This window comes from Arthrobacter crusticola, from assembly GCF_004357995.1.
Lineage (GTDB): Bacteria > Actinomycetota > Actinomycetes > Actinomycetales > Micrococcaceae > Arthrobacter_D > Arthrobacter_D crusticola.
Map to the genome: position 1 here is coordinate 393453 of NZ_SMTK01000002.1, position 56576 is coordinate 450028.

At 69.2% G+C, this 56576-nt stretch carries 52 protein-coding genes (2 of these 52 cut by a window edge); 25 read left to right on the plus strand and 27 right to left on the minus strand.

The features are described 5' to 3' along the window. Both E2F48_RS05810 and E2F48_RS05815 read right to left on the minus strand, forming a co-directional pair. Positions 1-211, minus strand: partial view of a flotillin family protein gene (locus E2F48_RS05810; protein WP_133403055.1) — the beginning only. Its footprint begins 1307 nt before the window's first position; the window shows 211 of its 1518 coding nt (coding positions 1-211); it begins with the start codon at positions 209-211; its stop codon lies beyond the left edge, outside the window. Between the two features lie 123 nt (positions 212-334). Continuing rightward, positions 335-2755 (minus strand): putative bifunctional diguanylate cyclase/phosphodiesterase, encoded by a 2421-nt coding sequence (locus E2F48_RS05815; protein WP_133403056.1) that lies wholly within the window; start codon positions 2753-2755, stop codon positions 335-337. A 385-nt stretch (positions 2756-3140) separates the two neighbouring features. Here E2F48_RS05815 and E2F48_RS05820 point away from each other — a divergent pair, with 385 nt between their 5' ends. After that, positions 3141-4400, plus strand: a complete 1260-nt coding sequence (locus E2F48_RS05820; protein WP_133403057.1) for a glycosyltransferase 87 family protein — start codon at positions 3141-3143, stop codon at positions 4398-4400. 28 nt (positions 4401-4428) lie between these two features. Here the strand turns inward: E2F48_RS05820 and E2F48_RS05825 are convergent, their stop codons facing one another. The 4 genes from E2F48_RS05825 to glsA form a co-directional block, all read right to left on the minus strand. After that, entirely contained in the window at positions 4429-4776 is a 348-nt protein-coding gene (locus tag E2F48_RS05825) for an ArsR/SmtB family transcription factor (RefSeq protein ID WP_133403058.1), read from the minus strand. Continuing rightward, a complete protein-coding gene (locus E2F48_RS05830; protein WP_133403059.1) occupies positions 4766-6040 on the minus strand; it encodes an MFS transporter in 1275 nt (424 codons plus the stop codon). Before E2F48_RS05830 ends, E2F48_RS05825 begins: the two co-directional genes overlap by 11 nt. 80 nt (positions 6041-6120) lie before the next feature. Continuing rightward, the gene (locus tag E2F48_RS05835) at positions 6121-6966 is read right to left on the minus strand and encodes an NAD-dependent epimerase/dehydratase family protein (protein WP_133403060.1); all 846 of its coding nucleotides are present in this window, start codon (positions 6964-6966) and stop codon (positions 6121-6123) included. Positions 6967-6988: 22 nt separating this feature from the next. After that, complete coding sequence (glsA, locus tag E2F48_RS05840) at positions 6989-8803, minus strand: glutaminase A (protein ID WP_133403061.1); 1815 nt, start codon at positions 8801-8803, stop codon at positions 6989-6991. A 365-nt stretch (positions 8804-9168) separates the two neighbouring features. Here glsA and E2F48_RS05845 point away from each other — a divergent pair, with 365 nt between their 5' ends. Beyond that, complete coding sequence (locus E2F48_RS05845) at positions 9169-9825, plus strand: pentapeptide repeat-containing protein (RefSeq protein WP_133403062.1); 657 nt, start codon at positions 9169-9171, stop codon at positions 9823-9825. Positions 9826-9873: 48 nt separating this feature from the next. Here E2F48_RS05845 and E2F48_RS05850 read toward each other — a convergent pair whose 3' ends face one another. Both E2F48_RS05850 and E2F48_RS05855 read right to left on the minus strand, forming a co-directional pair. Continuing rightward, a complete protein-coding gene (locus E2F48_RS05850; protein WP_133403063.1) occupies positions 9874-11298 on the minus strand; it encodes a CPBP family intramembrane glutamic endopeptidase in 1425 nt (474 codons plus the stop codon). A gap of 58 nt (positions 11299-11356) precedes the next feature. Next, positions 11357-12064: a YoaK family protein gene (locus tag E2F48_RS05855; protein ID WP_133403064.1), complete on the minus strand. Its 708-nt coding sequence runs from the start codon at positions 12062-12064 to the stop codon at positions 11357-11359. Between the two features lie 273 nt (positions 12065-12337). Between E2F48_RS05855 and E2F48_RS05860 the strand changes: the two genes are divergently transcribed. Next, the gene (locus tag E2F48_RS05860; RefSeq protein WP_133403065.1) at positions 12338-14140 is read left to right on the plus strand and encodes a gamma-glutamyltransferase family protein; all 1803 of its coding nucleotides are present in this window, start codon (positions 12338-12340) and stop codon (positions 14138-14140) included. A gap of 64 nt (positions 14141-14204) precedes the next feature. Here E2F48_RS05860 and E2F48_RS05865 read toward each other — a convergent pair whose 3' ends face one another. Together E2F48_RS05865 and E2F48_RS05870 are read right to left on the minus strand one after the other, a co-directional pair. Beyond that, the gene (locus E2F48_RS05865) at positions 14205-15458 is read right to left on the minus strand and encodes a phospholipase D-like domain-containing protein (protein WP_133403066.1); all 1254 of its coding nucleotides are present in this window, start codon (positions 15456-15458) and stop codon (positions 14205-14207) included. A gap of 65 nt (positions 15459-15523) precedes the next feature. Beyond that, a complete protein-coding gene (locus tag E2F48_RS05870; protein WP_133403067.1) occupies positions 15524-16267 on the minus strand; it encodes an MBL fold metallo-hydrolase in 744 nt (247 codons plus the stop codon). 211 nt (positions 16268-16478) lie between these two features. Here E2F48_RS05870 and E2F48_RS05875 point away from each other — a divergent pair, with 211 nt between their 5' ends. Both E2F48_RS05875 and E2F48_RS05880 read left to right on the plus strand, forming a co-directional pair. Then, positions 16479-16739: a hypothetical protein gene (locus E2F48_RS05875; protein ID WP_133403068.1), complete on the plus strand. Its 261-nt coding sequence runs from the start codon at positions 16479-16481 to the stop codon at positions 16737-16739. A gap of 48 nt (positions 16740-16787) precedes the next feature. Further along, positions 16788-17030: a hypothetical protein gene (locus E2F48_RS05880; protein WP_133403069.1), complete on the plus strand. Its 243-nt coding sequence runs from the start codon at positions 16788-16790 to the stop codon at positions 17028-17030. 87 nt (positions 17031-17117) lie between these two features. Here the strand turns inward: E2F48_RS05880 and E2F48_RS05885 are convergent, their stop codons facing one another. The 4 genes from E2F48_RS05885 to E2F48_RS05900 all read right to left on the minus strand — a co-directional run bounded on the left by E2F48_RS05885 (position 17118) and on the right by E2F48_RS05900 (position 20994). Continuing rightward, positions 17118-18065, minus strand: coding sequence for a carbohydrate ABC transporter permease (locus tag E2F48_RS05885; RefSeq protein ID WP_133403070.1), 948 nt, complete (start codon positions 18063-18065; stop codon positions 17118-17120). Continuing rightward, the gene (locus tag E2F48_RS05890) at positions 18058-19029 is read right to left on the minus strand and encodes a carbohydrate ABC transporter permease (RefSeq protein WP_133403071.1); all 972 of its coding nucleotides are present in this window, start codon (positions 19027-19029) and stop codon (positions 18058-18060) included. Before E2F48_RS05890 ends, E2F48_RS05885 begins: the two co-directional genes overlap by 8 nt. Positions 19030-19032: 3 nt before the next feature. Continuing rightward, entirely contained in the window at positions 19033-20409 is a 1377-nt protein-coding gene (locus E2F48_RS05895; protein ID WP_133403072.1) for an ABC transporter substrate-binding protein, read from the minus strand. 168 nt (positions 20410-20577) lie between these two features. Further along, positions 20578-20994, minus strand: coding sequence for a hypothetical protein (locus E2F48_RS05900; RefSeq protein ID WP_133403073.1), 417 nt, complete (start codon positions 20992-20994; stop codon positions 20578-20580). 328 nt (positions 20995-21322) lie between these two features. On the opposite strand from E2F48_RS05900, the gene E2F48_RS05905 reads away from it, so the two are divergent. From E2F48_RS05905 to E2F48_RS05925, 5 genes are all read left to right on the plus strand, one after another. Continuing rightward, positions 21323-21964 carry an ABC transporter permease gene (locus E2F48_RS05905; RefSeq protein WP_133403074.1) on the plus strand — a complete coding sequence of 214 codons (642 nt, stop codon included), beginning with the start codon at positions 21323-21325 and terminating at the stop codon, positions 21962-21964. Further along, the gene (locus E2F48_RS05910) at positions 21957-23252 is read left to right on the plus strand and encodes an ATP-binding cassette domain-containing protein (RefSeq protein ID WP_246018537.1); all 1296 of its coding nucleotides are present in this window, start codon (positions 21957-21959) and stop codon (positions 23250-23252) included. The genes E2F48_RS05905 and E2F48_RS05910 overlap by 8 nt, the downstream gene beginning before the upstream one ends. A gap of 40 nt (positions 23253-23292) precedes the next feature. Beyond that, positions 23293-24033, plus strand: coding sequence for an ABC transporter permease (locus E2F48_RS05915; RefSeq protein WP_133403398.1), 741 nt, complete (start codon positions 23293-23295; stop codon positions 24031-24033). 1 nt (position 24034) lies between these two features. Next, positions 24035-25054: a glycine betaine ABC transporter substrate-binding protein gene (locus E2F48_RS05920; RefSeq protein ID WP_133403075.1), complete on the plus strand. Its 1020-nt coding sequence runs from the start codon at positions 24035-24037 to the stop codon at positions 25052-25054. Positions 25055-25184: 130 nt separating this feature from the next. Then, complete coding sequence (locus E2F48_RS05925; RefSeq protein WP_133403076.1) at positions 25185-26096, plus strand: phosphodiesterase; 912 nt, start codon at positions 25185-25187, stop codon at positions 26094-26096. 69 nt (positions 26097-26165) lie between these two features. On the opposite strand, the gene E2F48_RS05930 is transcribed toward E2F48_RS05925, so the two are convergent. From E2F48_RS05930 to E2F48_RS05940, 3 genes are all read right to left on the minus strand, one after another. Then, positions 26166-26972, minus strand: coding sequence for an MSMEG_6728 family protein (locus E2F48_RS05930; RefSeq protein WP_133403077.1), 807 nt, complete (start codon positions 26970-26972; stop codon positions 26166-26168). Between the two features lie 35 nt (positions 26973-27007). Next, the gene (locus E2F48_RS05935) at positions 27008-28537 is read right to left on the minus strand and encodes a stealth family protein (protein ID WP_425455755.1); all 1530 of its coding nucleotides are present in this window, start codon (positions 28535-28537) and stop codon (positions 27008-27010) included. A gap of 202 nt (positions 28538-28739) precedes the next feature. Continuing rightward, positions 28740-29375: a DUF1684 domain-containing protein gene (locus tag E2F48_RS05940; RefSeq protein WP_133403079.1), complete on the minus strand. Its 636-nt coding sequence runs from the start codon at positions 29373-29375 to the stop codon at positions 28740-28742. A 69-nt stretch (positions 29376-29444) separates the two neighbouring features. On the opposite strand from E2F48_RS05940, the gene E2F48_RS05945 reads away from it, so the two are divergent. After that, positions 29445-30197: a sulfite exporter TauE/SafE family protein gene (locus E2F48_RS05945; RefSeq protein WP_246018538.1), complete on the plus strand. Its 753-nt coding sequence runs from the start codon at positions 29445-29447 to the stop codon at positions 30195-30197. Between the two features lie 102 nt (positions 30198-30299). Then, positions 30300-31553 carry a cell division protein PerM gene (locus E2F48_RS05950; RefSeq protein WP_246018539.1) on the plus strand — a complete coding sequence of 418 codons (1254 nt, stop codon included), beginning with the start codon at positions 30300-30302 and terminating at the stop codon, positions 31551-31553. A gap of 25 nt (positions 31554-31578) precedes the next feature. Here E2F48_RS05950 and E2F48_RS05955 read toward each other — a convergent pair whose 3' ends face one another. Next, positions 31579-32046 carry a hypothetical protein gene (locus E2F48_RS05955; RefSeq protein ID WP_133403082.1) on the minus strand — a complete coding sequence of 156 codons (468 nt, stop codon included), beginning with the start codon at positions 32044-32046 and terminating at the stop codon, positions 31579-31581. A gap of 59 nt (positions 32047-32105) precedes the next feature. Between E2F48_RS05955 and purN the strand changes: the two genes are divergently transcribed. From purN to E2F48_RS05970, 3 genes are all read left to right on the plus strand, one after another. Continuing rightward, positions 32106-32672, plus strand: coding sequence for a phosphoribosylglycinamide formyltransferase (gene purN, locus E2F48_RS05960; protein WP_133403083.1), 567 nt, complete (start codon positions 32106-32108; stop codon positions 32670-32672). Next, a complete protein-coding gene (gene corA / locus E2F48_RS05965; RefSeq protein WP_246018540.1) occupies positions 32669-33688 on the plus strand; it encodes a magnesium/cobalt transporter CorA in 1020 nt (339 codons plus the stop codon). The genes purN and corA overlap by 4 nt, the downstream gene beginning before the upstream one ends. Before the next feature lie 145 nt (positions 33689-33833). Continuing rightward, positions 33834-34427: a DUF6318 family protein gene (locus E2F48_RS05970; protein ID WP_133403084.1), complete on the plus strand. Its 594-nt coding sequence runs from the start codon at positions 33834-33836 to the stop codon at positions 34425-34427. 31 nt (positions 34428-34458) lie between these two features. On the opposite strand, the gene E2F48_RS05975 is transcribed toward E2F48_RS05970, so the two are convergent. Further along, positions 34459-35811, minus strand: a complete 1353-nt coding sequence (locus E2F48_RS05975; protein WP_133403085.1) for an MFS transporter — start codon at positions 35809-35811, stop codon at positions 34459-34461. Positions 35812-36149: 338 nt separating this feature from the next. Here E2F48_RS05975 and purH point away from each other — a divergent pair, with 338 nt between their 5' ends. Further along, entirely contained in the window at positions 36150-37760 is a 1611-nt protein-coding gene (purH, locus tag E2F48_RS05980) for a bifunctional phosphoribosylaminoimidazolecarboxamide formyltransferase/IMP cyclohydrolase (RefSeq protein ID WP_133403086.1), read from the plus strand. Between the two features lie 92 nt (positions 37761-37852). After that, positions 37853-40075, plus strand: a complete 2223-nt coding sequence (locus tag E2F48_RS05985) for an NADP-dependent isocitrate dehydrogenase (protein ID WP_133403087.1) — start codon at positions 37853-37855, stop codon at positions 40073-40075. A gap of 109 nt (positions 40076-40184) precedes the next feature. Here E2F48_RS05985 and E2F48_RS05990 read toward each other — a convergent pair whose 3' ends face one another. The 8 genes from E2F48_RS05990 to E2F48_RS06025 form a co-directional block, all read right to left on the minus strand. Then, positions 40185-41267, minus strand: a complete 1083-nt coding sequence (locus E2F48_RS05990) for a Gfo/Idh/MocA family protein (RefSeq protein WP_133403088.1) — start codon at positions 41265-41267, stop codon at positions 40185-40187. 199 nt (positions 41268-41466) lie between these two features. Continuing rightward, positions 41467-42573, minus strand: coding sequence for a substrate-binding domain-containing protein (locus E2F48_RS05995; protein ID WP_133403089.1), 1107 nt, complete (start codon positions 42571-42573; stop codon positions 41467-41469). 74 nt (positions 42574-42647) lie between these two features. After that, on the minus strand, positions 42648-43940 hold the full coding sequence (mmsB, locus tag E2F48_RS06000) for a multiple monosaccharide ABC transporter permease (protein WP_133403090.1): 1293 nt from the start codon (positions 43938-43940) through the stop codon (positions 42648-42650). A 23-nt stretch (positions 43941-43963) separates the two neighbouring features. Beyond that, on the minus strand, positions 43964-45502 hold the full coding sequence (gene mmsA, locus E2F48_RS06005) for a multiple monosaccharide ABC transporter ATP-binding protein (RefSeq protein ID WP_133403091.1): 1539 nt from the start codon (positions 45500-45502) through the stop codon (positions 43964-43966). A gap of 128 nt (positions 45503-45630) precedes the next feature. Further along, positions 45631-46854, minus strand: coding sequence for an ROK family transcriptional regulator (locus E2F48_RS06010; protein ID WP_133403092.1), 1224 nt, complete (start codon positions 46852-46854; stop codon positions 45631-45633). Between the two features lie 32 nt (positions 46855-46886). Further along, positions 46887-47408: a gamma carbonic anhydrase family protein gene (locus tag E2F48_RS06015; RefSeq protein WP_133403093.1), complete on the minus strand. Its 522-nt coding sequence runs from the start codon at positions 47406-47408 to the stop codon at positions 46887-46889. A 50-nt stretch (positions 47409-47458) separates the two neighbouring features. After that, entirely contained in the window at positions 47459-48316 is an 858-nt protein-coding gene (gene purU / locus E2F48_RS06020; protein ID WP_133403094.1) for a formyltetrahydrofolate deformylase, read from the minus strand. A gap of 41 nt (positions 48317-48357) precedes the next feature. Continuing rightward, positions 48358-49449, minus strand: coding sequence for an NAD(P)-binding domain-containing protein (locus E2F48_RS06025; RefSeq protein WP_246018541.1), 1092 nt, complete (start codon positions 49447-49449; stop codon positions 48358-48360). A 125-nt stretch (positions 49450-49574) separates the two neighbouring features. On the opposite strand from E2F48_RS06025, the gene E2F48_RS17280 reads away from it, so the two are divergent. The 8 genes from E2F48_RS17280 to E2F48_RS06060 form a co-directional block, all read left to right on the plus strand. Next, positions 49575-49742: a hypothetical protein gene (locus tag E2F48_RS17280; RefSeq protein ID WP_165968703.1), complete on the plus strand. Its 168-nt coding sequence runs from the start codon at positions 49575-49577 to the stop codon at positions 49740-49742. A gap of 227 nt (positions 49743-49969) precedes the next feature. Further along, entirely contained in the window at positions 49970-51259 is a 1290-nt protein-coding gene (gene glyA, locus E2F48_RS06030; RefSeq protein WP_133403096.1) for a serine hydroxymethyltransferase, read from the plus strand. 154 nt (positions 51260-51413) lie between these two features. After that, on the plus strand, positions 51414-52301 hold the full coding sequence (locus E2F48_RS06035) for a bifunctional methylenetetrahydrofolate dehydrogenase/methenyltetrahydrofolate cyclohydrolase (RefSeq protein WP_133403097.1): 888 nt from the start codon (positions 51414-51416) through the stop codon (positions 52299-52301). Positions 52302-52460: 159 nt separating this feature from the next. Beyond that, positions 52461-53402 (plus strand): ABC transporter ATP-binding protein, encoded by a 942-nt coding sequence (locus E2F48_RS06040; RefSeq protein WP_133403098.1) that lies wholly within the window; start codon positions 52461-52463, stop codon positions 53400-53402. Beyond that, positions 53395-54273, plus strand: coding sequence for an ABC transporter permease (locus tag E2F48_RS06045; RefSeq protein ID WP_246018542.1), 879 nt, complete (start codon positions 53395-53397; stop codon positions 54271-54273). The genes E2F48_RS06040 and E2F48_RS06045 overlap by 8 nt, the downstream gene beginning before the upstream one ends. Then, positions 54270-55103: an ABC transporter permease gene (locus tag E2F48_RS06050; RefSeq protein ID WP_133403099.1), complete on the plus strand. Its 834-nt coding sequence runs from the start codon at positions 54270-54272 to the stop codon at positions 55101-55103. Before E2F48_RS06045 ends, E2F48_RS06050 begins: the two co-directional genes overlap by 4 nt. Positions 55104-55189: 86 nt before the next feature. Next, complete coding sequence (locus E2F48_RS06055; protein ID WP_133403100.1) at positions 55190-55645, plus strand: LpqB family beta-propeller domain-containing protein; 456 nt, start codon at positions 55190-55192, stop codon at positions 55643-55645. Next, on the plus strand, positions 55642-56576 hold the 5' portion of the coding sequence (locus E2F48_RS06060; protein WP_246018543.1) for a DUF5671 domain-containing protein. Its footprint extends 700 nt past the window's final position; the window shows 935 of its 1635 coding nt (coding positions 1-935); the start codon lies at positions 55642-55644; its stop codon lies off the right edge, out of view. Before E2F48_RS06055 ends, E2F48_RS06060 begins: the two co-directional genes overlap by 4 nt.

Below are 56576 nucleotides of genomic sequence, written 5' to 3' on the forward strand. Positions count from 1 at the left end.
CACGCTGCGAGAACGGATTGATGAAGATCCGCCCGAAGACCACCCGCTGGCTGTCGGGGTCGGGCTGGCCCTTGCTGTCTTTTGAGGAGATGATCAGGGCCTGGTCCGGGCTCGCAATATGGAGCGCCATGCGGGCAAGAACGACGCCGATGACGGCGAGGACAAGCAAAACCACGACGATGAGGATAAGTGGAATAAGGGTGGGATCCATGGTGGCCCTTTCCGCGGGCGCTGAGGGTCGAGCCGCGGAAAAAGGTCCCGCGTTCCACTCCTGATCTTAGGGAGGAAATACCTTTTTGCATCCCCGGTCCGCCGAATTCTTTGGCCGGCCCTGCTAATGCAGAGGCGACCGTGCATATTCCTCGATACTGCGGTCCGCGAGCCAGTCCACAAGCCGGGCCCCGGGCTCCGAAGCGTCCTTGGCGGGACCGTGCTGAAGGCCGTGCCAGTCCAGGGCGGGCGAGCCGGGCCCGGCGTGCGCGTTCAGGAACGCCGTGAGCGGGCACCGGGCCTGCGGGCCGGGATGGGGCGAGCGCAGCCTGGTGAACTGCCAGGTGTACGCGAGGGCGCCAAGGAAGGTCTCCAGCCCACCGTCGGCGCCGGGCGGGGCGAAGACCTCAATCCAGGCGGGAACGTCTTCCGGTTCCAGGGGCGGGGCGAGGAAATATCCCTGTCCGTAGGGCGGTGCCAGGATGCGTGCAGCCTCGGTCAGGGCGGCATCCTCGAGCCCTTCGATAATGACCTCCCAGTCGAGGTCGCGCCCCAGCTGGATGAGCGTCGCGAGGATCGTCAGCGTCCGCACGGGCCGTGTCCTCAGCTGGGCCGTCAGCGCGCCGTCGATCTTGACCGCATTGAAGGGCAGCACTGACAACCGCTGAAGACTGCTGTAGCCCGACCCGAGGTCGTCCATGGCGAGACAGACGCCCAGCGCCCGCAGGTTCGACAACGCCGCAGCCTGAACAGGAGAGGTGATCGCGCCGGTTTCGAGAAGTTCAAGGACCAGCCGGTCCGGAGTGATGCCGTGCCGCTCGAGGGCCGAGGCGACCCACCCGGTGCACGCTGGGTCGAGCAGGGTGGTGGGGCTGAGGTTCACGCTGATGCGGAACGACCGCCCCGCGCGGTCCCAGCGGGAGAGGTGGGACAGCGCCTGCTCGAGCCCGTCCCGGAAGAGCTGGTCAACCTCGTGCCCTGCCAGCGCCGGCAGGAAGTCAGCCGGCCCGACCGGGGGGTGGCCGTCGATGTTGACCCGTGCGAGAGCCTCCAGGAGGTCCACCCGTCCGGTCCGGAGATCCACAACGGGCTGCAGGACCAGCGACAGTGTCCCCACCGGCGCGTGCGGTCCGGCGAGTGGATTCCCGGCGCGCCGCGCTGCGGCTTCCGGTGCCGGCGCCGTTGCGGGAGGACCCGTGTCGGGGACCGGGGACGGATCGTCTGGTCCGGCGAGGTTCCACCACTGCCGGCGCTCGGCCCCGTGGCTTATCAGGTCGGAGAGGGCGGCCGCCGCCCGCCGCCGGGAGGCGTCGAACCCTTCGGGACCGCCGCGGTGCAGCGCCAGTCCCATGATCATTTCGACGTCGATCGAGTTACCCCCGCCGAGCGGCACCGGCGTTTCCACCGCGCGGTGGAGTCTTGCGGCGACGGATTCAAGCTGCCGGTGTGACCCGGCGTCGTGCATGCCCGTGATCAGGAGGATGAACTCGTCTCCGCCGATCCTGGCGAGGAAGTCGGTGCTGCGCAGATTGGACTTCAACCGGCGTGCCATCTCGCATAGCAGGGCGTCGCCCGCTTCACGGCCGAACGTGTCGTTGACCTGACGGAAATTGTCGAATCGAATTACTCCAAGGGCAACCTCCGGGGCGGAAGGTGCGGCGTCCAACCGCTGTTCGAGGCCGCTGCGGTTGGGCAGTCCGGTCAGCGGGTCGTGGAGGGCGAGGAAGCGCAGTTCCTCCTGCAGTGCCACCTGCGCGGTGATGTCACGCTGGACGCTGACGAAGTGGGTGATCCTGCCGTCGTCATCGCGCAGCGGCGAAACGGTCAGGGCGTTCCAGAACGGTGACCCGTTCTTGCGGTAGTTGAGGATAGTGCCCCTGAAGGTTTCTCCCCGCTCCAGGCGGCTGCTCAGGGCGGCAAGCGTTTCGCGGTCCGACCCGGGGCCCTGCAGGATCCGGCAGTTCTTCCCGAGCAGTTCCTCGAAGGTGTAGCCCGTGATGGTCGTGAAGGCGGCATTGGCGTACACGATGCGCTGGGCGGCGTCCGTAATCAGGGAACCCTCGGACACGGCGTGCAGGGCGTGGCCGAGCAGCGAATCCGGCAGCTCCGGCCAGCCCGGGCCGCCGGCCCCGTCCTCCGGTCCTCCGGGGCGCGGCGGCTCTTCCGGTACGGGGTTGGCCGGGGGAGTTGTGCCCCGTGCCTCCGCGGTGCGGCCGGCGCGCAGCCGCACCTCGAGGTCGGTCAACGCCTGGTGGTGGGAATCGAGGATCCAGCGCCAGGAATCGGTTGGCGCGCCGGCGGCGAGGCCCGCCAGTCCTGTCGCGGGCCCAAGCCCCCACTCCCGGGCGACGGCGGCCATCTCGACGTCCCGTGCCAGGCGGATCAACCCGAGTTCCTTGCGCAGGTCGGACTCGGCCCGTGGTGCTTCCGCCGGGCCCCCGGCGGAATTGCGGGGCGGCGCCAACGCCTGACCGGTCGCCGCAAGCAGTTCCTCAAGGACCCGCCGCTCCTGCCACAGGGTGACGGTCAGTTCAGTGATGCCCATGGCGCACCGACCCCCGCCTCCGGCGCCGCACGCCGGCGGGCCCGGACATCAGGAGGGGAACCTTCGCGGCGGCGTGGAGCATGGTTGCATGGTGAACCTTCGCTGATCGCTGTGCATCGGTGCAGTGCGAGCCGGGCCCACGACCGCCCCCCAGGTGAGCCGGACGGCAGCCACCTGCGCCGACTATAGCAGGGCGGGCGCGCGGGATACGGAAGGTGCGGCGCATGCGCTGAGGGTCTGCAGGCGAGCGGCGGTTCGGGCTTCGAGCCCGGGCTCCGGCACCGGCCTCGAGCACGTGCGGTGCCGGATTGCCGGGGCCGCGATTTCCAGGCCCGTGCGCGTGGATGAAAGACTTGCCCCACCACCCAACCCACCAGGAGCGCCCGTGCGACCACTTCGGCCCGGTCCGGATTTCCTTTCCCGCACCTCGTCCGTCTGGATCTTCTTCGCGCTGATCCACTCGGGGTTCCTCGCCCGGCTGATGCCCTTCATCCTGTCCGGGGGAGTGCTCAGCGACATCAATATCTACCGCGGCTGGGCCTACCAGGCCCTGAACGACGGGATCTGGCAGGGCATCGACACCGCCTGGGTCTATCCCACCGGAGCCATTGTGCCCCTGGTCGCCGCAACAGCCCTCGGCCCGGAGCTTTACCAGCTGACCTGGTTCGGCATCTTCACCGCTCTGAACGCGGCCGGCACCGTCGCCCTGCTCCGCCGCGGCGCGCCGCACGGCCCGCGGGCGGCGTACTGGTGGCTCGCTGCGACGGCACTGCTCGGTCCGGTCGCGGTGGGACGCCTCGACGGGCTGACCGCCCCACTGGTGATCGTCGGAATCCTGCTGCTAGCGGCGCGGCCGGTCCTTGCCTCCCTGCTGCTCAGCGCCGCGACCTGGGTGAAGGTCTGGCCCGCCGCGGTCGTGCTGGCCGCGGTGATCACCTGCCGGGACCGCCTCAAGATCGTGCTGGCAGGGGCCGGACTGTCAGCGGGCATCGCCGTCGTCGTCGCCGTCTTCGGGGACCTCCGCAACGTCACGGGGTTCCTCGGCGCCCAGGGTGCGCGCGGGATGCAGCTCGAGGCGCCCCTGTCGACGCCCGGCGTCTGGCAGGCGATCACCGGGACCTCGGGGGCGTACTTCTACGAGGACAAAATCATCAACACCATGGAGGTGAGGGGGGCGCTGAGCGGGGAGGTCTCCGCTTTGATGGGCCCCCTGCTGGCCCTGGCGGTGCTCGGGACTGCTGCGCTGGTCGCCGTCGGGCTCCGCCGGGGAGCACGCCCCGGCCCGTTGCTGGCCACCGCCTCGCTCGCCCTGGTGGCCACGCTCGTCGTGTTCAATAAGGTCGGCTCGCCCCAGTTCATGCTCTGGATCGCTGCGGCGATCGCCGCAGGACTGGCGCTCGACGCCGCGGGGGACTGGCGGCTGCCGGCGGCGGCGATGCTCCTGACCGCGGCGCTCACCACGCTCGTCTACCCGATCTTCTACGACGAACTGCGGTACGGGCTGAACCCGGCGGTCGCGCTCCTGTTGACGCTGCGCAACCTGCTCGTGGTGGGCATCTTCGGGTGGTCGGTGCGCAGGCTCTGGGGGATGAGCCGGAGGACGGCCGGGTCGCCCGCCCGGGCGGGCCTGCCGGGCTCCGCCTAACCCCCTGCGCAGGACCGGGCGCCGAACCTCAGTCGTGCCCGGGTTCGCCCGTGACGCGGTGATCGGCGTGGTTCAGGCCCTCCCGGACCAGCCGCGCCAGATGCCCGTCGGTGATGCTGTAGATGATGCGGCGGCTCTCGCGGTGGGTGCTGACCAGCCCGGCAAGACGCAGCTTCGCCAGGTGCTGGCTGACCGACGTGCGGCTCACGGCCGTGCGCGTCACGAGGGTGCCGACGTCGGACGGGCCGTGGGTGAGCAGCCACAGGAGGTGGAGCCGGGTCGGATCGGCGAGCATCCTGAAGGTTGCCGCCCCGGATCCCAGACGCGCCTGGTCCGGCGGCCCGGGATGATGAAGGCTCGGTCCCTTACCGCCCATCCCGGTTCCCTTCGGCCGCTGAGCTCGGAGCAGGAGGCGCCGGCCGGGCAACGCGCGGCCACAACCGGCCCGCCGCCACGGTGCCCGCCGCAGCCAGCGCCGCGAGGACAAGCGCCGCGGCCGGCTGACCCGCGGCGGCGCCGATCCAGCCCGCGGCCGGATAGGTGAAGATGAAGCACGCGTGGGACAGCGAGAACTGGGCCGTGAACAGCTGGTTCCGGGTGCCGTCCGTGGCGGCGCGGCGCAGCAGCCGCCCGGAGGGGGTGCTGATCATCGAGGTCCCGGCGCCGAGCAGTCCCCACAGGCCCAGGTAGAGCAGCCAGGAATGATCTGTGAGGGGGACCGGGAGCTGCTCCGTCCAGGTCAGCAGTGCCGCGGCGGCAAGCCCGGGCGGCAGGATAATGCCGCCGGTGAGCATGAGGGAACGGTCGGAAACCCGGTCAAGAAGCCGCGGGGCGGCAAGGGCCACAATCATCGACCCCCCGCCGTAGCAGGCGAGGGCGAGCGCGACGTCGGTATTGGAGCGGTCGAACACCTCCCGGACGTGCACCACGGTATTCACCAGCACGAAGGCCGTCCCCGCGGCCACAGCAAGGTCGAGTGCCAGCAGCCCGCGCAGCGGGGCCAGACGCAGGAAGATCCGCGTCCCGAGGGTGGTGCGGTGCAGCAGAGACCCGGCCGGGTCTGCCGGTGGAATCGGCGGCAGCCGGGTGGCTGCGACCAGGGCGGCCGAGAGCAGGAAACCGACGGCCGTCCCGATGAACAGGTTCGAGTAGGAAACGACGAGCAGCAGGGCGGCTGCCAGCAGCGGACTGAGCAGTGACTCGAGGTCGTAGGCGAGGCGGGAGAGCGACAGCGCCCGGGTGTAGTCCCGCTCGCGCGGCAGGACGACGGGGATGAGGGCCTGGAACGCCGGGGTGAAGGTGGCCGAGGCCGACTGCAGGACAAAGACCAGCAGGTAGATCTGCCAGATCGAGTCGACCCAGGGCAGGGCCAGGGCGATGGCGGCGCGCACGAGGTCCGCACCGATCAGCACCGCCCGGCGGGGCAGGTGCCCCACCAGGGCGGACATGAAGGGCGCGGCGAAGACGTAGGCGACCATCTTGAGGGTGAAGGCCGTGCCGAGGACGGCGCCGGCCTGCCCGCCGGCAAGGTCGAAGGCAAGCAGGCCGAGGGCCACCGTCAGGAGGCCGGTGCCCGCCAGGGCCACAACTTGGGCGGTGAGCAGCTTCCGGTAAGCCGGAACCCGCAGAACGGTGAGCATGGGTTCCTTCGGGGGCGGCGGAACGGGAACCTTCAGCATAGGTGCACGTCCGCGCACATATCAACCGTCCGCCCGGCGGGTCAGGGGTGGCGGACGCCCTCGCCGGCCAGCACGGCCCGGTACCCCTCCCGGTAGGTCGGGTAGGTGAAGCCGAACCCGGTCGACCGCAGCAGGGCGCTCGAGCATCGCTTGTCGCCGCCCCGGGTGGTACTGGTCGGGCCGGCCGGGGGAGCCGGCAGGCGCAGTTCGGCCGCGAGGAAACGCAGGACGTCGGCGAGGTCGGAGGGTTCCTCGTCGGTGCCCAGGTATACCGGGGCCGGGGCCTCCACCGCCGTGGTGAGGTGCACGATGGCGGCGGCGGCGTCGTCGCGGTGGATCCGGTTGGTCCACTGGGGCTCGGCCGGCAGGACGGCCCGGCCGGAGGAGACCGAATCGATCAGCCGGGTGCGGCCCGGCCCGTAGATGCCCGAGAGCCGCAGGACCAGGGCGGCGGGGGAGCGCTCCAGCAGGAGCCTTTCGGCCTCCCTCAGGATTCTCCCCGTGGGTGTTCCGGGCTCGGCCGGGGAATGCTCGTCCACGGGTCCGCCGCCGAAGTCCCCGTAGACGGCGGTTGAGGAGACGAAAAGGATCCGCCGGGGGCTCACGCCGTCCCGCTCCAGGGCGTCGAGGAGGTTAGCCGTCGCGCTCACGTAGGCCGCCCGGTAGGCCGCCTCGGTGCGCTCGCCGGCGGCGGTTGCGATCACCACGGTGTCCGTGTCGGCGGGGACCTCCGGTAGCGTGCCGGTGAGGTCGACGGCTCGGCCCTCAAGCTGCTCCGGGAGCCGTCCGGGGGAGCGCCGCCAGCCCACCACCCGGTGCCCGGCCGCGGCGTAGCGCAGCCCGGCTTCCGTTCCAAGGTCTCCGCACCCGGCGATCAGCACTGTCATTCGTCGAGCCTATCGCCGATTCTCAGTCCCGGATCCGCACGGCGGTCTCGCGCAGGTACAGGTCGACGCGGGTGTACGCGTCGCGGGTCAGGGCCTTCCACAGCTCGACGCCGAGCCGGGGGTCCTCCTCCTCGATGTTGGCGATGGCCTCCGCCGTCAGGACCTTCAGCCGGACCTTGCCCACCGCCTTCACTGTGGTTTCCTGGCGGTCTGAGCTGCCCAGCGCCAGCTCGCCGAACGTCATCCCGGCGCTGAGGGTGGTCAGCTTCACCCGCCTGCCGGTCGGGCCCGGCACAGAGGTCTCGATCCTGCCCGAGAGGATGAAAAAGACGCCGCCGAAGCGCTGGCCGACCCGCCGGACCACGTCGCGGTCGGCGTAGGCGCGGTCCTCCATGCGCCCGGCGAGGGCGTCCATGTCCCCGGCGCTCAGCGGGCTGAGCGCCGGGCAGTCGGCGACCTCGACCTCGGCCGGCAGGCACAGTTCGTCGCCGTAGCGGCCGATCAGTTCGTTCTCGCACCACTCGACGGCGGCGGTGCGGGTGTCGAAGGTCGGCACCTCCCGGTCCACGTCCTTGAAGGTTTCGGCGAGGCTGCCGTCGGCGTCGATCAGGACGAGTTCGCGGCCGGCCGCCACCAGGTTCTCGCGCACCTCGGCCAGCAGGCGCAGGGACACCCCGGCCACCTCGTCGACGCGGCGCAGGTCCAGGATGACGAGGGCGACGTCCTCGCCCAGGCTGCTCAGTTCGCGCACCATGGACTCGGTGCCGGCGAACAGCAGGTCACCGTTGAGCTCGATGACCCTGGCGCGGTGCCCGTGTTCGCGGAGGATATCCATCGCCTCGTCGTTGCGGCGGATCCCCGAGGGGGCCCCGGTGATGTCGTAGGTCGACCGGATGGCCGAGCGGCCCGTGCGGGCGGCCCGGACGAAGTGGAGTTCCATGTCGTTGGAGAGCCGCTCGGCCGTGGCGACGCCGCGGACGCTGCTGCCGTGGGCGTCGAGCGGCGGGGAGTACACGGCGAGGCCAACCTGGCCGGGCAGGACGGCGATCGTTCCGCCGCCGACCCCGCTCTTGGCCGGCATGCCGACGTTGCTGAGCCAGGAGCCGGCGTCGTCGTACATGCCCGAGGTGGCCATCACCGATAGGACGCGCTCCACCTCGCCGATGCCCAGAACCTCCTTGCCCGTCAGCGGGTTGCGGCCGGCGTTGGCGAGCGAGGCGGCCATGACCGACAGGTCGAGGCAGGTTACCTGGACCGAGCACTGGCGGAAGTAGTCTCTGATGACCGGCGCCGGATCGGATTCGAGGATGTTGAAGGACCGCAGCAGGTAGGCCAGGGCCCGGTTGCGGTGACCGTGTTCGAGCTCGGATTCGAAGATCTCCTCGTCGACGTTCAGCTGCCGGCCGGCGAAGGCCGAGTAGGTGTTGAGGATGCGCTTGAACCGGGTGTTGCCGCCGGCAGAGCGGACCAGCGAGGTCGCCGTCAGGGCGCCGGCGTTGATCATGGCGTTGGCGGGACGGCCGGTGCCGGGGGCCAACGAGATCTCGTTGAACGAATCTCCCGACGGTTCGACGTCGACCTTCGCGTCCACGGCCTCCACGCCGAGGTCGGCCAGCGCCAGCCCGTAGGTGAAGGGCTTGGAGATCGACTGGATGGTGAATTCCTGCCGGGTGTCGCCAATCTCGTAGGTGTATCCGTCGACGGTGGTGAGGCAGATGCCGAAGTTGTCCGGGTCGACGTTCGCCATGGCCGGGATGGTGCTGTACGGCTTGCCGTCCTTGAGCTCCGCAATCTCCTGATGGATCCTTTTGAGGTAGCTTTCGATCGGCGATTCCATGGCTTCAACCCTAGGGCACCCCGTAGGGAGGGCCGTCCAGCGGCCGGTGACTTCTGCGAACGCCGGACCGGAAAGCGACGGCGGTACCCGAAAGCGACATCGGCGCCGTATATTTCCGGTGCGCTCGTCGCAATCGGTGCGTCCGTGGCGGCGGTCCCGGAAAGCGACGGTGGTGTCCGAAAGCGACGGTGGTGTCCGAAAGCGACGACCGGACCGGATAATTCGGGTGCGCTCGTCGCAATCGGGAGTGCTTGTCGCAACCGGGAGCGTTCGCGGCCGAATGGTCGATGCGCTTCGCTAGACTTCCGAAGACCCGGCCCGGGGCAGCGCTCCGGACTCCGCACCCACCGACCCCAGGACAGCTCATGCCGAAAAGCCCAACCCGTTCGCCCCGGATCGAAGATCTGGTGCTGCGGGACCTTGCAGTGCCGGAGGACGGTCCCGAGGCGGGGGATCACCGCGAAGGTGAACGGTACTCCTCCACCAGCTTCGACGGGCTGGACCTGGGCGGCATCTCCTTCAGCGAGTGCCTGTTCGAAGGAACGTCCTTCAATGAGACGCAGCTGCGCGGGGCCCGGTTCCGCGAGTGCCGTTTCACCGAACTGTTCGCCCCGGTCTTCACAGCGGCCCGGAGCACCTGGCGTAACGTCCGGCTCGAGGGCACCCGCTGGGGATCGGCCGAACTCTACGACAGCACGCTCGAATCGGTGCGGATCAGCGGCGGGAAACTCGATTTCCTCAATCTCCGCAGCTCAACCCTCACCGATGTCGACATCTCGGACTGCATCATCGGCGACCTCGATCTTACCGGTGTGAAGGGGGCCCGCGTCGCACTGCGCAACTGCCGGGTCAACACCCTGACGCTCTCGGGAGGCAGGCTGCGGGACGTCGACCTGCGCACCACGGAGTTTCGGGCGCTCAACGGTCCGGACGGGCTGGGTGGGGTCACCATCGATTCGTACCAGTTGGCTCTCCTCGCGCCGATCCTCGCCGAAAATCTGGGCCTCCGCGTCGAAGGCTGAGCCGCCCAGGCGCGCCGTCTTCCAGCTCGGGTGGCTCGGCGCGCCCGGCTACCGATCGCGCCGGGCCTGATCCCGCGGTCGGGTGTCCGGGCCGGAAGGGGTGGCACCGGAAGGGCCACCCGCCGACTGCGGTTCGGTACTGGAGTTTTCCGGCGCGCGCTGCTCCGCCGGCGCTGGCCGGAGGTAGGGCTCCTGGTGCTGGTCCGAGGGGTAGGGTGCGGGAGGGGTGAATCCGGAGGCGTCCGGTGCGGGCGGGTAGGGCGGCGGGTACTGCCCGGCGGGAGCCTGTCCGTGCGGGTTCGGTGCCGCGTAAGGCGGCGGGTACTGCCCCGCGTACGGCGGGTACTGCCCGGCGGGAGCCTGCCCCTGCGGGTAAGGCGGGTACTGCCCGGCGGGAGCCTGTCCCTGGGTGTACTGCCCGGCACTGGGCGCAAAGGGGTATTGCCCATAGGGGTACTGGGCATAAGGCTGAATGGCCGGGACCGGCGCAGGCACGACTATCCGGTCCCGCCGAAGGCTGCCGGACCGGTCGAACATCCGCAGCACGATGACCGCGAAAGCCGCCGTCGTCAGGACTGAGATGCCGAGCCCGATGGCGGAGCCCTCCTTCGCGTTGACGTCCACGAGGCCCACCGCGCCGAGCAGGAAGATCGTCGAGTTGTTGACGACGTGCGCGGCGATGGCCGCCTCGAGGCCGCCCGTGCGCCAGGTGATCCACCCCGCGAAGACGGCGAACAGGGCGACGTCGAGCTGGCCCAGCAGGTCATAACCGTGACCCAGCACGAACAGCGGGACCGGCAGGAGGATCGCGAAGGCGGGATGGCGGAGCCAGCTGCCGACCGCCTGCATAAGGTAACCGCGGAACACGTATTCCTCGGCGGTGGCCTGGAAAGGCACGAGCAGGAGGGTCATCGCGATCAGGATGCCCACCCGCGGACCCGCAAGGTCGAGGGTTGAGGGAACGTAGCCGGGAAACAGCGGCTCAAGGAGGAAGGACAGCGCGATGCTGAGCGAGTAGATGACGGCGGCAGCAGCCAGGCACCGGCCGAGCCATCCCCAGCGGATCCGCCCGTGGACCGAGGAAAGCAACCCGATGGGCCGGGGTCCGGTGATCAGCGCCGCAAGGGCGAGCGCGGGAATCAGCAGGATGAGGGACACCATCGCGAAGCCGAACACAAGCGGGTCCGAGAGGTCGAAGGCTTCAAGCCGTTCGAGGTACGAGGTGCCCAGCGCCGGATCGAGGCCTCCCCGGATCCCGCCGATGACGAGCACGATAAGCATGAACACCAGATAGAAGATGGTGCCGAGCAACCCGGTCAGCAGGGGCTTCCACCACCGGTGCCCGGCCCAGGAGCGGGTCAGGCGATGGAAGGGGAAGGCCTCGCCCGCCGGGGCGCCGGCCGGGCCCGCCGGTGGCTCCGCCTCTCGGTTCGATGCCGCCGCGGCCGACGGGCCTTCTGCAATTCGGTCCACTGTGTGCCCATCCCTCGTCGAGACCGTGCCCGCGGTTCGGGTCGGTGCCTTCTTCTCCTTAACGGTAAACGTCAGCCAAAGTAGCCCGGGCATCGCGCCGCGACCGCGTCTGACCGATGACGGTCACGGTGCAGGTCAGGACGGCCGAGAGTGCGATCCCCGCCCACAGGTCGATCTTCAGGGCCGCGGCCCCCGCGACGGCGCCGGCCAGGATGAGGGTGATGGCGGCGGCTCGGCGCACCCAGAAGGGGCTCTTCCCGCCCGCGATCCTCGAGTCGGAGGCGAGCCCGGTGATGGTGGAGGTCACCACGACCGTGGTGATCTCGGCGACCTTCAGGCGTTTCGCTGTGGCGGCCTGGATCCCCATCACCAGACCCAGGGCCGACGTCGTGATGCTTCCCAGCGTCTCGTCTTCGGCGACGTCGACAAGGGCCGTGAAGACGGCCAGCGCGACCATCACCCCTGCCACCGCAGCCAGGGCAGTGGTCGTCCGGCCCGACCAGCCCTCGGGCGCCCGGCGCAGCAGCCGCCCCGCAATGGCTGCCCCCACCATGAAGAAGACGAGCGCCAGGGCCGGCCGGAGCACCGGAAGGTCACTGCCGCCGGCGAACGCCATCCCCAGGAGCACGACGTTGCCGGTCATATTGCCGGTGAACACCCGGTCCAGGCCCAGGTAGCCGACGGCATCGATCACACCGGTGGAGAAGGTCAGCACGAGCATCAACACCAGGTGCAGCCGGTCGGTGGACAGGGACGTCTTCTTCATGCGGTCCTCCAGGGACGTAGCCGGCAGGAATCGGGGGCAGGGGAGCGGGCCCGTCCAGGGTTCGCAGGGGCGGGCTGCGGCGGGTGGAAGGGCCCCGGTACCGGCCCGGCGGTCCCGCCGGAGCCGATCCGCCTGGCCGGGCACCGGTGCTGCTGATGATCTTGTGAGGAATGTATACAAAGCATACTGTCGGAGCAGAGAAGATATCCGGTATCAACGGGCCCCGCCGACGGGAGGCCCGTCCACGCCCCGCCCGGGCCGAAAGGCGCATCGATGACGTACACACCGGCGGGGGCCTTCACCACCCGTCCCACCCTGCAGGGCACCTTTGGCATGACCGCCTCCACCCACTGGCTGGCGACGGCCTCCGCGCAGGCTGTCCTGGAGCGCGGCGGAAACGCCTTCGACGCCGCTGTGGCGGGGGCCTTCGTGCTGCACGTCGTTGAACCGCACCTCAACGGCCCCGGCGGCGACATGACGGGCGTCTTCACCACCGCCGCGGACTCCACGCCGACCGTGCTCATGGGGCAGGGCCCTGCCCCGGCCGGTGCCACCAGGGAGCACTACCTGGCCGAGGGCCTGGAGCTGGTGCCTGGGGCGGGGGCGCTGGCCGCGGCGGTGCCCGGGGCCGTCGACGCGTGGCTGCTGCTGCTGCGCGACCACGGCTCGTGGGAACTCGGTGAGGTGCTGGCCTACGCGATCGGCTACGCGAGGAACGGCCACCCCGTCCTCGCGCGGGTCGGTACCACCATCGCCACCGTCGCCGGGCTGTTCGCCGAGCACTGGCCCAGCTCGGCCGCGTTGTGGATGCCGGACGGACGGCCGCCCGCCGCGGGGGAAATTATCACCAACGAGGCCTACGCGGGAGTCCTCGACGGGCTCATCGGCGCCGGCTCAGGCGCCGCGACCCGCGAGGAGCGGATCGACGCCGCCCGCCGCGAGTGGCGGACCGGGGCCGTGGCGTCGGCGGCGGTGGACTTCCTTTCCACCCCGCACCGCCACTCGTCCGGGACCGACCACGCCGGAGTGATCACCCGCCGGGACTTCGCCGGCTTCGCGGCCGGATACGAGCCGGCGGTCACCTACGCGTTCCGCGGGCACACCATCGCCAAGACCGGACCCTGGGGGCAGGGGCCGGCGCTGCTGCAGACCCTCGCGATCCTGGACGGGCTCCCCGATGACCATCTCGACCCCTCAACGGCACTCGGCGCACACACCATTCTCGAGGCCCAGAAGCTCGCAATCGCGGATCGTGAGGCCTACTACGGCGACGCCGCGGTGCCCCTTGAGTACCTGCTGTCGGAGGAGTATGCGGCGCAGCGCCGGGCCCTGATTGGAGAGAGGGCCTCAACCGAATTCCGTCCCGGCAGCGTGCCCGGACACGAACCGTTCCTCCCACCGCTGAGAACCGAGTACACCCCGCCGGCGGCCGCCGGAAGGCCCTTCGCCGGGGCGGGGGAACCCACCGTCTCCCGCACCGGGGAGACCCGCGGAGACACCTGCCACATCGACGTCGTCGACCGCTGGGGGAACATGATTTCGGCGACCCCCAGCGGCGGCTGGCTCCAGTCCTCGCCAGCCATCCCCGGACTCGGCTTCTGCCTCGGTACCCGCCTGCAGATGACATGGCTCGAGGATGGCGCCCCCTCAACGCTGCGCCCCGGCCGGCGCCCGCGCACCACCCTGACGCCCACCCTCGTCCTGCGGGACGGTGACCCGGTGGTGGCCCTCGGCTCACCGGGAGGAGACCAGCAGGACCAGTGGCAGCTGCTGTACCTGCTGCGCACCATCGTCGGGGGCTACACCCCCCAGGAGGCCATTGACGCGCCCTCGCTCCACACCACGTCGATTCCCGGCTCCTTCTGGCCGCGCATCTGGGAACCCGGTGGAGCGGTCGTCGAGGACCGGCTGGGGGACGGTGTCATTTCAGAACTCGAACGCCGCGGACACACCGTGACCCGGGCGGGGGACTGGGCGCTGGGACGGCTCTCCTGCGTCACAGCCGATCCGGCCACCGGGGTCCTCCAGGCGGCGGCCAATCCGCGCGGCGCGCAGGGCTATGCCGCCGGCCGCTGACCGGCCACACCCACGCGCCGTTCCGTGGACCACTCCGGGCAGGGCCCGCCGCCGGCTGACCGCCCTAGAGGAAGGGACGGAGCGGCGCGAGCACCGTTTCGCTGAACCGCGCCACGACGTGCCGGCTCTCCCACTCCTCAAGCGTGAGCAGGCGGGTGTTCGAGCTGTCGATCTCGAAGATCTGTTCCATGGTGCGGGCCAGGTCCTTGTCGAAGATTTCGAGGTTGGTCTCGTAGTTTCCGGTCAGGCTCAGCCTGTCGATGTTCGCAGTGCCCACCGTTGACCATTCGCCGTCCACCGTCGCGGTCTTGGCGTGGATCATGGCGTTCTGGTACAGCAGGACCTGCACCCCGCAGCGCAGCATCGAGGAGTAGAACCCGCGTGAGAGGCAGTCGGCAACCACGTGGTTCGAGTCCTCGGGCAGGATCACGCGCACGTCGACGCCGCGCTGGCTCGCCCGCAGCAGCGCGTCCATAATCTGCTGGTCGGGGATGAAGTAGGCGGTGGTGATGTAGATGGAGCGCGTGGCGCGGTTGATCGCATCGAGGTAGACCCCGCGGATGGGGAACACGAGGTTCGCCGGGATGTTGTTGACGGCCCGGATCCTCGGCTCCCAGAAACCGGCGCTGGTGTCGGCCATTTTCGCCTGCCGCTTGGCGCTCAGGTTCCATACGCTCACGAAGGCCTGGCGCAGTTCCCACACCGACGGCCCGGTGATTTCCAGGTGCGTATCGCGCCACTTGGTGGCGTACAGGGACCCGATGTTGTATCCGCCGACGAAGCCGATGGTGTCATCGACCACCATCAGTTTCCGGTGGTCAAGGCCGGTGCCCCGGATGTTGGTGAACAGCACCGAGGGGCGCAGGACCGGAAACCGGAACACGTGGACGTCCGGGTGGAACCGGTAGAACGAGGGGCGCACCACGAGGTTGGCGAAGCCGTCGTAGATCACATGGACCTTGACGCCGCGGGCCGCCGCGGCGTTGACGGCATCACGGAAACGCCGCCCCACCGCGTCGCCCTTCCAGATGTAGGTCTCAAGCAGGATCTCGTGCTCGGCCTTCTCAATAGCCTCGATCATCGCGTTGAAGAGATCTTCACCATAGGTGTAGACGGTCGTCGTCGACTCGCTGATCGTCGTGGTGAAGGTACCGGGCCGGGGGAAGCCCTCCCGGGTCCGGCGGATGCGTTTCTGCACGGCGTCGATCAGGACGGCGGTGGCGATGACGGCTGCCTGGACGCCGAAGAAAAGAAGGGCCGCGCGGCGGAGGGCGGTTGTGGCAAACTCCATCACAACCCTGTGGTTCAGCGAGTCCATGACTAGAGCCTATCGTCCGCGCGGCCCTGTTCATGCGCGCGCACCGGAGCGCCCCGGCGCAGGCGTTAGTGTGCCCCGACCAGGCGGGCCTCCGCTGTGGCCTTCGCCACTCCATTGGTCCACGCGTAGCCATGCCCGGGCAGGACGACCTCGGCTCCGGTGCCCTCGAGCGCGTCGAGGGAGGCGAGGGCAGCGGCGGTGTTTGCGGTCGCGGCCCGGGCGACGATCTGCGGGCCCCTCCTGCCGGTGTACGGGTCAAGGGTCACCAGCGCGTCGCCGCTGATCAGCACTCCCCGCTCGGGAAAGGACAGCGCACAGTGGCCCAGGGTGTGCCCGGGGGAGGGGACGAGGACGGGGTTTCCCGGCAGGGCCGCGGCACTGGCGGAGGTCAACGGCTCAAGTTTTTTCACCCCGCGCACCTTGAAGGCACCGGCGGCCGTCATGCGGGCCAGCACCGGGACCGCACGGGGATACCGCACCGGGTACACCAGCGGCGTCCTCTCCCGCTGGTACCGGTAGGGGTGGGCTGCGATGTACGCGTCGTCCACGTGGCCGTAGACGGGGATCCCGTGCTGGCTCCGCAGGTATTCGGCGAACCCTACGTGGTCGAAATGGCCATGGGTGAGCACCACGGCCTGCACGTCGACGAGGCTCCTGCCCAGGCTGCTCAGCGCGCCAATGAACTTCCGCCGCGTGCCCGGCAGCCCGGCGTCGACAAGGAGCAGCCCCCCGCCGTCCTCGACCAGATAGCAGTTGGTGTGCGCGTGGGTAATGCGGTGGATCCCGTCGGCGACATTCGGCGTGAACATGGCGGATCCTCCCTGGGGCAAGCCGGAAAATTCTAGCCAAGCAGTGCAAGGGGGAGTTCCGCAAGGAGCTTTCTTTCCAAACCCGGGCTTGCCCGATACGTTGGAGGTGTAGTCGATTTCACGCCGATGTGCCGGTGCGGGGCGCCGGCTGCCCGGTCCTTCCGAAGGCGGATGCCCCATGACGGCGCGAGTCCAGAAGCGGTAGGGTCCGGTGATCAGCGAAAGGGACCAGCAGCGCCGCACCTGTGCGGCTTTCCGGCAGACGAGCCTGAGCCTGTACGAGCTGTGGCTCCGCTATGTCGGGCTTGGGGGAAACGCCGGCGAGGAGGAAGTGGACGCCTACCTCTACAGCTCGCTGCTGCTTCCGGCCTTCGAGCGGGACATGCTCGCCCACGCGGTGAACGAATTCATCGCCGAACAACCTGCTCCGCCGCGCGCGCCCTACAGCGGGGAGGGTCGCGGAGGGTCCTGATCGGCTGATAAGTTCGAGGACCAACCCCTGTTACGTGAAAGGGCGGCCATGTCCGAATCCAGCCCCAGCCCCATCAAGCAGATCATGATCGCTGCAGCAGACCTCGAACAAGCCGAGTTCGAGCGCGACCGGGTGGCCCTGCTGTACCGGGATCTGGTGCTTCAGGCCTTCGGGGCGGGGGAGGAGCCCGCGGCGCTGGCCGAGGCCACCGGGATCCCCGAAGCCGAACTTCTGCGGATCTCCGCCCTCGTGACCCCCGCCGGACGCGGCCGGGAGACCCTTCCCCGCTAGCCCCGGCCGCCTGGACCCGGCTGAGTCGGTCCTTCCACGGGCGGCGGCCCGCCGGAGCACCGCCCCACGGGCGGAAGCCCCGGCTGCCTATCCCTTGTTGCCCGTGGTGGCGATGCCCTCGACGAAGTGCCGCTGGCCGATGAAGAAGAGGATGATCATCGGCACGGTGGTGATCACACTCGCCGTCACGACCAGTTCCCAGTGCCAGTCCCCGCCGAACCCGAACTGATCGAGCAGGGCCTTCAGCCCGCGGGGAACCGTGAAGGTCGAACTGTCCCGCAGATAGATCAGGGGGCGCATCAGGTCGGTCCAGGCCGCCTGGAACTCGAAGAGCAGGGTGACGACGAGGGCGGGCTTGCACAGCGGCAGCGCAATGCGCGAGAACATGTGCCAGTTGTTCGCCCCGTCCACGCGGGCGGCCTCGAACAGCTCGCGGGGCAGTCCCAGGAAGAACTGGCGCAGCAGGAAGATGTAGAACGCGCTGCCGAAGAGGTTGCCTGCCCACAGCGGGGTGAGCGTGCCGACCTGACCCAGGCTGTTCCAGATCAGGAAGGTCGGGATCATGGTGACCGCGCCGGGGAGCATCATGGTGGCCAGGACCAGGCCGAACAGCACGTTGCGGCCCCGGAACCGGAAGAAGGCGAAGCCCCACGCCACCAGCGCACTGGAGATGGTGACGGTGGTGGCGGCGAGCACCGTGACGAGCACGGTGTTGCCAAGCCACAGCGCGAGCGGAGCCTCCTGCCAGACGGTCAGGTAGTTCTCGAACGTGAACGTCTTCGGGATCAGCCGGTTGTCGAAGACCTCGGAGCGCGGCTTGAAGGAGGCACTGATCAGCCACAGCAGCGGATAGGTGAAGACGACCGTCGCGGCGCCCAGCGCCAGCCAGGTGAGCACCCGGGCCACGGGGCTGCGGCGGGTCCGCCCTGGACCGGTGCGCCGCGGCGCCGGCGTCACCGCCGCGGGAGCACCGTCGGCGGGGCGAACCGGCGCGACCGGCGGCAGCTGGGACGGACCGGCCTGGAGATCAGCCATCGTTGTTCCCGCTTTCGTAGTAGACGAACCTCCGGCTGACGACCATCTGGATCACCGTGACGATCAGGACGATGACGAACAGCACCCAGGCCATGGCCGACGCGTAGCCCATGTGAAGGAATTCGAAGGCCTGCTGGAACAGGTAGATCGAATAGAACAGGGCGGCGTCGTTGCTGTAGGTGGTGTTGCCCGAGCCGAAGAACGCCGTATACGCCTCGGTGAAGGTCTGGAACCCGGCGATCGTGTTGATGATGACGAGGAAGAACAGGCTTCCGCTGATCATCGGCAGGGTGATGCTGCGGGTGACCTGGAAGCTGTTGGCGCCGTCGACCTTTGCCGAGTCGTAGAGTTCCTGCGGCACATCGCGCAGCGCCGCCAGCAGGATGATCACCGAGGACCCCAGGGTCCACAGGCTCATCAGGATGAGCCCGGGCTTGATCCAGGACGGGTCGGTGGTCCACGCCGGACCATCGATGCCAAACCAGCCGAGGAACCCGTTGACCAGGCCGTTCTGCCCGTTGAACAGGAGCAGCACCAGGATGCCGATGGCCACCGGAGGTGTCATCTTCGGCAGGTAGAAGACGGTCCGGAAGAACCCGGAGGAGCGCCCTGCCCGGTTCAGCAGCAGCGCCAGCAGCAGCGACACCACCACGTGCGCCGGCACCGAGATGGCGGTGTAGATGAAGGTGTTGCGCAGCGACAGGGCGGTCTTGGGGTCCTCGAACAGTTCGGCATAGTTGGAGGTGCCCACGAAGTTCGGGCTGTTGATCACGTCGTAGTCGGTCAGCGACAGGTAGGCGCTGTAAATCACCGGCCAGAGCGTGAAGATGAGGAAGCCGGCGATCCACGGGCTGATGAACAGCAGGGCGGCGCGCCGGGCGCGGCGGCGGTTCCGCCGCTGGCCCGGCCGGAGCACCGGCTTAGCGGCCCGAGGACCCCGCAGCGGGGCGGCCTGCGAGCTCATCTGCTATTCCTCGTCCCAGGAGCTCCAGGCTTCGTCAAGAGCCTGCTGGGCCTCCTCCTGCGCCTGGTCGAGGGCGGCCTGAGGTTCCTGCTGACCGTTGAGCACCCGGTTCACCGCGTCCTGCCACGCCGTCTCGAATTCGGCGTCGGCGGGGCTGGCCGGCAGGGCGAAGGACGCCTCGTTGGCCTCGTAAGAAGCCTCGATGGCCGCGTCCCACTTGGGGTCGGAGCCCACCTTGACGAACTCTTCCCTGATCCGCTCGTCGGCGGCCTGGTTGCCGGTGAACAGTCCCGTGAACGGCTTGCCTTCCTCGGCGCGGATATCGGCGCGTGCGGAGGCGGCCTCCATCCAGGTGTCGACCTTGGTCATGTGCTCGATGAACCGGCAGGCGGCCTCGGGGTTCGAGCTTCCCTTGGGGATGGCCCAGGCCGACCCGCTGGAGTAGCTCATGGTCTTGCCCGAGGTGTCCTTCAGGGTGGTGAACGCCATGGGGGCATCCGGCGAGACGTCGTTGAGGATGTTGACGTACCACTGCTCCATGGGCATCGCCCCGAGCGTGTTCGAGGCGAACTGGTTGCCCTCCCCGAAGAAGTCGGCCGAGTCGCGGAACGCCTTGACGGCGCTGAAGCCGCCCTGCTTCTCATAGATCTCGGCAGCGAACTCGAGGGCCTCAACGACGGCGGGGTCGTTGAGCTGGGCCTTGCGTCCGTCCGCGGAGATGATGTCGGCACCGTTGGCTTTGGCCCAGATGGGAAGGAATTCCGGCAGCTTGGTGTCGTAGCCAATGACGCTCAGCTTGCCCTCGTTGCGCACCAGTTTGTCGGTGGCCGTGCGGATTCCGTCCCAGTCGGAGCCGTCGATGTCCTCGACGCTGAGGCCCTGTTCCTCGAGCAGGGCCGAATTGCCCATGACGATCTGCACCTGGTTGAACTCGGGCACTCCGTAGACTTCGTCCTCGAAGGTCACCTGGCTCATCGCCGCCGCCCGGAAATGGTCGACCTGAATGCCGTGGGAGTTGATGCATTCGTTCAGGGGCATGATCGCCCCGCGGGAGGCGAAGGTCCCAAGCTGGTTCCGGTTGGCGTAGATCAGGGCGGGCGGTTCCCCGGAGGCGACGGCGGAGAGAAACTGCTGGATGTCCAGGTCGCCTTCGACCAGGCTCACCTTCACGCCGTCGAGGTTCTCCTCGGCCGACTTCACGCGCGTCTCGCCGATCTCGTCGGTCGCGCCGAAGCCCATGATGTTCAGCTCCCCGGAGACCTCGGCCTCCGGATCGAACTGGCTGTCTTCGGCCGTCTGGGAGCCGCCCGTACCGGTGGCGCACGCCGAGAGTGTCAGCCCCAAGGCTGCCGCAATGGCCAGTGACTTTCGAGTCTTCATACCCGCCCCTTCGCTTCGAACGTCCCGGATCGCTCGAGGAGTGGGTTTTCAACCTCCGGTCGACGCGGGACTACCGTGTGGAGTCAGCATAAGCACTTCTCCCCGAAATACCTAAGGCAGCTTACTGTCAGCAGGCTTGGCGTGTGCACCGGTCCGGCGGGTGGGCGGCTACTTCCGCTTTTTCGGCGAGTCGAGGATCAGGCCCAGGGCGATGCCGAGCATCCAGACGTCCTTGGCGACAGGGGTTCCGGCCTGGGTCGGGCGCACCCCGTCCTTCTCGGTCATCCCTTCGGTCTTGAGGTACATCGCCAGAAGCCCTGCGGAAAAGCCCGCCAGGGCCAGCCCGGCGAGACGGCTGGGAACGAACGGCACGAGCAGGAGGCTGCCCAGGCTGATCTCCACCGCGGAGAGGATCTTGCCGAACTTCTCCGGGTCGAGCTGGCCGGCCTGGGGAAAGACTCCGGCGGCCATCTGCTGCATGTACGCGGCGCTCTCCTGGTCGATGCCGACCTTGCCGATTCCGGAGTTGAGGATGAAGGCGCCGGTCGCCACCCGCGGGGGGATGTGGCTGAGTTTGATAACCATGAAATGGCCCTACTTTCGGTAAATACTTCCGCGGATTTCCGCCACGGATTCGGTGCTGAGACCCGCGGCGGAACCACGGGCTGGATCGAGCCTACGGGGGTCCCGAGGGCGAATCCAGCATACTGCCGAAGGTGACGCAGGACGCCGCCGCGGGCCGCCGCGGACGGACGCTCGGCGTTGCCCGAGTGACCCATGAGGCGGCTGGTGAAATGGAATCTCCGCCGAAACCTGCCTAAGGTGGAGGCCGCCGTTCACCGATAAAGCGGCCTGGTCTCCTCCCGCCGCGACCCCGCGCGGGCAGTTCCCCCAAGGTGAAAAGGGTACGAATGTGACCGATTTCCTCGTCGACAGGATCGACTCGATCCTCTTCTCGAGCTGGCAGCACTTTTCCCTCGTGGTCCAGTGCCTGCTGCTCGCGGCGGTGGGCGCCGTCGTCCTGGCCACGCTGGTCTACCGCAGCCCCACCCTCTCGGCCCTCGTGAATGGTATTTCCGCGATCGGCCTCACGATTCCCGCCTTCGCGCTGATCGGCCTGCTGATCGCCCCCCTCGGGTTCGGGGTGGGCCCGGCGGTAATCGTAGTGGCGTTCTTCGCGGCACTGCCGATCCTGCGCAATGCCGTCGTCGGCCTGACCGGCATCGACCCGTCGCTGGTCGAGGCAGCGCGCGGCATCGGCATGGGCCGGATCCGCACGCTGGTCCGGATCGAACTTCCCCTGGCCTGGCCGGTCATCCTCACTGGAATCCGCGTTTCGGCGCAGATGGTGATGGGAATCGCCGCGATCACCGCCTACGCCCTCGGCCCAGGCCTGGGCGGCCTCATCTTCTCCGGGCTCTCCCGGCTGGGCGGGGCGAACTCGTTCGAGTCGGTCGCCACCGGTGTCGTCTGCGTCATCCTCCTTGCCCTTGTCCTTGACCTGCTTCTCGTCGGCCTGGGCCGGCTCACAACCCCACGAGGTATCCGTGTCTGAAACAACCCTCCCCTCGCCGTCGACTGCGGCGGCTCCGGCGATCACCGGCGCAAGCATCCTGCTCGACACCGTCACCAAGCGGTATCCCGGCCAGGGCAAGCCCGCCGTGAACGGGCTCACCCTTGAGATCCCAGCCGGGAAGATCGTGATGTTCGTCGGGCCCTCCGGCTGCGGCAAGACCACCACGCTGAAGATGATCAACCGGCTGATCGAGCCCACCGAGGGCCGGATCGTGCTCGACGGCGACGACGTCACTCGAATCGACGGGGACGCCCTGCGCCGGCGGATCGGGTACGTCATCCAGGCCGGCGGTCTGTTCCCGCACATGAGCGTCGCCGCCAACATCGCCCTCGTGCCCAAGATGCTCGGCTGGAGCAAGGAGCGCATCGCGGCCCGCGTCGACGAACTGCTCGAACTGGTCTCCCTCGACCCCGAGCGCTACCGTGACCGGTTCCCGCGTGAACTCTCCGGCGGACAGCAGCAGCGCGTCGGGGTGGCCCGCGCCCTCGCGGCCGACCCGCCGGTGCTCCTTATGGACGAACCGTTCGGCGCGGTCGACCCCATCACGCGCCAGCGCCTGCAGGATGAACTGCTCAACATCCAGAGCGAACTGCAGAAGACGATCGTCTGCGTCACCCACGACTTCGACGAGGCGGTGAAGCTGGGCGACTGGATCGCGATCTTCAACGAAGGCGCCCAGCTGGTTCAGTACGACACCCCCGAACGGATCCTCGCCGAGCCCGCCAACGAATTCGTCGAAAACTTCATTGGCTCCGGCGCCGGCCTCAAGCAACTGACGCTGACCCGCGTGGACGAGGTGGAGGTGGCTGACGCCGTCGTGGCCCGCCCCGGCGACCTCGCCACCGAGGTGCTCTCACGCATGGACGCGGTGGGACACAACCACTCCGTCATCGTCGATGCGCGGAACCGCCCCCTGCAGTGGCTCTCGCGCCGGCAGTTGAGCCGGCTCGAGCGGGTCGGCGCTGCACGGGATCCACGGCTGCCCGTCGTGGGGAACCGGGCCACCCTCAACGACGCCCTCGACACCATGCTCGTCTCGAGCGTCGGGGCGGCGCTGGTGACCGGCCCCCGCGACACGTTCCGCGGCGTGATCGACGTCGACACCGTCATGGACGCAATCGGACGGGCGCACCGGCACGCACGTACCGCCCACGCCCAGGGCCGCCCGGTCGGAGTGAACACCGGCACGCTCGAGGCCGTGCAGGCCAGCGGCGCGCCCGGCGTGCCGGCGGCCGGCCTGGCCGGACCGGAGCGCACCCGTGAGTGAGCCGACACAGACCGCCGTCCCGGCCGGGCAGGAGGCGGCCATCCGGGCCGACGCCGCGCCGCTGTCGTGGCGTCCGCTGCTGCTGCAGCTCGCCGGAATCCTGCTGGCCGGCGCCGTGCTGGCCCTCTGGCTGACCGTGGCCGACCTCAGCGACACCGAACGCACCACCCTGAGCCCCGCCTCCCTCGCCGGGTACACGCGGGAACACCTGGCCCTGACCGGGCTGTCGGCGCTGATCGTGCTGCTGACCGCCATTCCGCTGGGTATCCTCCTCACCCGCAGGGGCCTGCGGCGGTTCAACGGACCGGTCCTGGCCCTGGCCAACTTCGGCCAGGCCGCTCCGGCCGTCGGCCTCGTGGTGCTCCTGGCGTTTTGGCTCGGCTTTGGCTTTTGGGCTGCCGTCACCGCGCTGGTGCTCTACGCCGTCCTGCCGGTCCTGCGCAACACCATGGTCGGCCTGAACCAGGTCGACCCGCGGCTCGTGGAGGCCGGCCGGGGGATGGGCATGAGCGCCCTCGCCGTGCTGGTGCGGGTCGAGCTTCCCCTGGCCGTCCCCATCATGCTCGCGGGCATCCGCACGGCCCTGGTCCTGCTCGTGGGCACCGCGGCCCTCGCCACCTTCATCAACGGCGGCGGCCTCGGGATCCTCATCACCACCGGCGTCAACCTGAACCTGCCGCGCGTGCTCGTGGCGGGTTCCGTGATCGTGGCGCTCCTGGCCCTGCTCGTCGATTGGGTCGGCCGCGTCGTGGAGCACGTGGCACGCCCGAAAGGACTCTGACATGACCCCGCAGAACCTTCCCGCCCCCGCCGGTCCGCGGGGAACGCTGCCAGCGGTCCTCGCCGCATCGGCGGCGCTGCTGGCCGGCTGCGGCCTGCAGCCGGCGACCTCCTACGTGCCCGAGGCCGGCCCGGGATCGATCGAGGTGATCGAGGGCGCAGAGGGCACCGAGTTGACCGTCACCTCGAAGAACTTCACCGAGCAGCTGATCCTTGGGAAAATTTCGGTGCTGGCCGCCGCGGCGGCCGGATTCGACGTCACCGACCTCACCAACGTGCCCGGCAGCCAGCCGGTCCGCGAGCTGCTCGTCTCCGGCGACGCCGACCTGACCATCGAATACACCGGCACGGCCTGGCTGACCTTCCTGAACCAGTCCAAAGGCATTCCCGACAAGGAAAAGCAGTGGCAGGCCGTCCACGATGCCGACCTGGCCAACTCCCTCACGTGGGGCCGGCCGGCACCGCTGAACAACACCTACGCCATCGCGGTACGCACCGAGGCCGTCGAGGAACTCGGTGGAATCACCAAGCTCTCGCAGATCGCTGCGCTGCCCGTGGAGGAGCGCACCTTCTGCGTGGAATCGGAGTTCAACTCGCGCAGCGACGGCCTGAACCCCATGCTCAAGCACTACGGCCTCACCCGCGGCACTCCCGACGGGGTGCCCGACGGCAACATCGGGGTCTACGACACCGGCGCTGTGTACTCGGCCACCGACAAGGGGAACTGCAACTTCGGGGAGGTGTTCTCGACCGACGGCCGGATCGACGCGCTGGAACTGACCCTGCTCGAGGACGACCTGAACTTCTTCCCCGCCTACAACGCCGCCCCCGTCTTCGGCACCGCGGTCCTGGAGGAGCACCCGGGCCTTGAGGAGGTGTTCGCGCAGGTCGCGGCCGAACTCACGGACGAGGAGCTGCGGCGGATGAACCTGCTGGTGGACGTCGAGGGTCAGGAGCCCGCCGACGTCGCCTTCGACTTCATGGTCGACAAGGGCTTCATCTCCGAAGCCGGGGAGGGCTGAGCCGAGAGAGGGGGGGTGCGCCTTAAGTTTTCCGACTTGCCGTGCCTCATTCACCTTAAGGGTGCCTGCGCTCTGCTTTGATGGAAGGCAATTGGGTTGTACGACGCAGTCAACTACCAAGAAGGTTGCCATGGAGTACCGGACGGCCGAACATCCGAGGCCGCAGCATTTCATCCTGCATCTGAGCGACACCCACCTGGTGGGAGGTCCCGGTCCCCTCTACGGGGCGGTGGACAGCGAGGAGCGGCTGCGCCGGATCTTCGCCGACCTGACCGCCTCCGGGGCCCGGCCCGACGCCATCGTGTTCACCGGAGACCTCGCCGACAAGGGCGAGCCCGGCGCCTACGCGAAGCTGCGGGCCATCGTCGATCCCGCCGCTGAGCGCCTCGGGGCGCAGGTGGTGTGGGCGATGGGCAACCACGACGACCGCGCCAGCTTCCGCGAGGGCCTCCTCGACGAAGCCCCGTCCTCCGGGCCGGTCGACCGCTCCTACGACGTCGACGGACTGCGGATCATCACCCTCGACTCCAGCGTCCCGGACCGCCACCACGGCGCGCTCAGCCGCAGCCAGCTGCTGTGGCTGGCCAATGAACTGCTCAACCCCGCCCCGCACGGCACCATCCTCGCCCTGCACCACCCGCCGGTGCCAAGCGTCCAAGACCTCGCGGTCCTCGTGGAACTGCGCGGGCAGCGGGAACTGGCCGAGGTGGTGCGCGGCTCGGACATCCGGGCCGTTATCGCCGGACACCTCCACTACTCGACGACGGCAACCTTCGCCGGAATCCCCGTCTCGGTGGCCTCGGCCACCTGCTACACCCAGGACCTGCTCTACGACGCCGGGGGGACCCGGGGCCGCGACGGTGCCCAGTCCTACAACATGGTCCACGTCTACGAGGACACGATCGTGCATTCGGTGGTGCCCGCCGGCCAGTACACCGCGGTGGGGGAGACAGTTCCCCGCGCCGAGACCCGGCGGCGCCTCGAGGCGGCGGGGGTGCGGATCGCCGAGGCGGCCCCGGCCCGCCAGTTCACCGGGGTCTGACCGGCTCACCTGAATCTGAGCGGTTCACCGGGGTCTGAACGGCTCACCGGAGTCGTACCGGCCGCCTGCTCAGGTCAGTGCCGGGGGCTGCGGCACGCAGAACAGGGTGCGCGGATCCTGGAGCAGGGCCGGGCGGTCGAAGTCGCCGCGGCGCACCCAGCCGTCGAGGGCCACCCCGCGCAGCAAAACATCCTCAGCCAGGAGCACCGGCCCGGCGGTGCCGATGCGGAACCGTTCCGGATCGGCGCCGGCGAGCACCACCGTGTCGCCGTCGGCGATGCCGTGCTCGAAGACCGCGAGCTGGCGGTCCCACTTCGGGGCCGCCCGGCCGCCGGGAGCCTCCAGCGGCATCCGCAGAGCCGCCCCGGGCTCCCCGGGCTCCCCGGTGGGGACGGCGTCGGCCCGCCAGACCCAGACCCGGCCGCCGGCAGGTTCGGCTGGAAGAATCTCCTGTTCGGGCTCCGGCCAGAGGTAGGGCAGGTCCTCCGGAACGCCGGGGAAGCGGTCCCGGTAGGTCTCCGGGGCCTTCTGGATCAGGTTCGACTGGTGGCTCAGATGGACGCCGGCGTCACCGAGCCACGGAGGCAGGGCGACGTCCTCCGGGTCGGCGTCGGGGGCGAATTCCCGGATCAGCGGGCCGGTCGTATCGGCGTGCCCGCGCGCCACCCACTCCCGCACCATCGCCAGGCCGTACAGGCTCAGGGCCGGCACATACCCCATCCACATCCGGATGGCCGGGTGCCGCTGCCACCCGTAGTCGGGAATGACGAGCGCCCGAAGTGCCTGCAGGGTCTCGACGCGCTGCTTGCCCAGCCGCGCCTGGTCGAGCACGGCGGCGCTGGCAGCGAAGTCCGGGTACGGCAGGAACGTCTGCATGCAGCCAGTCTGGCACGCACCCGTGGCCGGGCGGGCTACTTCTCCCAGGGCGCCTTGACCGGGAAGTACTTCTCGAGGAACTCCGTGACCAGCCGCGCCCGCTCGTCGGCGGGCACCTCGGGAAAGCTCCCGTCATTGAGGCAGAAGAAGTCGAAGCTGCGCTTGTCGAGCATCTTGTTAAGACTCTTCAGGCCAGACCGCGCGGTGGTGTCGACGTACTTCACCCGCGCCATCTCCTGGGTGACCGCCCGCCCGGTCAGCAGCGAATAGTAGTGGTAGAGCGAGTTGGTGACGGAGATGTTGTCCTTGGCCCGGAAGGTGGAGGCCGCGGTGGCCTTGAACTCCGCGGCGAACTCCTCCTCCATCTCCAGCAGCACGCTCTTGCGCAGCGGAGCCGCAGTGTGCTCAAGGTGCCGGGTCGTGATCCGGCCGAACCGCTCGTGCAGCAGCCGCCGGTTCACGCGCGCCGCGTTCTCGAAGCCGCTGCGCTCGGCGTCGTTCTCGCCCAGGCCGATCCGCGTGTCGGCCTCGATGAACTTCGTGATGCCCCCGGGGGAGAAAAACATGTCCGGGGCCACGGGGCGGCCGAAGAACATGTCGTCGTTGGAGTAGAGGAAGTGCTCCGCCAGCCCGGGAATGTGCTGCAGCTGGGCCTCGACGGCCTGCGAATTGTGGGTCGGGAGCACCGAGGGGTCCGAGAAGTGCTCCTCGGCCCGTACCAGGGTCACCGAGGGGTGGTCCGCCAGCCACTCCGGGCGCTGGGAATCGGTGGCAATGAAGATCCGGCGCACCCAGGGGGCGAACATGTAGACCGAGCGCAGCGCGTACTTCAGCTCGTCGATCTGGCGGAAGCGGGCCTCGTGGTCGTCACCTTCACCGACGACGGCGCCCTCCATCCGGGCGGCGCGCGCCGCCTGGTATTCCGGGCTGCTGCCATCGACCCAGGAGAAGACAAGGTCGATGTCGAAGCTGATGTCCGAGGCGTGGTCGGCGAACATATTGTCGATGGTGGGCCACTTCAGGCCATGGCGCTCAACCGATCCGCGCACCGCCTCGGCCGCCGGCACCGTGCGGCGGGTCAGCGAGTTTTCCACCGGAAGTTCGATGTTGTCGGCGTGCAGGGTCCACAGTTCGATCTGCACGCCGGCGGAGGGCCCGTAGGCCAGTCCGCCGATCGGTTCGATGCGGGGACGGAACAGCCGGTAGATGCGGGCCTTGCGGCTGTGCGACAGGGAGCCGTCCGCGACCAGCAGGGTGGTGCGGCGCTTGGTGTCAACGGTGCGTGAATAGAACGGTTCGTTCCGGCATGCCTCCACGAGGGCCGCGCGCAGCCGCTCCTGGTCCTTGACGTCGATGGCGATGACGGGACGTTCGTCGTTGCCTCGCACCAGCAGGAACTCGATGCGGGCGGCATCGAGCGCAGCACGGATGAACAGCAGGTCCTCGACCATGGCCTCGTGCGGGGTGCGGTCGGAGTTGATCAGGGTGAAGCGCCGCTTGACGGTCGTGATGTCGGAGCGGTCGGTGAATCGGGCGACTGCCGCACGGGAGGCGGATTCGAGAATCTCGGCTTCGTTTTCCGGTTCGGGAGCGCCGAAATAAATGTCGTGTTGTGCAGCCGTGTCTGTAATCTTTGCCTCCGCGCAGATGGGTGTGGATCTCCCATGATAGAGCCTGCGGGCGGCTGCTCCTCAAGGCGCCGGTCCGGCCCAGGGTGCGGTACGCGGGCGCGTGGCGCCCGGGCGCATCGGCCCCGGATCCGGGGGCCTAGTAGGTGCGGTAGAGCTCCCCGACCGGGACGTCGGCGTCGAGCCTGTTCTCGGGCCCCGGGAGCGGGCACGCCCACGCCTCGTCGTAAGCGCACGAGGCGTTGTAGCAGAAGTTCAGGTCGATCACGATGCTGCCGGGCTGACGGCCTTCGCCCAGGTGGGCACCCTTGATGGTGTCGAGCAGGTACCGCCCGCCCCCGTAGGTTCCGCCGTCGCGCCCCGCCGTGGTGTCGCGCAGGGGAAGGAAGATCCCGCCGCCGTAGGACTGGAGGCGCCACAGCGCGAGCTGTCCGAGTCCCGGCAGCACGACGCTGCCCAGCCGCTGGAAGGGCACGGTGCCGTCGGTGCCCGTCTCGACGTCCCGGACCTCACCGGCCCCCTCGTCGCTGACCGCGGCCTCGAACCGGTAGGACGGGTCGTAGTCGGCCATGGCAACCCCCGCGAAACGCTCCTTCGCGGCATCGTCAAGGGGCGAGGCCGGGTGGGTGCCCAGCAGGTGGTCCCGGCCTGCCCGCCACAGGGCGTGGGCAGCCTCCGGGGAGTCCTCGGCGGCGCTCCGGCGCACCTGCCCGTAGAGCTTGAACACTGATTTCCGCCAGTCCGCCGTGTCGAGGGCGGTGGTGAGCAAGGTCATGGGTTCAGGGTACTCCCGCCGCGCGCGGGCGCATCCACTTATGACACCGCCCTGCGTACTGTGGGGACGGTGACCCTTGGGATTTTTCTGGTCGTGCTCGGCGCCATCTTCGCCGGAGCCGTGGCCCAGCGCATCGCCGGCCTCGGCTTCGCCCTGCTCATCGCCCCGTTCCTGGTGCTGATCCTCGACCCCCACGAGGGGGTGCTTCTGGTGAACATCTGCGGAGTGGTGTCCTCGGCGATCATCGTCGGACGGGTCTGGCGCGACATCGACTGGAGCATGTTCCGCTGGTTGACTCTTCCCTCACTCTTCGGCTCAGTTCCGGGCTCGCTCATTGCCGTCGCCGCACCCGCGGCGCCGCTGGCGGTGACCGTCGGCGCCGTGGTGCTCGCCGCCCTGTCCATCTCCCTGGTGCTCCAGCGCTCCGACGTCGTCGTGAAGGGCAATGTGCCCAAGGTCCTGGCCGGATTCGGTGCCGGGCTCACCAACTCGATGGCCGGGGTCGGCGGGCCGGCGGTGAGCGCCTACGCCGTCCTGGCGCGGTGGCCGCAGCGGCCCTTCGCGGCGACCCTGCAGCCCTTCTTCGTCATCATCGGACTGGTGACCCTCGCGATCAAGCTCCTGCTGGACCCGGCCCAGGCCCCGGCCCTCGCCCTCTGGATGTGGGGGGCCATCGGCGTAGTCATCCTCGCCGGTATCTTCACCGGAGAAAAGCTCGGGCGCTTCGTGCGGGACGACACCGCCCGCCTCGCCGTCGTCGTCATCGCCTTTATCGGGGCCGGGCTGGCCACCGTCAGGGGCATCGCCGACCTGCTCGGCTAGCCGGACGGCGCCCGCGGGCCGCGTCGGTGGGCGGAGCCGGCCGGAGCCGGTGGCACCATTGAAGGGATGAAACTTCCACGCCGGAGACCGACAGCCGTTCCCATGCCCCTCTGGCTGCAGGGGGTGTTCGAGCTCGGCCAGGCCGCAGTGATCTCCGCGGCCCTGGTCCTGATCCCGGTCGCCGCGGTGTGGCTGACCGGCGGATTCGCCGACCGGGACGCCGTCTCCGCGGCCCAGTCGGCGGGCCACGCCTGGCTGGTGATGCACGGGGTGCCGCTGGTGCTCACCTTCCCGCCGGGGACGGTGATCGCCGGGACGACCTCCGGCCTGCTGCACGCCGTTCCGCTCGGCCTCGTGCTCGTGCCGTTCCTCCTCGCCTGGCGGGCCGGGCGGCGCCTTGCCCGCGCCTCCTACACCGACCAGCTGTGGCAGGCCGTGCTCGGGGCACTTGGCATCTACGCGGCCGTGGGCGCCGCCGTGGCCCACTTCTCGACGAACGCCGACGTCACCGTGTCCCTGACGGCCGGTGCGCTGATCCCGCCGGTATCGGCGGGCCTCGGGATCGTCACCGGCGCGTACCGCGAGGCCGGCGCCTGGAGCCGGCTGATCGGCGTCGACCTGGCCGCCTGGATCTCCCGGACAAGCCAGCACTCACGCTGGGCCGGATCGTACGCCTGGTCGGTGGTGCGCTCGGCCTTCCTGGGCGTGCTGGCGGCCACCGGCCTGGCGGCGGTCCTGCTCGCCGCCGCCGTGGCCCTTCACTGGACCGAAATCATCACCGTATACGAACGCCTCGAGGCCGGGGTCGCCGGGTCGACGGCCCTGACCCTCGGGCAGCTCGGCCTGCTGCCGAACCTCGTGGTGTGGACCCTGGCCTGGGCCTCAGGGGCAGGGTTCGCCCTCGGCACCGGCAGCTCCCTCACGCCAATGGCCAGCACCGTCGGTCCACTCCCCGCCGTCCCGGTGCTCGGGGCGCTGCCGGCCGGGACCCTCGAATTCGGCGTCGTTGCCCTGGCCCTGCCCGTGGTGGCGGGCCTGCTGGCCGGGTGGTGGTTCTTCCGGGAGGGCGAAAACCACTTCGACGAGTGGCTGAGCCTCAAGACCTCGGCCCGCTGGCTCACCTCCATCGTCTCCACGGTGTGCCTCGGACTCTTCGTGGGCCTCCTCGCGGGCCTCGGCGGGGCGGCGCTCGCCCTGCTGTCCCGGGCATCGCTGGGCATCGGCCGCCTGACCGACCTCGGCCCTGACCCGCTCGCGGTCGCCCTGTGGCTGGGCGCCGAGGTCGGGATCGGCGCGGTACTCGGCTACGCCATGGCGCCGCTGCTGGAGCGCGAACCGCAGCGCCGGGACGCCTGACCCGGCCCGAAGCGGGATGCCCGGCTCAGTCCGAAAGGAACCCGTCGAGGGTCAGCAGCCGGTCCTGGCACGCCCGTTCGGCCTCGAGCGTCAGGGCGGTGTCGATGCAGTCCTCGTAGTCCGCGGTGACCGGCCACAGGGCGATGAGCACGGCGGTGGAGAGGGCGAGGAAACCGGCAAGGCCCACCCCCATGGCGGCGGAGGCGCGCGCCAGCCCGCCCAGCCGGCGCCGCACCGCGCGCACCAGGGTCGCGATTCCCAGCCCGAGGGCCAGAATGCTGAACCCCAGGCCCAGGACCTTGAACGGCAGGTCGAGGGAACTGGTCGCCACCGCCGCCACGAGGCTGGACAGGAACCACAGCGGGAGCGCCCGGGCACCCTCCTCCGGCGCGGGCTCCCGGCCGGGGGAGGGCCGGCCGGAGCCGGCGCTGTGCGGGCGGTCGGACGGACGGTCGGAGGGGCCATGTGACGGTGGTGCGGGCCGCTGATTCATCCTCCAACCCTAGCCGTTGCGGTTTACGCCGAGCCGACGGCGCCGCCTACAGTGGAGCAATGCGCATCGTTCTCCTGGTCTCCGGCACGGGGTCCAACCTCCAGGCCGTCATCGACGCGGTTGCCTCCGGCGGCCTCGACGCCGAAATCGCCGCTGTCGGCGCCGACCGCCGCGGAACCCTCGGCGTCGAGCGGGCAGCACGGGCCGGGATCCCCACCTTCGTCGTCGACTTCGCGGACTACCCGGAACGTTCCGCCTGGAATGACGCGCTGGGGGAGGCGGTCGCCGCTTACGCCCCCGACTACGTCGTCTCCTCGGGATTCATGAGGATCGTCGACCAGGGCTTCCTCGACCGGTTCCCCAACCGCTACCTCAACACCCACCCGGCGTTGCTGCCGAGCTTCCCCGGCGCCCACGGGGTCCGTGATGCGCTCGCCTACGGCGTCAAGGTCACCGGGTGCACCGTGATGATCGCCGACGCCGGCGTGGACACCGGCCCCATCCTCGCCCAGGCGCCCGTCGCCGTGCTCCCGGACGACACCGAGGAGAGCCTCCACGAACGCATCAAGGTCGAGGAACGCAGGCTCCTGATCGAGACCCTGCGGATGCTGGGGAGCGCCCGGTGAACGCGCTGGTCGCGAACGCCGTCTACGTCAACGGCCGGCGGAGGATCGAACCGGACAACCTCGACTCGACCTTCGAGGCGATGCGAGAGACTGCGGGCATGGGCTGGATCGGCCTGTACCGCCCGGACCGCGCCGAGATCCAGGCCGTGGCCGGGGAATTCGGGCTGCACGAACTGGCCGTCGAGGACGCCGCCAACGGCCACCAGCGGGCAAAGCTCGAACGCTACGGCGAAACCCTCTTCGTGGTGCTGCGCCCGGCCCGCTACCTGGACCGCGAGGAGAAGGTCGAGTTCGGCGAGCTCCACGTCTTCACGGGCGCCGACTTCGTCGTCACCATCCGGCACGCGGAGTCCCCGGACCTCGGTACGGTGCGCGAGCGCATGGAGGCGAGCCCGGACCTGCTGGCAATGGGCCCCCAGGCGGTGCTGTACGCGATCCTCGACGAGGTGGTCGACGAGTACCTGCCGGTGGTGAACGGGCTCGAGAACGACATCGACGAGATCGAAAACGAACTCTTTGGCGGCGACCCCGATGTGTCCCGGCGGATCTACGAGCTCCACCGTGAGGTCATCGAGTTCCAGCGGGCCACCCAGCCGCTCCAGGCCATCATCGAGTCGCTGCAGCGCGGTTCCACCGCCTTTCGGGGTGAGGGGGAACTCGCCCGCCGCCTGCGCGATGTGCTCGACCACGTGCTGCGCATCGTGGAGCGGGTCAACACCTTCAGGAGCCTGCTGCAGAGCCTCCTGACGGTCCACTCCACGCTGGTGGCGCAGCGGCAGAACGAGGAGATGACCCGGCTGACCGAGACGTCGCTGGCCCAGAACGAGGAGGTCAAGCGGATCTCCTCCTGGGCGGCGATCCTCTTCGCCCCGACCCTCGTCGCCTCGATCTACGGGATGAACTTCGACGTCATGCCCGAGCTGCACTGGGCCCTGGGCTACCCCTTCGCGCTGCTGCTGATGATCGCCATGGGCGTCGGCCTCTACTGGGCCTTCCGCCGCCGGAAGTGGCTCTGACTTCCCAAACCCCGGATCCGGGTGCGATGTCCGTCACAGCGGATCGGTTTTCCTGACTTGTTGCTCGAAGCCATCGATAGTGTGGACCGGGCGGAACCGACGCCCCGGGCGCCCGGCGGCCCGCACTTCCACCTTGGGACACTTCATGAGCCTTCTTCGCACCGCGGTCCTCGCCGCCGCCCTTGCCACCTCCCTCGTCACCGCCGCCTGCGGCACCCCTGCACGGCCGGCCGCCGCACCGGAACCCGCGGCGCCGTCGCCGGCCAGCTCGACCGCGCCGGCGTCAAACATCCGCCAGCCGGAGTCCAACGACCTCGTGACCGAGAATTCGCACGAGGGGGCACGGGCATTCCTTTTCCATTACTTCGACCTCACCGCGTACGCCCTGCAGACCGGCGACACCGAAGTGCTCCTGGGCCACCTCGATGGCGCGGCCGCCGAGGCCGAACGGGCCGGACGCATCTCCGCGGTGTACGAGGAGGGCGGGTGGATCCTCGGCGGGCAGCCCAAGGTGAAGAACGTCCTTATCACCTCGCCCGAGGGCGCCGGCGGCGCGGTGAGCGCACTGATCCCCGTCAACCCCGGGGAGTACTCGGCCTTCGGCGCCGACGGGAACGTCCGCGAGCACCGGCCGTTCAGCCCGGACGGGACGATCTACACGGCGTCCGTGAAGTACGCCGACGGGGCGTGGAAGATCACCTCGCTGGAGGAGACTCCCGGGGCCGAACTGCCGGAGTAGGCCGGGCCCCTTCCGGCGCCCGTGCCGCACCCTAGGGCAGCTCGGCGCCGCGGGTCTCGGGCGCGTTCCGGGCCATCCACAGCACGGCGGCGAGCACCAGGGCACCGGTGAGCGCAAAGGTCAGCGGCAGTCCGAGGTAGGGCCAGAGCAGGGACCCGAAGATCAGCGGAACCAGTCCGGCGCCGACCCGGGAAACCGTCGAGGCCCAGCCGAATCCCGATCCGCGCAGGTGCGTGGGGTAAAGCTCCGACACGTAGGTGTAGAGCACTGGGATGGCGACCTGGATCAGGAAGCCGAAGGCCAGGAGCCACAGGGTCGCTACCAGGGGCAGTTCGACGGTGAGGGCGAACACGACGAGGACGGCGGCGGAGAGCGGCCCGGTGATTCCGAGGATCCACTTGCGGCCCACCCGCTCCACGAGCAGTGCCGCCGCAATCACGCCGAACAGCCCGATGCCGGTCATGCCGGCCGTGGTGATGAATGCGACCGACTGCTTGTACCCGGCCTCGATGAGGATCTTCGGCATCCAGGTGAGCGCCCCGTAGTACACCAGCAGGATGGTCAGGAAGAGCGACCAGGCCGTCAGGGTCAGCCGCCAGTTGTAGCGCCAGATGCCGGAGAACTGGCCGGTGAGCCCGCCCAGGGTCAGCTTCTCCGCCGTGCCCGGCTCGGGCAGCCGCCATGCGACCGGCTCACCGCCGGTGCGCTCGACCAGGGAGTCGATGACCTTCCGGGCCTCCTCCTGCCGGCCCTTCTGCACCAGGTACAGCGGGGACTCGGGGACCGAGCGGCGCACCCAGAACACCAGCAGCGCCGGCAGGACCATCACCAGCATGGCGTACCGCCAGTCCCCGAAGGTCGCCACGAGCAGCGTGGTGACGACGCCGCAGAGGAAGGCTCCGATCGGCCACCAGGCGTCCATGGCCGTGAGCACCCGGCCCCGGTGCTTGCGGGGGGTGAACTCGCCCACCAGGGCGTAGTCCACAGGGATACAGCCGCCCAGGCCGAACCCGGCGGCGAAGCGGAAGATGGAAAACCACACGATGTCGGGGGAGAAGGCGCCGAGCACGGTGAAGACGGAGAAGATCAGCAGGGTCGCGGTGAACGCCGTCCGGCGGCCGATGAGGTCGGCGATGGAGCCCCACGCAAACGCCCCGAGGGCCATGCCGATCAGGTTCGAGGTGCCCACCCAGGCGGCCTGGCCGGGGGTCAGGCCCCAGTCCGCGGAGAGCAGGGGGATGAGGTAGCCGTTGAGGGTGACGTCCCAGGCGTCGAACATGAAGCCGAGGCCGCCGATCAGGAAGATCCTTCCCTGCACGCGCCACCGCCAGGGAAGCTCCTGGACCACCTGGTCGCCGGTGGGTAATGAAATTGAGGTGCTCACGGTGCCTTCCTGGACGGGCGGGGTGCTCGCGAAACTCTACGGCCGCGCGAAGGGGGCACGGAACATGTGCCCTGGTGATCTGCAACGCAGAAATTACGAGTTAAAGTCCTGATGACCCTAATCTGTGCAGCTCCAATTCTACGCCGTCAGTCCGGTGCCCGCCGACGCTCGTGGCCGGGGCGTCCCGCTGCCGGTTCCGCGGTGGCTCACGCGGCCGGAGCCGTCCGGGGACCGACCACCGGGGATGGACTTCCCGCCCCGGCCCCCGGTCCTGGGCCCTCCCCGGTGCGCCTATAGAATTGGAGCGTCCCCCGCATAGCCACAGTACGGAGATCTGCGTGAGCCCCACCCATCTTGACCGTGTTCCCATCCGCCGGGCCCTGATCTCGGTGTACGACAAGACCGGTCTGGAGGATCTGGCCCGCGGGCTCTCCGCGGCGGGGGTGGCACTCGTCTCCACCGGCTCCACGGCATCCCGCATCGCCGCCGCCGGAGTCCCAGTGACCGAGGTGTCCGAGGTCACCGGCTTCCCGGAGTGCCTCGACGGCCGGGTCAAGACCCTCCACCCCAAGATCCACGCCGGCATCCTCGCCGACCGCCGCCGCGATGAGCACGTCGCCCAGCTCGCCGAACTCGACGTCGAGGCGTTCGACCTCGTCGTGGTGAACCTCTACCCCTTCGTCGAGACGGTCCGCTCCGGTGCCGCCCCGGACGACGTCGTCGAGCAGATCGACATCGGCGGGCCCGCCATGGTGCGCTCCGCCGCGAAGAACCACCCCTCGGTCGCCGTCGTCGTCGACCCGGCCCGGTACGCCGACGTCGTCGCCGCCGCCGGGGAGGGCGGATTCGACCTCGCCGCCCGCCGCCGGCTGGCCGCCGCCGCGTTCGCGCACACCGCCGCCTATGACACCGCGGTGGCGACCTGGACCGCGGCCCAGTTCGGTGACGGCACCGACGACGGCGACGCCTGGCCCGCCTACGCAGGGCAGGCCCTCGAACGCTCCGAGGTGCTGCGCTACGGGGAGAACCCCCACCAGCCGGCGGCCCTCTACGCCGATAAGGCCGCGGCCCCGGGCATCGCCCAGGCCACCCAGCTGCACGGCAAGGCCATGAGCTACAACAACTTCGTCGACGCCGACGCCGCCCTGCGCGCTGCCTTCGACTTCGATGAACCCGCGGTGGCGATCATCAAGCACGCCAACCCGTGCGGCGTCGCCGTCGGTGCGGCCGGCGCTGAGGACCCGATCGCCGACGCCCACGCCAAGGCACACGCCTGCGACCCGGTGTCGGCCTTCGGCGGCGTGATCGCCGCCAACCGCGAGGTGAGCGCCCGCATGGCCGAGGCCGTGAAGGATATCTTCACCGAGGTCGTGATCGCCCCGGCCTTCGCGCCCGAGGCCGTGGAGATCCTCTCGCAGAAGAAGAACATCCGCCTCCTCGTGCTGCCTGAGGGCTACCGGCGCGAGCCGGTGGAGCTGCGCCAGGTCTCCGGCGGCGTGCTCGTCCAGCATGCCGATGCGCTGCAGGCCGACGGCGACGATCCCGCCAACTGGACCCTCGCCGCCGGCGAGGCAGTTGACGAGGCGACCCTCGCCGACCTCGCCTTCGCCTGGCGCGCCTGCCGGGCCGCGAAGTCGAACGCCATCCTGCTGGCCGCCGACGGCGCCTCGGTGGGTGTGGGCATGGGCCAGGTGAACCGCCTCGACTCCTGCCGGCTCGCCGTGGAACGGGCCAACACGCTCGCCGGCGGCGTCGAACGCGCCCGCGGGGCGGTCGCCGCCTCCGACGCCTTCTTCCCCTTCGCCGACGGCCTGCAGATCCTGCTCGACGCCGGGGTGCGCGCCGTCGTGCAGCCCGGGGGATCGGTGCGTGACCCCGAAGTCATCGACGCCGCGAACGCAGCGGGCGTTCCCCTGTACTTCACCGGCGCACGGCACTTCTTCCACTAGCTCCGGCGGGGCCCTCGGGTAGGTTGGAACCGAGGGATACCCAGAATCCGCATCCGAAGACTCCGCATCCGAAGACTCCCAGGGAGACGCCAATGGCCAAGATCATTTATACCCACACCGATGAAGCGCCGATGCTGGCAACCTATTCGTTCCTGCCGATCGTCGAGGCGTTCGCCTCGACGGCCGGAGTGGACGTCGAAACCCGCGACATCTCGCTCTCGGGCCGCATCCTCGCCCTCTTCGCTGACCGCCTCACCGAAGAGCAGCAGGTCCCCGACGCGCTGGCCGAACTCGGCGCCCTCGCAAAGACGCCCGAGGCGAACATCATCAAGCTCCCCAACATCAGTGCCTCGATCCCGCAGCTGAAGGCCGCGATCGCCGAGCTGCAGGGGCAGGGCTACGCGCTGCCGGATTATCCGGACGCCCCCTCCACCGAGGAGGAGAAGGAAGCGCGCGCACGCTACGACAAGGTCAAGGGCAGCGCCGTCAACCCCGTCCTGCGCGAGGGCAACTCGGACCGGCGGGCTCCCGCCTCGGTGAAGAACTTCGCCCGCCAGAACCCCCACAGCATGGGCGCCTGGACGCCGGAGTCGAAGACCCGCGTGGCCTCCATGGGCGCCGACGACTTCCGGTCGAATGAGAAGTCGGTCGTTCTCGAGGCCGAGGACACCCTCCGCATCCAGTTCGTCGACGCAGACGGCGCCACCACCGTCCTGAAGGAGTCCGTCCCCGTCCTCGCCGGTGAGGTCGTGGACGGCACCGTGATGCGCGCGGCCGCCCTCGACGGGTTCCTGGAGGCGCAGGTCGCCCTCGCGAAGCAGGAGGACCTGCTGTTCTCGGTCCACCTGAAGGCCACCATGATGAAGGTCTCCGACCCGATCATCTTCGGGCACGTGGTGAAGGCATTCCTGCCCGAGCTGTTCGCCACCTACGGCGACCAGCTGGCCGCCGCAGGCCTCAGCCCGAGCAACGGCCTTGCCTCGATCCTGGGCGGGCTCGACAAGCTGCCAGCGGACGTGCGCGACGGCGTCAAGGCCGCCATCGAGAAGGGCATGGCGGAGGGCCCGAAACTGGCCATGGTCGATTCCGACCGGGGCATCACCAACCTCCACGTACCCAGCGATGTGATCGTCGACGCCTCCATGCCGGCCATGATCCGCAGCTCCGGACACATGTGGGGGCCCGACGGGTCGGAAGCCGACACGCTCGCGGTCATCCCCGACAGCAGCTACGCCGGCATCTACACGGCGGTCCTCGATGACTGCCGGGCCAACGGCGCCTTCGACCCGACCACCATGGGCACCGTTCCGAACGTCGGACTGATGGCGCAGGCCGCCGAGGAATACGGCAGCCACGACAAGACCTTCGAGATACAGGACGCGGGCACCGTGCAGGTCGTGAACAGCGAGGGAGCCGTCCTCATTGAGCACGAGGTCCAGCCGGGCGACATCTGGCGTGCCTGCCAGACCAAGGATGCGCCCATCCGCGACTGGGTCAAGCTCGCCGTGACGCGCGCCCGTGCGTCGGGAATGCCTGCCGTGTTCTGGCTCGACGAGAGCCGCGCCCACGACGCCAACCTGATCGCCAAGGTCCGGGAGTACCTCGGGGAGCACGACACCGAGGGCCTGCAGCTCGAGATTCTGACCCCGGAGAAGGCCACCGCCTTCACCCTGGAGCGGATCCGCAGGGGAGAAGACACCATCTCGGTGTCCGGCAACGTCCTGCGCGATTACCTCACCGACCTGTTCCCCATCCTCGAACTTGGGACCAGCGCCAAGATGCTGTCGGTGGTTCCCCTCATGAACGGCGGCGGACTCTTCGAGACCGGCGCCGGCGGGTCGGCTCCGAAGCACGTCCAGCAGTTCCTGAAGGAGAACCACCTCCGCTGGGACAGCCTCGGTGAGTTCCTCGCACTGGCCGTGAGCTTCGAGCATCTCGCGGTGTCGACCGGAAATGCGCGGGCGCAGATCCTCGCCGACACCCTTGACCGGGCCACCGGGACGTTCCTGCTCGAGAACAAGTCGCCGAGCCGCCGGGTGGGCGAGATCGACAACCGCGGCAGCCACTTCTACCTGGCGCGGTACTGGGCGCAGGAACTCGCGCAGCAGACCGAGGACACCGAACTGGCGCAGGCCTTCTCGGTGGTGGCCGAGGCGCTGGCATCCAATGAGGACACGATCGTCGCCGAGCTCCTCGCCGTGCAGGGCTCACCCGTTGACATCGCCGGCTACTACCACCCCGACGTGACGAAGGTGGCCTCGGCGATGCGTCCGTCGCAGAAGCTCCAGGAAGTCCTGGCGGTCCTCGCCGCCTGACGGGCCGCCCGGCTCGAACGACCGGCAACCATTCACCGAAAAGGCCGCTCCCGCTTCCGCGGGGGCGGCCTTTCGGTTGACCCGGACGGCGCTCGTTCGGTGGACGGCGCTACACCGAATCGTTGGCGTAGCGCAGCCCCAGCTGGGCCCGGATCCCGTCAAGCAGGTGCATGGTGGCGAGCGTTTCCGCCAGCGGCATGGTGGGGCTCTCGGTCAGCCCGGCCTGGATGCAGCGGGTGGTCTCCCGCAGCTCGTAGGTGTATCCGGCGCCCACGGAGTCGAAGGTCTCGGTCCGCAGCTCGCCGCCCTGTGGCTGGACCGTGAGCTCGCGCGGGTTGTGGAGCGGCCCGCCGCCGGTGCGCAGCCAGCCGCCGCTGCCGGCCACGGTGGCGGAGGCCGGGCCCAGGGCGCCGAGGGAGGAGGTCAGCTGGGCCTGGGCGCCCCCTTCGTAGCTGAGCGTCACGGCGTTCTGGACGTCCACCCCGTCCGCGTTGAGTTCACCGGCGGCGGAGACCGACGCGGGGAAGCCGAGGGCGCCGAGGGCCCACGTGAGGGGGTACACGGTGAGGTCGAGCAGCGCCCCGCCGCCGGCGGCCGGGTCCCAGATCCGGCTGGACGGGTCGTAGCCGGCAGGGAAGCCGAGGTCGGCCTGCACCCAGCGGATTCCGCCCAGCTCGCCGGAGGCGAGAATGTCCCAGGCGCGGTTGACGCTGGGCAGGAAGCGCGTCCATACGGCCTCCATCAGGAAGCGGCCCTGGTCGGCGGCGAGGTCGATCAGGGCCGCGGCCTCGGCCGCGTTGACGGTGAAGGGCTTCTCGCACAGGACGTGCTTGCCGGCCGCCAGAGCCGCACGGGCCACCTCGAAGTGCTGTGCGTGCGGGGTGGTGACGTAGACGACGTCGACCTCCGGGTCGTCGAAGAGCTGCTGGTAGCCGGGCACCCCGCCGGCGTCCCCGTAGCTGGCGGCGAAACCGAACCGCCCGGCGAACTCACGGGCCCGATCGGCGCTGCGGGAGCTCACCGCGTGCAGGACGGCGTCCTCGAGCAGGGCGATGTCGGCGGTGACCTTCGAGGCGATGCCGCCGGTGGCCACGACCCCCCACCGCAGGGGGCGGCCGGTGGCCGTCAGGGGGCTGGGCGCCCCGGGCGCGGCGCACGGAGGCTGAACAACGAATCGCTGGTGGAGTGTCATGACCTCATCCTTTCGGCGAAAGCCCCCGCGGTCCAGCGCCGATGCTGTGTCCGGCCCGCGCCGCCCCCGTGTTGGGGCCCAGACGAGCGCCGGTTTCGCTGCCCGGTCCGGTATCCGGCGGGCAATAAGAAATCCCGGTACCGCCGAGGCGGTACCGGGATTCCCCGTTCGGCCCGTTGCCGGGCTGGGTCCTGAGAGGTTACTTGACGATCTCGGAGAGCGTGGGATCGTCGGCGTAGGCCTCTGCTGCGTTTTCCTTGGTGACGATCTGCGGCTCGAGCAGGTAGGCCGGAACGACCTTCACACCGTTGTCGTAGGACTTGTCGTCGTTGACTTCCAGCTCCTCGCCGGCAGCAAGGCCTTCGACCATGGTGATGGAGTGCTCCACCAGGTCGCGGGTGTCCTTGTTGATGGTCGAGTACTGCTCGCCCGCGATGATCGACTTGACCGATTCAACCTCGGAGTCCTGGCCGGTGACGATGGGGATCTCCTTGCCAGCGGCCTTCACCGAGGTGAGGATGGCGCGGGCTAGGGTGTCGTTGGGGGACAGGACGCCGTGGAGTTCCTCGGAGTCGTAGTTGCCGGAGAGCAGGGTGTCCATGCGGCGCTGGGCGTTCTCAGCCTTCCAGCCCTGGGTGACTGCCTGGTTGAACTCGGTCTGGCCCGAGACGACGTTCAGCGTGCCGTCGTCGATCTTCGGCTTGAGGACGCTCATCGCACCGTCGAAGAAGACCTGGGCGTTGGCATCGTCGGGGGACCCGGCGAACAGCTCGATGTTGTACGGGCCTTCGCCCTTCTCGGCCATTCCGTCGAGCAGGGCCTGGCCCTGGAGCTCGCCGACCTGGAAGTTGTCGTAGGCCACGTAGTAGTCGACGTTCTCCGTGTTGGTCAGGAGGCGGTCGTACGCGATGACGGTGATGCCGGCATCGGCGGCCTGCTGCAGCTGGCTGCCCAGCTGGGCGCCGTCGATGGCACCCACGATCAGGACCTCGACGCCGTTGGTGATCATGGAGTTGATCTGGTTCTGCTGCTCCGACACACCGCCGTTGGCGAACTGCACGTCAGGCTCGTAACCCGCCTCGGTCAGGCCGTCGTTGAACAGCTGCTCGGCCAGGACCCAGTTCTCCGAGGTCTTCTGGGGCAGGGCGACGCCGATCGCGGCACCCTCCTCGAAGCCTCCGGAGGCTGCCTCGTTGCCGGTGCCGCCGCCCTCGTTGCCTGTGCCCGGATCTTCACGGCCGCAGGAGGTCAGCGCGAGCGCCGAGATTGCAGCGACTGCCGCAAAGGATTTTGCGAAATTACGCATTCCATTCTCTTTCTTTAGCTTGCTTTTTTCGGACGGTTGAAACTTGTCGGGCGCCACTGGAAAGGTGCCGGCCGTCAGGACTTGGAGATGACTTCCTTCGTGGAAATCGACTGCTCGCTGTCGGGGCTGCGCACCTCGCTCGGCAGGTCCGGCTTGGACTTGTTGCCGAAGTTGCGGGTCAGGAGGCCGGTGATCGAGGGCTTGCCCTGGGTCTTGTTGTAGACGTCGAAGGCGACGGCGACGAGCAGCACGAGGCCCTTGATGATCTGGGTCATGTCCGCGCCGATGCCCAGCAGCTGCAGGCCGTTGTTCAGGACGGCCATGACCAGGCCGCCGATGATCGAGCCGATGACCGTGCCCACGCCGCCGGTCACGGCGGCGCCGCCGATGAAGACCGCGGCGATCGCGTCAAGCTCCCAGCCGACGCCGTCGAACGGGCCGGAGGCGGTGGAGCGCCCGACGAAGATCATGCCGGCCAGGGCCGCCAGGATGGACATGTTCATCATGACCATGAAGTTGACCTTCTTGCTCTGGACTCCGGAGAGTTCAGCGGCGTGCCGGTTGCCGCCGACGGCGTACACGTGGCGGCCGGCGATCGTCTTGTTGGAGATGAAGCCGAAGATGACCACCAGGGCCCCGAGGATCAGGCCCGGGATGGGGAAGGAGGTGCCGGGGCGGCCGGTGGCGAACAGGTAGGTCGCGTACAGGATGGCTGCGGAGATCAGGCCCACCTTGACGAGGGAGACCCACATCTCGGGGACCTCGGCGCCGACCCTGGCGAGGCGCTTGCGGGTACGGAGTTCGTTGTAGATCACGAAGGCGACAAGGAGCAGGCCCAGCAGGACGGTGAGGTTGTTGTACCCGGTGACCGGGCCGACCTCGGGGAGGTAGCCGGAGCCGATGTACTGGAAACCCTCGGGGACGGGGACCGTGTTGGACTTGCCGACGAACTGGTTGGCGCCGCGGAAGAGCAGCATGCCGGCGAGGGTCACGATGAACGCCGGTATCCCGACGTAGGCGACCCAGAAGCCCTGCCAGGCCCCGATCAGCGCGCCCAGGAGCAGGCCGACGAGGATTCCGCCGAACCACGGCAGGCCCCAGTCACGCATGGCGATGGCCACGACGATGCCGGCGAATGCGGCCACGGACCCGACGGAGAGGTCGATGTGCCCGGCGATGATGACCAGCACCATCCCGATCGCGAGGATCAGGATGTAGGAGTTGCCGTTGAAGAGGTTCATCATGTTGCCGGAGGTCAGCGTCTTGCCTCCGGTCTGCCATTGGAAGAAGATGACCAGCGCGATCAACGCGAAGATCATCCCGAACTGGCGGGTGTCTCCGCCGAAGATTTTCTTGAGGGAATTCATGATTGGCGTCCTAGGGGCTTCGGTCAGGCAGCTTTTTTGCTGGCGGTCATCAGTTTCATGAGGGATTCCTGGCTTGCGTCCTCCCGGGCGATCTCACCGGTAATGGCACCCTCAAAGATTGTGTAGATACGGTCGGACAGCCCGAGCAGTTCGGGAAGCTCGGACGAGATGACGATGACTCCCTTGCCCTGCGAGGCGAGGCGCTGGATAATCCCGTAGATCTCGAACTTGGCGCCGACGTCGATCCCGCGGGTGGGCTCATCGAGGATCAGCAGCTCGGGGTCGGTGAACATCCACTTCGACAGGACCACCTTCTGCTGGTTCCCGCCCGAAAGCTTCGCGACACCCTCGTTGACGCTGGGCGTCTTGGTGCGCAGCGATTTTCGGTACTCCTCCGCGATCCTGTACTCCTCGTCCTTGTCGACGACGAGGTTGCGGGTGATCTTCTTCAGGTTCGCCGAGACGGTGGTCGACTTGATGTCGTCGAGCAGGTTCAGGCCGAGGGACTTGCGGTCCTCGGTGACGTACGCCAGGCCGGCCTCGATGGCCTGGGGCACGGACTTCAGCGTCACCTCCTTGCCGTTGATGAAGATCTGGCCGGACTTGAAGTTGCCGTAGGAGCGGCCGAAGACGGAGCGCGCCAGTTCGGTGCGTCCGGCGCCCATGAGGCCGGCGAATCCGACGATCTCACCGCGGCGCACGTAGAAGTTTGAGCCCTTGGCGACGAGCCGGTCCGGGACCGAGGGGTGGCCGACGGTCCAGTCGCGCACCTCGAAGAACACCTCGCCCAGCTTCGGGGTGTGGTCTGGGAAGCGGGATTCGAGGGAACGGCCGACCATGCCGCGGATGATCCGGTCCTCATCGACGCCGTCCTCCTTCACGTGGAGGGTTTCGATCGATTTGCCGTCGCGGATGATCGTGATCGAGTCGGCGATCTGCTCGATCTCGTTGAGCTTGTGGGAGATCATGATGCACGAGATGCCCTTGGAGCGGAGCCCGGACATGAGGTCCAGAAGGTGCTGGGAGTCGGTCTCGTTCAGGGCGGCGGTGGGCTCGTCGAGGATGAGCAGCTTGACCGACTTGCTGAGCGCCTTGGCGATCTCGACGAGCTGCTGCTTGCCGACGCCGATGTCCTTGATCTTGGTGGTGGGGTCCTCGGAGAGCCCCACCCGGGCCATCAGTTCGAGGGTTTCACGGTTGACCTTGTCCCAGTCGATGACCCCGAAGCGGGTCGGCTCGTTGCCCAGGAAGATGTTCTCGGCGATGGAGAGCTCGGGAATGAGGGCCAGTTCCTGGTGGATGATGACGATGCCGGCGGCCTCGCTGGAGCGGATGTCCTTGAACTGGACCTCCTCGCCCTGGAAGATGATCGATCCCGAGTAATCGCCGTAGGGGTAGAGGCCGGAGAGGACCTTCATCAGGGTGGACTTACCGGCGCCGTTCTCACCGCAGATCGCGTGGATCTCCCCGGCCCGGACAGTGATCGATACATCGGAGAGGGCCTTGACGCCAGGGAATTCCTTGGTGATCGATCGCATCTCAAGGATTGTGTGGTTCTCCATTGAAGCCTCCCGGCAATGACGGCGTTGTCTCGGTGCAGGCCCCCGAAGCGACCCAAAAGAATTGAACCCTGCCCCCCCGCTTGCCGTCAAGTCTTGAACGCAAGACGCGGAGTTTTAACTCCGAACAGTTACGAAGGGACCAGCGGGAGGGCCGCGCGGGCCGGCTGGGACAGGACGACGGCAGCGCCCCCGAGTGCCTCCGCCCGGTCACCGAGTGCGGACATATGAACACTCGTCGTCTCACCCACGATGGGGACCGAATGACGCAGGAGGCCGCGGCGGATGGGATTCAGCAGGATGTCTCCGAGCCCCGTCAGGGGCCCGCCCATCACCACCACCTCGGGATTGATCAGGTTCGCCACGTGGGCCACGGCCCGCCCGATGGCCAGTCCGGCGTCGTCAATCACCCGCAGTGCCGCGGTGTCGCCGCCCAGGGCCAGTTCGACGATGCCCTGGGTGTCCACCGGCTGGCCGGATCCGCGGTTGAGAAGCTCGATCATTGTGGAGGTCGAGGCGACGGTTTCGAGGCAGCCGCGGTTGCCGCACCGGCACACCAGCCCGTGCTCGCTGATCGTCGTGTGCCCGAGCTCCCCGGTGATCCCCACATTGCCGTAGAAGAGCGCGCCGTTGAGGATCAGGCCCGCCCCGATGCCGGAGCCGACCTTCATGAACATGAGGTTCTCCACCCGGCTGTGCTGGCCCCAGGTGATCTGGGCCAGGGCGCCGAGATTGGCGTCATTCTCGATGTAGACAGGCATGCCGAGCCGGGCCCCGAAGGTCTCCCGGATGTTGATCCCGACCCACTCGGGCAGGATCGCACCCTGGACCACCGTGCCGGTGCGCCGGTCGATCGGGCCGGGGATGCCGATGCCGGCGCCGAGCACCGCCGACCGGGAGATGCCGGCCTGACTCAGCACCGTGTCGAGCAGGTCAGCAGCGACCCGAAGGCCCTCCGCCGCGCTGTGCCCGAGGGGCAGGGCCGCGGCCTCCTCACGCAGGATGCGGTAGTCGAGGCCCGCGAGCACCACCCGCACGTGGCGGCGGCCGATGTCGATTCCGGCGGCGACCGATCCGTTGTCGTTGAGGATGACGGACAGGGCCCGCCGCCCCGAACTCGTGGTGGGGACGGTGGTGACGATCCCGCTCCCGGCCATCACCTTGACGATGTTCGAAACCGTGGCGGTCGAGAGCCCGGTCTGGCGGGCGAGTTCTGCCTGCGTCTGGGGCCCGCCGTTGACCAGGGCCCGGATGATGCGCTGCTGGTTCTGCTCCCGGAGTGCGGACTGGGATCCCGGCCGTGGAAGCAGTGCGCCGGGATGGATCCTCGTCGTCGAGGCGGGTTCTGCGCGCATGTATCCAAGGGTGCCTCAGCGCCCGTTTGTAGTCAAGAAGTTAACGCAGCTTGGTGTTGCCGCGCCAGCCCGCGGTAGCTTCGGGCGTTGTCTCGGATTCCGGCCACCTCCTCCTCGGAGAGCGGCCGGCGGACCTTCCCGGGAACGCCGGCCACGAGTGAGCGGGGTGGAACGACCGTTCCCTCGAGGACGACGGCGCCGGCGGCCACCAGGGACTCCGCGCCGATGACCGCCCCGTTGAGCACCGTGGCGTTCATGCCGATCAGGCAGTCGTTTTCGATCGTGCAGCCGTGGACCACCGCGCCGTGTCCGACGCTGACCCCGCTGCCGATGGTCGTGGGGAAGCCCGGATCGGCATGGACCACCACGTTGTCCTGGAGGTTGCTCCCCTCGCCCACCCGGATGGGTGCCGTATCGGCGCGCACGCTGACCCCGTAGAAGGCGCTGGCCGACTCACCGAGCACCACATCGCCGATGATTGATGCGGTGGGGGCCGTGAAGGCCGTGCCGGCGATGCTCGGGCTGGTTCCGTTGATGCTGATGAGGTGGGCCATACGGCCAGCATAGGGGCAGGATGCGGGGCGTGGGCCCGGGCGCGGGCGGCCTAGTTGAACACGATGGTCCGGTGCCCGTCGAGCAGGACCCGGTGTTCGGCGTGCCACTGCACGGCCTGCACCAGGGCGCGGCCCTCGAGTTCCCGGCCGATGGCTACGAACTGTTCGACGCTGCGGGCGTGGTCGACCCGGATCACTTCCTGTTCGATGATCGGGCCCTCGTCGAGCGCCCCGGTGACGTAGTGCGCCGTGGCGCCGATGAGCTTCACGCCGCGGGCGTGCGCCTGGTGGTAGGGACGCGCCCCCTTGAAGGAGGGCAGGAAGGAGTGGTGGATGTTGATGGCGCGCCCGCGCAGGTCCGTGCAGAGGCCGTCGCTGAGGATCTGCATGTACCTCGCGAGCACCACGAGGTCGATTCGGTGTTCGGTGATGAGCGCGCGCAGCTGCTCCTCGGCATCCTCCTTCGTGTCCGGGGTCACCGGGATGTGGTGGAAGGGGATCCCGTAAAACGCTGCGAGGTCCGCAAGGTCGGGATGGTTCGAGACGATCACCGGAACCTCGATGGGCAGCGTGCCGGAGCGGTGCTGGAACAGCAGGTCGTTGAGGCAGTGGGCGGCCTTCGAGACCAGGATCAGCGTCCGGGTGGGCGTGCCGTCGACGTTGAGTTCCCAGTCCATGCCGAAGGAGCGGGCGACCGGCTCCAGCTGCCGGCGCAGTTCGGCCTCACCGGCCTCCGTGGCCAGGGCCACGCGCATGAAGAAGGTTCCCGTGTCCGGGCTCCCGTACTGCTGGGACTCGGTGATGTTCGCGCCGGCGGCGACGAGGGCCCCGGAGACTCCGTGGACGATGCCCGGCCGGTCCGGGCAGGAGAGCGTGAGGGAATAGGAACTCGATGCTGGTGCGGTCACGGTCCAAGGCTACCGGGGTCCAAGGCTACCGGGTTCCCGGGCTACCGGGCAGGCACCGGTTTCCGGGAGCCCAGCACCCTGAGCGCGGCCAGGGCGGCGGCGCGGCCTGCGCGGGTGGCCCCCACCGTGGAGGCGGAAGCGCCGTAGCCGACCATCAGGAGGCGCTCCTCGCGCATCACCCGGACGCCGTCCATGCGGATCCCCCCGCCCGGCTCGCGCAGGTGCAGCGGGGCCAGATGGTCGATCGAGGCCCGGAAGCCGGTGGCCCAGAGCACGACGTCGACGGGTTCGTAGGTGCCGTCCTCAAGTTCGACGCCGTGTTCGGTGAGCCGCCGCATCGGCCCGCGCGAGATGAGGGTTCCCGCCTCGATGCCGGCCGCGTACTGCGCCGTGAGGGAGATGCCCGTGGTGCCCACGACACTCTTCGGGGGAAGCCCGGCGCGGGTGCGGGCGTTCACCGCGGCCTCGATCTCACGTCCCCACTCCGGGGTGAAGTCGCGGTCGAGCCATTCCACGGGCCGGCGGGTGCTCCAGATCGTGCCCGCCCCGGCGTCAGCGAGCTGGAGCAGGAACTGGGCGGCAGAGGTTCCGCCGCCGACCACGAGGACCCGCTTGCCGGTGAAGTCGGAGGCGGCCCGGAACCCGTGGGTGTGAAGCTGCTGACCGCGAAAGGTGTCCCGCCCCGGATAGTAGGGCAGGTAGGGGCTATCCCAGGTGCCCGTGGCGTTGATGACGGCACGCGCCCGCCAGGAGATGTCCCCGCGGCCGGTGACCTCAAGGCGCTCTCCGCCGTCGACCCGGTCGACGCGGGTCACGTGCGCCGGGCGCAGCACCGGCAGTCCGAACTCGGCCTCATAGGCGCGGTAGTAGCGGGTCACGACGGCCGAGGACGGCTCCTTCGGATCGGGGGTTTCGAAGGGGAGGCCCGGCAGCGGATGGAGTCCGTGGGCGGCGTCGAACGTCAGCGACGGCCAGCGGTGGCGCCAGGCGCCTCCGGGGCCCTCGTTCGCATCGAGCATCACGAAGCCGCTGCCCGGCTCGATCCCGCGCCTGCGCAGGTAATAACCACTGCTCAGGCCGGCCTGGCCGGCCCCGATGACGACGATATCCGTCTCGCGCACTTCGTTGTCCACTATCCCGCCCTGTTCCACCGGCGTCGCCGCCGGCATCCATCGGCCCGGCGGAGACCGGGCATATGAACGGTGCAACCGGCCCGTTTCAACCGGTATTCCGGTGCCGGCCCCAAATGGAGCCCTCCATGAGAAGCATCACAGTGCCGGGCAGGCCTCCCCGGCGCGGGGTCGGAAACGGTGCCACGAATGGCGGCGGCGCCGACGCCGGGACCGCGGCCGGCACCGCGGCCGGGACCGTAAAGGTGCGGCGGGACCACCGGCCGGGGTGGCACCGGCCGGAGCGCTGCGGCTAGGATGGGTGGCGCCGCGACTGGCGTAGGGTGGGCAACCACCGGGAAGCGGCACGCACTGCGGGGAGCCGGGCGAGGGCCCGAAAGACCCCGCGGGGCACTGTGCCAACCACGGATCGCACGCCTGGGCCGGGGGTTACCTCCGCCGCTGCGCGCCGCCCCGAGTGGGCTGCACCACAGTGCTGCGGGTAGCCTGAGCTGTAAAGCACCCCACCACCGAAGGACCTTCCGTGACCACTTCGCCCCTGACCGATTCCGTCACCAACGCCCCGCTGGCTGAGATCGACCCTGAGATCGCTGCGGTCCTGCGCGATGAGCTGGGCCGCCAGCGGGACACCCTCGAGATGATCGCCTCCGAGAACTTCGCCCCCCGCGCGGTGCTTGAGGCCCAGGGCTCGGTCCTGACCAACAAGTACGCCGAGGGATACCCGGGGCGCCGCTACTACGGCGGCTGCGAGCACGTCGACGTCGCCGAAAACCTCGCCATCTCCCGCGTCAAGGAGCTGTTCGGCGCCGAGTACGCCAACGTGCAGCCCCACTCGGGCGCACAGGCCAACGCCGCCGCCCTCGCCGCCATGATCAAGCCGGGCGACAAGATCATGGGCCTCTCACTGGCCCACGGCGGGCACCTCACCCACGGCATGAAGCTGAACTTTTCCGGCAAGCTCTACGAGGTCGCCGCCTACGGTGTCGAGGAAGACACCCACCGGCTCGACATGGACCGGGTCCGCGCCCAGGCGCTCGCCGAGAAGCCCGACGTCCTCATCGCCGGCTGGTCCGCGTACCCGCGCCACCTCGACTTCGAGGCGTTCCGCTCCATCGCCGACGAGACCGGTGCGCTGCTGTGGACCGATATGGCCCACTTCGCCGGACTCGTGGCCGCGGGCCTGCACCCCAGCCCGGTGCAGGCCTCCGACGTGGTGACCTCGACCGTCCACAAGACCCTCGCCGGCCCGCGCTCCGGGGTCATCCTGGCCAAGCAGGACTGGGCCAAGAAGCTCAACTCGAGCGTCTTCCCCGGCCAGCAGGGCGGGCCGCTGATGCACGTCATCGCCGCCAAGGCCACAGCCTTCAAGATCGCAGGATCCGCCGAGTTCAAGGAACGCCAGGAGCGGGTCCTTGAGGGCGCCCGGATCATCGCCGAGCGCCTCACCGGCGCCGACGTCACCGAGCACGGCGTCTCCGTCCTGACCGGCGGCACCGACGTGCACCTGGTGCTGGTCGACCTGCGCAACTCGAGCCTCGACGGACAGCAGGCGGAGGACCTCCTCCATTCGGTCGGCATCACCGTCAACCGCAACGCCGTCCCCTTCGACCCCCGGCCTCCCATGGTCACCTCCGGGCTGCGCATCGGCACCCCGGCGCTGGCCACGCGCGGGTTCGGTGCCGCCGAGTTCACCGAGGTCGCCGAAATCATCGCCGCCGCACTTAAGCCGTCCCCCGACGTCGCCGCCCTGCGGGCTCGGGTGTCGGCGCTCGCCGCCAACTTCCCGCTGTACCCGGGCCACGAGGAGTGGTAGGAGAACTCCCCGCGGGCGCCGCCTCCTCCCGCGCGGCGGCGTCCGGGGAGTTCGACATTCCCAGCGCGGAATGCTGCTTTACCGGGTGCTGCGACCGCGGGAAGGCGTTCCTTCTTGAACTGATCGAGACCCCTGACACGACCGGAGAACGTTCATGAGCACCACCACCGCCCGCGTCCTCGACGGCAAGGCCACGGCCGCCGCGATCAAGGACGAACTCGCCGTGCGGGTCCGCGAGCTCGCCGCCCGCGGCGTGCAGCCCGGGCTCGGCACCATCCTCGTGGGGGACGACCCGGCCAGCAAATCCTATGTCGCAGGGAAGCACCGGGACTGTGCCCAGGTCGGCATCCGTTCGATCCGCCGGGACCTGCCCGAGTCCATCACGCAGGAGGAGCTCGAGGCGGTCATCGACGGGCTCAACGCCGACGACGAAACCACCGGGTACATCGTGCAGCTTCCCCTGCCGAAGCACATCGACACCAACCGGATCCTCGAGCGGATCGACCCCGACAAGGACGCCGACGGCCTGCACCCGACCAACCTGGGCCGGCTGGTGCTCAACGTGGGCGCGCCCATGGCCTCGCCCCTGCCGTGCACGCCCAACGGCATCATCGAGCTGCTGCGGCGCCACGGCATCGAGCTCGCGGGGCGCAACGTGCTGGTGGTCGGCCGCGGTGTCACGGTCGGCCGGCCCCTGGGGCTCCTCCTGACCCGCAAGGCGGTCAACGCCACGGTCACCCTCGCCCACACGGGCACTACTGACCTCGAGGACCACCTCGCGCGGGCCGACGTGGTCGTGGCCGCCGCAGGCTTCCCCGGCATGATCAAGGCGGCGCAGCTGAAACCCGGAGCCATCGTGCTCGACGTCGGGGTCACCCGGATCGAGGACCCGGAGACCGGCAAGGCGGTGCTTTCCGGCGATGTCGAGCCGGCCGCGGCCGCGGTCGCCGGGTGGCTGTCGCCCAATCCCGGCGGCGTCGGGCCCATGACCCGGGCGATGCTGCTGGCCAACGTCGTCGACGCCGCCGAGCGCCGGCTCTAAACGCAAAACGCACCCGAAAACGACAACCGCGCCGGAAAAATCCGGCGCGGTTGTCGTTTTCGGGCGTGTTCGTCGTTCACAGGTGCGCCGGCCGTCCAATCACCGCAGCGCAGCCCGGATTGGCTAGTCCCAATGACTTTTCTGGCCTAGGCTGGGCTGGTGCCTCCCAACCTCACCGCTGAGCCTGTTATTGCCGCGCGCGCCCTGAGCAAGCACTACGGCGATTTCGCCGCCGTCGACGGGATCTCCTTCGAGGTGCCGGCCGGGGAGGCCTTCGGACTGCTGGGCCCCAACGGAGCCGGCAAGTCGACGACGATGAAGATGATCGGCGGGGTCTCCCAGCGCACCTCCGGCGAGCTCTCCATTCTGGGCCTCGACCCCGAACAGCACGGCCCCGAGGTCCGTGCCCACCTTGGCGTCGTGCCGCAGCAGGACAACCTCGACGAGGAACTGCGGGTCCGCGACAACCTCCTGGTGTACGGGCGTTACTTCGGGCTGCCGATGAGCTACCTGAAGCCCAAGGCCGACGAACTCCTCGAGTTCGCGCAGCTGACCGAGAAGGCCGGCGCGAAGGTCGACTCGCTCTCAGGCGGGATGAAGCGCCGGCTGACCATCGCCCGCTCGCTGATCAACGAGCCGAAGATCCTGCTCCTGGACGAGCCGACGACGGGCCTTGATCCGCAGGCCCGCCACATCCTCTGGGACCGGCTCTTCCGCCTCAAGGAATCCGGGGTCACCCTGATCCTCACGACCCACTACATGGACGAGGCCGAGCAGCTGTGCGACCGCCTGGTGGTCGTGGATAAGGGACGGATCATGGCCGAGGGGTCGCCGGCCACCCTCATCCGGGAGCATTCGACCCGGGAGGTGCTCGAACTGCGGTTCGGCTCCGAACGCAACACCACCGTGGCGGCCGACCTCGAGGGCATCGGGGAGCGGCTTGAGACCCTGCCCGACCGGGTCCTGATCTATGCGGCCGACGGCGAGGCGGCCCTCGAGCAGGTCTCCGCCCGCGGCCTCCACCCCATCACCTCCCTGGTGCGCCGGTCTTCCCTGGAGGACGTGTTCCTGCGCCTGACCGGAAGGAGCCTCGTTGACTGAGCCGCGCACCGGTGCCCGCCCCGCGGTCCCCGCCGGCACGCCGGGGCCGGGGCTGCGCGCCCATCCACCCGCGGTCTCGGCCGCCCGGGCCCGGGCCTTCGGCTCCTGGTACTACGCCGAACATGTCCTGCGGGTAATGAACAGCTACCGGTGGACGATCCTCGCTTCGAGCGTAGGGACCCCGGTGATGTACCTCTTCGCAATGGGCGTGGGCCTGGCCAGCCTGGTGGACAGCTCCGGGGCCGGGACCTTCGGCGGCGTGAGCTACCTCGCCTTCCTCGCCCCGGCCCTCCTGGCCTCGGCCGCCCTGATGGCGGCGACGAACGAATTCACCTACCCGGTGATGGACGGCTTCAAGTGGCGCCGGGTCTACTACGGCCCGCACGCTTCGCCGCTTGGCACCCACCAGATCGTCAACGGCCACATTCTCGCCGTCACCCTGAGGCTGGCGGTGATGTCTGTCATCTACTTCGCCATCGTCGCCCTCTTCGGGGCTTCGCCGTCGCCCTGGGGCTGGGCCGCCGTGCCCGTCGCGGTGCTCAGCGGCCTGGCCTTCGGCGTGCCCCTGATGGCCTACGCGGCAAGCCTCACCGAGGACAAGGGCCAGTTCGCCCTGGTGATGCGGTTCATCGCCACCCCGCTGTTCCTGTTCTCCGGAACCTTCTTCCCGCTCGACACCCTGCCGCTGCTGCTGCGCTGGATCGGCTGGATCTCCCCGCTGTGGCACGGCACGGAGCTGGGGCGGGCCCTGACCTACGGGCACGCCATCCCGCCGGGCCTCGCCGCGGTCCACCTGATCTTCCTGATAGCCCTGACGGTGCTCGGCTGGCGCCTGGCCCAGCGGACCTTCGCCCGGAGGCTGGGCGGATGACGAACTCGCTCTCCGTCGAGGACTACCGGCTCACCGGCCGCACGCGGGCCCTGGGCGCCCTGTATTCACGCAACGCCCGCGCCGTCATCGCCCGCGGCCTGCGCGCCACGAAGAGCAGCAACTGGATGGTGATGGTCTCCGGTTTCTTCGAACCGGTGCTGTACCTGCTGTCGATGGGCGTGGGCCTCGGCGCGCTCGTGGGCACGGTGACCGGCCCCGGCGGCTCCGAGATCAGCTACGCCGCGTACATCGCCCCGGCCCTGTTGGCCGTCTCGGCGATGAACGGCGCCGTCTACGACAGCACCTGGAACGTCTTCTTCAAGATGAACTTCGCGAAGCTGTACCAGGGGATGCTCTCGACCTCGCTCGGGCCGCTGGACGTCGCCATCGGGGAAATCTTCCTGGCCCTGCTGCGCGGAGCCCTCTATGCGACGGGGTTCACGGCGGTGATGGGGGTGATGGGCCTGATCACCACGCCGTGGGCGCTGCTGATGATTCCGGCCTCGGTCCTGATCGCCTTCGGGTTCGCGGCGTTCGGCATGGCGATCACCAGCTATATGAAGACCTTCCAGCAGATGGAGTGGGTCAACTTCGTGATGCTGCCGATGTTCCTGTTCTCGGCGACCTTCTATCCGCTGAGCGTCTACCCGCAGCCCATCCAGGTGTTCATCCAGGCCCTGCCGCTCTGGCACGGAGTCGAACTCCTCCGGCAGATCAGCGCCGGGGTGTTCACGGCAGCCACCGGGGTACACGTGCTGTACTACGCCGCCATGATCGTCATCGGCGTGGTGCTCACCACCGGGCGGCTGCGGGCGCTGTTCCTGAAATAGCCGGCGCCGGCCCGCAGCAGCCGGTGCCGGCCCGCGGGTGCCCCTGGTTACGGGGCGGACCCCGCACGGTGGCGCATACTGTGCACATGAATTCCGTTCGGCGCGACCGCACCCTCCCCATCCTGCTCGCGGTGCTCGGCCTCCTCGTGGTGGTTGCCCTGGCCGTCGTGTTCTCCCGCGGGGACGTAAAACTGCTCGATGCCTCCACCCCGGGCGGCGTGGTCCAGCGCTACTCCGCGGCGGTGATCGAAGGGGATGAGGAGGCCGCGGCCGCCTACCTCGCGGAGCAGTCCGAGCCCTGCGACGAGTTCCACACCCCCACCGGCGACAACCTTCGAATCAGCCTCGTGGCGACCCGGGAGCGGGAGAACACCGCGGACGTCGAGGTGTCGATCGTGACCTTCGACGCGGGCGGCCCGTTCGGCTCCTCGGAATACGAATCCCGGGATGAGTTCGGCCTCGTCCGTGTCAACGGCGGCTGGCTCATCGAGCGGGCCCCGTGGCAGCTGCGCGTGTGCGAGGCCGGTTCGGGGGTCCGGTGAGCACCGGCACACGGGCCGCCCCCGGCCGGAGCCCCGCCCAGCCGGTCCTGCGCCGGCTGATTGCTTTCACACTGCTCTTCACCCTGGTGCTTATCGCCGCCGGCGGTCTCACCGGACTGCTCGGGCGGCTCCTTAATTCCGGTGACGTGCTGGTTGCCGACGATGTCACCGGCCTGGCCCGCTCGCTGGCCTTCACCCTCGTCGGCGGGCCGCTGGCCGCCCTCCTGTGGTGGGCCGTCTGGCGGCGGGTGGAGGGCGAACGCCCCTCGACCGCCTGGGGCCTTTACGTGGCCGGGATCTACGCGGTGTCGCTGATCACCGCGGCCACTGCGCTGCTTGGCACGGCGGCGGCGCTCCTCGGCGGTGATGCGGAGCGGTGGTCGGAGGGCCTGGCGCGCGGCCTCGTCTGGACCGGGGTACTCCTGTGGCACCACTGGATGTGGCGCCACCGGACCAGGGGTCCCCTCGCTCTGAAGGATCTTCCGCTCGTTGGAGGCTATATCTTTGGACTCGTCCTGGCGGTCGGCGGGGCCTACTCGGCGCTTGCGGGCCTCCTCGACGCGGCCGTCGAGGGCTCCACCTCGCCGGGAGCCATCGGGGTGCCCTGGTGGCGCGCGTCCCTTTCGGCCCTCGTGTGGACGGCCGGGGGAGCCGGTCTGTGGCTGGCGTACTGGGTGCGCGGCGGCGGACGGCACCTGCGCACGGCGCTCTCCAACGTCGCCCTGGTGTTGTTCGGGGTGCTCGGTGCGGGCCTGCTGACCCTCGGTGGGCTGGGCACGGTGCTCTTCGTGCTGCTTCGGCTGGCCTTCGACCGGACGGATCCGCTGCCCGCGCTGCTGGATCCCCTGGCGCCGGCGCTCGCCGCGGCGGCAATCGGCGCCCCGGTATGGGTCTACCATCTGCGCGCCGCCGCCACCCGGGCCGAGGGCAC

What these genes read in the sequence shown, in the direction of transcription:
- E2F48_RS05815 (WP_133403056.1), bottom strand. Translation starts at nt 2,755, where the DNA reads ATGGGCATCACTGAACTGACCGTCACCCTGTGGCAGGAGCGGCGGGTC.
- E2F48_RS05825 (WP_133403058.1), bottom strand. Translation starts at nt 4,776, where the DNA reads ATGGGCGGTAAGGGACCGAGCCTTCATCATCCCGGGCCGCCGGACCAG.
- E2F48_RS05830 (WP_133403059.1), bottom strand. Translation starts at nt 6,040, where the DNA reads ATGCTCACCGTTCTGCGGGTTCCGGCTTACCGGAAGCTGCTCACCGCC.
- E2F48_RS05835 (WP_133403060.1), bottom strand. Translation starts at nt 6,966, where the DNA reads ATGACAGTGCTGATCGCCGGGTGCGGAGACCTTGGAACGGAAGCCGGG.
- glsA (WP_133403061.1), bottom strand. Translation starts at nt 8,803, where the DNA reads ATGGAATCGCCGATCGAAAGCTACCTCAAAAGGATCCATCAGGAGATT.
- E2F48_RS05845 (WP_133403062.1), top strand. Translation starts at nt 9,169, where the DNA reads ATGCCGAAAAGCCCAACCCGTTCGCCCCGGATCGAAGATCTGGTGCTG.
- E2F48_RS05855 (WP_133403064.1), bottom strand. Translation starts at nt 12,064, where the DNA reads ATGAAGAAGACGTCCCTGTCCACCGACCGGCTGCACCTGGTGTTGATG.
- E2F48_RS05860 (WP_133403065.1), top strand. Translation starts at nt 12,338, where the DNA reads ATGACGTACACACCGGCGGGGGCCTTCACCACCCGTCCCACCCTGCAG.
- E2F48_RS05865 (WP_133403066.1), bottom strand. Translation starts at nt 15,458, where the DNA reads ATGGACTCGCTGAACCACAGGGTTGTGATGGAGTTTGCCACAACCGCC.
- E2F48_RS05870 (WP_133403067.1), bottom strand. Translation starts at nt 16,267, where the DNA reads ATGTTCACGCCGAATGTCGCCGACGGGATCCACCGCATTACCCACGCG.
- E2F48_RS05880 (WP_133403069.1), top strand. Translation starts at nt 16,788, where the DNA reads ATGTCCGAATCCAGCCCCAGCCCCATCAAGCAGATCATGATCGCTGCA.
- E2F48_RS05885 (WP_133403070.1), bottom strand. Translation starts at nt 18,065, where the DNA reads ATGGCTGATCTCCAGGCCGGTCCGTCCCAGCTGCCGCCGGTCGCGCCG.
- E2F48_RS05890 (WP_133403071.1), bottom strand. Translation starts at nt 19,029, where the DNA reads ATGAGCTCGCAGGCCGCCCCGCTGCGGGGTCCTCGGGCCGCTAAGCCG.
- E2F48_RS05895 (WP_133403072.1), bottom strand. Translation starts at nt 20,409, where the DNA reads ATGAAGACTCGAAAGTCACTGGCCATTGCGGCAGCCTTGGGGCTGACA.
- E2F48_RS05900 (WP_133403073.1), bottom strand. Translation starts at nt 20,994, where the DNA reads ATGGTTATCAAACTCAGCCACATCCCCCCGCGGGTGGCGACCGGCGCC.
- E2F48_RS05920 (WP_133403075.1), top strand. Translation starts at nt 24,035, where the DNA reads ATGACCCCGCAGAACCTTCCCGCCCCCGCCGGTCCGCGGGGAACGCTG.
- E2F48_RS05925 (WP_133403076.1), top strand. Translation starts at nt 25,185, where the DNA reads ATGGAGTACCGGACGGCCGAACATCCGAGGCCGCAGCATTTCATCCTG.
- E2F48_RS05930 (WP_133403077.1), bottom strand. Translation starts at nt 26,972, where the DNA reads ATGCAGACGTTCCTGCCGTACCCGGACTTCGCTGCCAGCGCCGCCGTG.
- E2F48_RS05940 (WP_133403079.1), bottom strand. Translation starts at nt 29,375, where the DNA reads ATGACCTTGCTCACCACCGCCCTCGACACGGCGGACTGGCGGAAATCA.
- E2F48_RS05950 (WP_246018539.1), top strand. Translation starts at nt 30,300, where the DNA reads ATGCCCCTCTGGCTGCAGGGGGTGTTCGAGCTCGGCCAGGCCGCAGTG.
- E2F48_RS05955 (WP_133403082.1), bottom strand. Translation starts at nt 32,046, where the DNA reads ATGAATCAGCGGCCCGCACCACCGTCACATGGCCCCTCCGACCGTCCG.
- purN (WP_133403083.1), top strand. Translation starts at nt 32,106, where the DNA reads ATGCGCATCGTTCTCCTGGTCTCCGGCACGGGGTCCAACCTCCAGGCC.
- E2F48_RS05970 (WP_133403084.1), top strand. Translation starts at nt 33,834, where the DNA reads ATGAGCCTTCTTCGCACCGCGGTCCTCGCCGCCGCCCTTGCCACCTCC.
- E2F48_RS05985 (WP_133403087.1), top strand. Translation starts at nt 37,853, where the DNA reads ATGGCCAAGATCATTTATACCCACACCGATGAAGCGCCGATGCTGGCA.
- E2F48_RS05990 (WP_133403088.1), bottom strand. Translation starts at nt 41,267, where the DNA reads ATGACACTCCACCAGCGATTCGTTGTTCAGCCTCCGTGCGCCGCGCCC.
- E2F48_RS05995 (WP_133403089.1), bottom strand. Translation starts at nt 42,573, where the DNA reads ATGCGTAATTTCGCAAAATCCTTTGCGGCAGTCGCTGCAATCTCGGCG.
- mmsB (WP_133403090.1), bottom strand. Translation starts at nt 43,940, where the DNA reads ATGAATTCCCTCAAGAAAATCTTCGGCGGAGACACCCGCCAGTTCGGG.
- mmsA (WP_133403091.1), bottom strand. Translation starts at nt 45,502, where the DNA reads ATGGAGAACCACACAATCCTTGAGATGCGATCGATCACCAAGGAATTC.
- E2F48_RS06010 (WP_133403092.1), bottom strand. Translation starts at nt 46,854, where the DNA reads ATGCGCGCAGAACCCGCCTCGACGACGAGGATCCATCCCGGCGCACTG.
- E2F48_RS06015 (WP_133403093.1), bottom strand. Translation starts at nt 47,408, where the DNA reads ATGGCCCACCTCATCAGCATCAACGGAACCAGCCCGAGCATCGCCGGC.
- E2F48_RS17280 (WP_165968703.1), top strand. Translation starts at nt 49,575, where the DNA reads ATGAGAAGCATCACAGTGCCGGGCAGGCCTCCCCGGCGCGGGGTCGGA.
- E2F48_RS06035 (WP_133403097.1), top strand. Translation starts at nt 51,414, where the DNA reads ATGAGCACCACCACCGCCCGCGTCCTCGACGGCAAGGCCACGGCCGCC.
- E2F48_RS06050 (WP_133403099.1), top strand. Translation starts at nt 54,270, where the DNA reads ATGACGAACTCGCTCTCCGTCGAGGACTACCGGCTCACCGGCCGCACG.
- E2F48_RS06055 (WP_133403100.1), top strand. Translation starts at nt 55,190, where the DNA reads ATGAATTCCGTTCGGCGCGACCGCACCCTCCCCATCCTGCTCGCGGTG.